This is a genomic window from Actinophytocola algeriensis (genome assembly GCF_014203735.1).
GTDB lineage: Bacteria > Actinomycetota > Actinomycetes > Mycobacteriales > Pseudonocardiaceae > Actinophytocola > Actinophytocola algeriensis.
Genome location: NZ_JACHJQ010000003.1, coordinates 110,170 through 167,840, shown reverse-complemented (window position 1 = coordinate 167,840; position 57,671 = coordinate 110,170). Strand labels below are relative to the sequence as shown.

At 72.3% G+C, this 57,671-nt stretch carries 43 protein-coding genes (2 of these 43 only partly in view); 27 read left to right on the top strand and 16 right to left on the bottom strand.

Annotated features, from left to right (window positions below):
• Positions 1-507, bottom strand: the 5' portion of a protein-coding gene (locus FHR82_RS47390) for a type VII secretion protein EccE (protein WP_184810650.1). Its footprint begins 873 nt before the window's first position; 507 of the gene's 1,380 nt are visible here — the first part of the coding sequence; it begins with the start codon at positions 505-507; its stop codon lies off the left edge, out of view.
• Positions 508-689: 182 nt separating this feature from the next.
• Here FHR82_RS47390 and FHR82_RS13030 point away from each other — a divergent pair, with 182 nt between their 5' ends.
• The 6 genes from FHR82_RS13030 to FHR82_RS13005 all read left to right on the top strand — a co-directional run bounded on the left by FHR82_RS13030 (position 690) and on the right by FHR82_RS13005 (position 9,097).
• Positions 690-1,361 carry a response regulator transcription factor gene (locus FHR82_RS13030; protein WP_225944012.1) on the top strand — a complete coding sequence of 224 codons (672 nt, stop codon included), beginning with the start codon at positions 690-692 and terminating at the stop codon, positions 1,359-1,361.
• Positions 1,358-2,608: a sensor histidine kinase gene (locus FHR82_RS13025; protein ID WP_311771048.1), complete on the top strand. Its 1,251-nt coding sequence runs from the start codon at positions 1,358-1,360 to the stop codon at positions 2,606-2,608. Before FHR82_RS13030 ends, FHR82_RS13025 begins: the two co-directional genes overlap by 4 nt.
• Positions 2,609-2,680: 72 nt before the next feature.
• Complete coding sequence (locus FHR82_RS13020) at positions 2,681-4,798, top strand: fibronectin type III domain-containing protein (protein ID WP_184810649.1); 2,118 nt, start codon at positions 2,681-2,683, stop codon at positions 4,796-4,798.
• Positions 4,783-5,754: an AAA family ATPase gene (locus tag FHR82_RS13015; protein ID WP_184810648.1), complete on the top strand. Its 972-nt coding sequence runs from the start codon at positions 4,783-4,785 to the stop codon at positions 5,752-5,754. The genes FHR82_RS13020 and FHR82_RS13015 overlap by 16 nt, the downstream gene beginning before the upstream one ends.
• Positions 5,755-6,909 carry a DUF58 domain-containing protein gene (locus FHR82_RS13010; RefSeq protein ID WP_184810647.1) on the top strand — a complete coding sequence of 385 codons (1,155 nt, stop codon included), beginning with the start codon at positions 5,755-5,757 and terminating at the stop codon, positions 6,907-6,909.
• Positions 6,910-6,985: 76 nt separating this feature from the next.
• Entirely contained in the window at positions 6,986-9,097 is a 2,112-nt protein-coding gene (locus FHR82_RS13005) for a transglutaminase TgpA family protein (protein WP_184810646.1), read from the top strand.
• Here the strand turns inward: FHR82_RS13005 and FHR82_RS13000 are convergent.
• The 5 genes from FHR82_RS13000 to FHR82_RS12980 are packed head-to-tail and all read right to left on the bottom strand — an operon-like array spanning position 9,094 to position 26,040.
• Complete coding sequence (locus tag FHR82_RS13000; RefSeq protein WP_184810645.1) at positions 9,094-9,465, bottom strand: hypothetical protein; 372 nt, start codon at positions 9,463-9,465, stop codon at positions 9,094-9,096. The two genes, FHR82_RS13005 and FHR82_RS13000, sit on opposite strands and share 4 nt — an antisense overlap.
• Positions 9,462-9,779: a hypothetical protein gene (locus FHR82_RS12995; protein WP_184810644.1), complete on the bottom strand. Its 318-nt coding sequence runs from the start codon at positions 9,777-9,779 to the stop codon at positions 9,462-9,464. The genes FHR82_RS13000 and FHR82_RS12995 overlap by 4 nt, the downstream gene beginning before the upstream one ends.
• Position 9,780: 1 nt before the next feature.
• Positions 9,781-25,314: a WXG100-like domain-containing protein gene (locus FHR82_RS12990; RefSeq protein ID WP_184810643.1), complete on the bottom strand. Its 15,534-nt coding sequence runs from the start codon at positions 25,312-25,314 to the stop codon at positions 9,781-9,783.
• Positions 25,315-25,325: 11 nt separating this feature from the next.
• Positions 25,326-25,658: a hypothetical protein gene (locus FHR82_RS12985; RefSeq protein ID WP_184810642.1), complete on the bottom strand. Its 333-nt coding sequence runs from the start codon at positions 25,656-25,658 to the stop codon at positions 25,326-25,328.
• Positions 25,651-26,040: a YbaB/EbfC family nucleoid-associated protein gene (locus tag FHR82_RS12980; RefSeq protein WP_184810641.1), complete on the bottom strand. Its 390-nt coding sequence runs from the start codon at positions 26,038-26,040 to the stop codon at positions 25,651-25,653. The genes FHR82_RS12985 and FHR82_RS12980 overlap by 8 nt, the downstream gene beginning before the upstream one ends.
• Positions 26,041-26,139: 99 nt before the next feature.
• Between FHR82_RS12980 and mycP the strand changes: the two genes are divergently transcribed.
• Positions 26,140-27,426 (top strand): type VII secretion-associated serine protease mycosin, encoded by a 1,287-nt coding sequence (gene mycP, locus FHR82_RS12975; RefSeq protein WP_184810640.1) that lies wholly within the window; start codon positions 26,140-26,142, stop codon positions 27,424-27,426.
• Positions 27,427-27,519: 93 nt separating this feature from the next.
• Here the strand turns inward: mycP and FHR82_RS12970 are convergent, their stop codons facing one another.
• Positions 27,520-27,813: a hypothetical protein gene (locus FHR82_RS12970; RefSeq protein WP_184810639.1), complete on the bottom strand. Its 294-nt coding sequence runs from the start codon at positions 27,811-27,813 to the stop codon at positions 27,520-27,522.
• A 16-nt stretch (positions 27,814-27,829) separates the two neighbouring features.
• A complete protein-coding gene (locus tag FHR82_RS12965; RefSeq protein WP_184810638.1) occupies positions 27,830-28,141 on the bottom strand; it encodes a hypothetical protein in 312 nt (103 codons plus the stop codon).
• Between the two features lie 174 nt (positions 28,142-28,315).
• Between FHR82_RS12965 and eccCa the strand changes: the two genes are divergently transcribed.
• The 5 genes from eccCa to FHR82_RS12940 all read left to right on the top strand — a co-directional run bounded on the left by eccCa (position 28,316) and on the right by FHR82_RS12940 (position 35,923).
• A complete protein-coding gene (gene eccCa / locus FHR82_RS12960; RefSeq protein ID WP_184810637.1) occupies positions 28,316-32,290 on the top strand; it encodes a type VII secretion protein EccCa in 3,975 nt (1,324 codons plus the stop codon).
• 97 nt (positions 32,291-32,387) lie between these two features.
• Positions 32,388-32,672, top strand: coding sequence for a hypothetical protein (locus tag FHR82_RS12955; RefSeq protein WP_184810636.1), 285 nt, complete (start codon positions 32,388-32,390; stop codon positions 32,670-32,672).
• 1 nt (position 32,673) lies between these two features.
• Complete coding sequence (locus tag FHR82_RS12950; protein WP_184810635.1) at positions 32,674-33,996, top strand: hypothetical protein; 1,323 nt, start codon at positions 32,674-32,676, stop codon at positions 33,994-33,996.
• Positions 33,996-34,385 (top strand): hypothetical protein, encoded by a 390-nt coding sequence (locus FHR82_RS12945; RefSeq protein WP_184810634.1) that lies wholly within the window; start codon positions 33,996-33,998, stop codon positions 34,383-34,385. Before FHR82_RS12950 ends, FHR82_RS12945 begins: the two co-directional genes overlap by 1 nt.
• A 17-nt stretch (positions 34,386-34,402) precedes the next feature.
• Entirely contained in the window at positions 34,403-35,923 is a 1,521-nt protein-coding gene (locus tag FHR82_RS12940; protein WP_184810633.1) for a hypothetical protein, read from the top strand.
• A 55-nt stretch (positions 35,924-35,978) separates the two neighbouring features.
• Here the strand turns inward: FHR82_RS12940 and eccB are convergent, their stop codons facing one another.
• Together eccB and eccD are read right to left on the bottom strand one after the other, a co-directional pair.
• Entirely contained in the window at positions 35,979-37,394 is a 1,416-nt protein-coding gene (gene eccB, locus FHR82_RS12935) for a type VII secretion protein EccB (protein WP_184810632.1), read from the bottom strand.
• Position 37,395: 1 nt separating this feature from the next.
• Positions 37,396-38,781, bottom strand: a complete 1,386-nt coding sequence (gene eccD / locus FHR82_RS12930; RefSeq protein WP_184810631.1) for a type VII secretion integral membrane protein EccD — start codon at positions 38,779-38,781, stop codon at positions 37,396-37,398.
• Between the two features lie 136 nt (positions 38,782-38,917).
• Here eccD and FHR82_RS12925 point away from each other — a divergent pair, with 136 nt between their 5' ends.
• Genes FHR82_RS12925 through FHR82_RS12915 form a run of 3 tightly spaced genes read left to right on the top strand, consistent with a single transcriptional unit; the run spans position 38,918 to position 42,380 of the window.
• Positions 38,918-39,532, top strand: coding sequence for a hypothetical protein (locus tag FHR82_RS12925; RefSeq protein ID WP_221463771.1), 615 nt, complete (start codon positions 38,918-38,920; stop codon positions 39,530-39,532).
• Positions 39,529-40,125 carry a hypothetical protein gene (locus tag FHR82_RS12920; protein ID WP_184810629.1) on the top strand — a complete coding sequence of 199 codons (597 nt, stop codon included), beginning with the start codon at positions 39,529-39,531 and terminating at the stop codon, positions 40,123-40,125. The genes FHR82_RS12925 and FHR82_RS12920 overlap by 4 nt, the downstream gene beginning before the upstream one ends.
• Complete coding sequence (locus FHR82_RS12915) at positions 40,125-42,380, top strand: serine/threonine protein kinase (protein ID WP_184810628.1); 2,256 nt, start codon at positions 40,125-40,127, stop codon at positions 42,378-42,380. Before FHR82_RS12920 ends, FHR82_RS12915 begins: the two co-directional genes overlap by 1 nt.
• Here FHR82_RS12915 and dusB read toward each other — a convergent pair whose 3' ends face one another.
• The 3 genes from dusB to FHR82_RS12900 are packed head-to-tail and all read right to left on the bottom strand — an operon-like array spanning position 42,381 to position 47,269.
• Entirely contained in the window at positions 42,381-43,520 is a 1,140-nt protein-coding gene (dusB, locus tag FHR82_RS12910) for a tRNA dihydrouridine synthase DusB (protein WP_184810627.1), read from the bottom strand. It abuts the gene before it with no gap.
• A gap of 43 nt (positions 43,521-43,563) precedes the next feature.
• Positions 43,564-46,050, bottom strand: coding sequence for a DEAD/DEAH box helicase (locus FHR82_RS12905; RefSeq protein WP_184810626.1), 2,487 nt, complete (start codon positions 46,048-46,050; stop codon positions 43,564-43,566).
• A 10-nt stretch (positions 46,051-46,060) separates the two neighbouring features.
• Positions 46,061-47,269, bottom strand: a complete 1,209-nt coding sequence (locus tag FHR82_RS12900) for an MFS transporter (RefSeq protein ID WP_184810625.1) — start codon at positions 47,267-47,269, stop codon at positions 46,061-46,063.
• Positions 47,270-47,312: 43 nt separating this feature from the next.
• Here FHR82_RS12900 and FHR82_RS12895 point away from each other — a divergent pair, with 43 nt between their 5' ends.
• The 8 genes from FHR82_RS12895 to FHR82_RS12860 all read left to right on the top strand — a co-directional run bounded on the left by FHR82_RS12895 (position 47,313) and on the right by FHR82_RS12860 (position 52,680).
• Entirely contained in the window at positions 47,313-47,849 is a 537-nt protein-coding gene (locus tag FHR82_RS12895; protein ID WP_225944011.1) for an ArsR/SmtB family transcription factor, read from the top strand.
• A gap of 25 nt (positions 47,850-47,874) precedes the next feature.
• Complete coding sequence (locus tag FHR82_RS12890; RefSeq protein ID WP_184810623.1) at positions 47,875-48,717, top strand: FHA domain-containing protein; 843 nt, start codon at positions 47,875-47,877, stop codon at positions 48,715-48,717.
• Entirely contained in the window at positions 48,714-49,505 is a 792-nt protein-coding gene (locus FHR82_RS12885) for an FHA domain-containing protein (protein ID WP_221463770.1), read from the top strand. The genes FHR82_RS12890 and FHR82_RS12885 overlap by 4 nt, the downstream gene beginning before the upstream one ends.
• Positions 49,506-49,530: 25 nt before the next feature.
• The gene (locus tag FHR82_RS12880) at positions 49,531-50,061 is read left to right on the top strand and encodes a signal peptidase II (RefSeq protein ID WP_184810622.1); all 531 of its coding nucleotides are present in this window, start codon (positions 49,531-49,533) and stop codon (positions 50,059-50,061) included.
• A 452-nt stretch (positions 50,062-50,513) separates the two neighbouring features.
• The gene (locus FHR82_RS12875) at positions 50,514-51,170 is read left to right on the top strand and encodes a TetR/AcrR family transcriptional regulator (RefSeq protein ID WP_221463769.1); all 657 of its coding nucleotides are present in this window, start codon (positions 50,514-50,516) and stop codon (positions 51,168-51,170) included.
• Between the two features lie 69 nt (positions 51,171-51,239).
• Positions 51,240-51,752, top strand: a complete 513-nt coding sequence (locus FHR82_RS12870) for a hypothetical protein (RefSeq protein ID WP_184810620.1) — start codon at positions 51,240-51,242, stop codon at positions 51,750-51,752.
• 18 nt (positions 51,753-51,770) lie between these two features.
• A complete protein-coding gene (locus FHR82_RS12865; protein WP_184810619.1) occupies positions 51,771-52,202 on the top strand; it encodes a DUF1266 domain-containing protein in 432 nt (143 codons plus the stop codon).
• Positions 52,156-52,680: a DUF6328 family protein gene (locus FHR82_RS12860; RefSeq protein WP_184810618.1), complete on the top strand. Its 525-nt coding sequence runs from the start codon at positions 52,156-52,158 to the stop codon at positions 52,678-52,680. Before FHR82_RS12865 ends, FHR82_RS12860 begins: the two co-directional genes overlap by 47 nt.
• Here the strand turns inward: FHR82_RS12860 and FHR82_RS12855 are convergent.
• Positions 52,677-53,414: a hypothetical protein gene (locus FHR82_RS12855; protein ID WP_184810617.1), complete on the bottom strand. Its 738-nt coding sequence runs from the start codon at positions 53,412-53,414 to the stop codon at positions 52,677-52,679. The two genes, FHR82_RS12860 and FHR82_RS12855, sit on opposite strands and share 4 nt — an antisense overlap.
• Before the next feature lie 176 nt (positions 53,415-53,590).
• Between FHR82_RS12855 and FHR82_RS12850 the strand changes: the two genes are divergently transcribed.
• Genes FHR82_RS12850 through FHR82_RS12840 form a run of 3 tightly spaced genes read left to right on the top strand, consistent with a single transcriptional unit; the run spans position 53,591 to position 55,476 of the window.
• Positions 53,591-54,322: a YbaB/EbfC family nucleoid-associated protein gene (locus FHR82_RS12850; RefSeq protein WP_184810616.1), complete on the top strand. Its 732-nt coding sequence runs from the start codon at positions 53,591-53,593 to the stop codon at positions 54,320-54,322.
• A 22-nt stretch (positions 54,323-54,344) separates the two neighbouring features.
• Positions 54,345-54,665, top strand: a complete 321-nt coding sequence (locus tag FHR82_RS12845) for a hypothetical protein (protein ID WP_184810615.1) — start codon at positions 54,345-54,347, stop codon at positions 54,663-54,665.
• Between the two features lie 7 nt (positions 54,666-54,672).
• Positions 54,673-55,476 carry a hypothetical protein gene (locus FHR82_RS12840; protein WP_184810614.1) on the top strand — a complete coding sequence of 268 codons (804 nt, stop codon included), beginning with the start codon at positions 54,673-54,675 and terminating at the stop codon, positions 55,474-55,476.
• Positions 55,477-55,961: 485 nt separating this feature from the next.
• On the opposite strand, the gene FHR82_RS12835 is transcribed toward FHR82_RS12840, so the two are convergent.
• Both FHR82_RS12835 and FHR82_RS12830 read right to left on the bottom strand, forming a co-directional pair.
• Positions 55,962-56,456 (bottom strand): hypothetical protein, encoded by a 495-nt coding sequence (locus tag FHR82_RS12835; RefSeq protein ID WP_184810613.1) that lies wholly within the window; start codon positions 56,454-56,456, stop codon positions 55,962-55,964.
• Between the two features lie 221 nt (positions 56,457-56,677).
• Complete coding sequence (locus FHR82_RS12830) at positions 56,678-57,418, bottom strand: isocitrate lyase/PEP mutase family protein (protein ID WP_184810612.1); 741 nt, start codon at positions 57,416-57,418, stop codon at positions 56,678-56,680.
• Between the two features lie 123 nt (positions 57,419-57,541).
• Between FHR82_RS12830 and FHR82_RS12825 the strand changes: the two genes are divergently transcribed.
• A protein-coding gene (locus FHR82_RS12825; RefSeq protein WP_184810611.1) for a methylated-DNA--[protein]-cysteine S-methyltransferase crosses the window boundary here: on the top strand, positions 57,542-57,671 show its 5' end (the start). The gene runs 356 nt beyond the window's last position; 130 of the gene's 486 nt are visible here — the first part of the coding sequence; the start codon lies at positions 57,542-57,544; its stop codon lies off the right edge, out of view.

Below are 57,671 nucleotides of genomic sequence, written 5' to 3'. Positions count from 1 at the left end.
GTCCTTCCTGCGGGCGCGGGTCGCGAACGCGGCGCCGAGCCCGGTCAGCTCGTACAGCCAGCGCCCGCCCGCCCGCACGCTCGTCAGCGCGAGCAACGCCGCCGCCGCGGCCGACGTGCCGACCAGCACCGGCCACGGCTGCCGCACGGTCAGCACGACCGCGATCGCGGCGACCTGCCAACAGATCACCTGCAGCGGGCTGAGGCCGCGGACGTACTCGCGGACCTGCCGCGACCACGTGTGCTTTGGCGGCTCCGCCGTGCGTGCGAGCGGCGCGGGTGCCGCGGGCCGCGGCGGCGGTGTGAGCAGCAGCGGCCGTGTGCGCAGGTCCGCCTCGGACAGCAGCTGCGGCAGCTGTCTGCCCGCGGCCGCGGGCACCGCCGTCCCCCGTGCGTCGGCGAACCGCCGTGGCGCCGCGACACTGGCGGGCGCGGCCGAAGCCGATCGTGCCTGGGCTTGCCCGCCGGTCAGCGCGGCCGAGCCCGTGTTCCGAATGGGTGCGTCCACCGGTCACCTCCTCCTGGCGCGAAAACGGTATTAACGACTCGATGGGACCGGTCCCGTACGGAAGGTGACCTCCAGGAGTTCACCGGCGTCCGGTTCCGGCCAGTGCCGGTGCCGGACTTCCGCGTCGGGCTACGGTTCCGTCGTGGACCACGATCGAGCAGGGCACATTAGGTTTCGATGACATGCGCGTGATGGTGGTCGAGGACGACGAGGACCTGCGCTTTTCCGTCGCGGTCGAGCTGGGGGCGGCCGGTCTCGAGGTGGTCGAGGCCCGTGATCTGGCCACCGCCGACGCCTCGCTGCGGCAGGGCGACTTCGCCTGCGTCGTGTTCGACCGGATGCTCCCGGACGGTGACTCGCTCGACTACGTGCAGCACCGCAGACAGACGGGCTGGAACACCCCCGTGCTGTTCCTGACCGCGCGTGACGCGATCGCCGACCGGGTCGCGGGGTTCGCCGCAGGCGGCGACGACTACCTGGTGAAACCGTTCTCCGTGGCGGAGATGGCCGCGCGGGTGCGGACGCTGTGCCGGCGTTCGGACGGGCGGCCGTCGGTGCTGCGGCACGCCGACCTGGAGGTCGACTGCGCACGTCGTGCCGTACGCCGGGCCGGGGTGCTGCTCACGTTGTCCGACAAGGAGTTCGCGGTGCTGGAGTTCCTCGCGATCCGGCCGGACCAGGTGGTCTCGCGCACCGACATCATCGAGCACTGCTGGGACTCCTCCACCGACCCGATGTCGAACGTGGTCGACGTGGTGGTGAAGCGGCTGCGCCGCAAACTGGGGCAGCCGGAGCTGATCCACACGGTCCGTGGGCGCGGCTACCGGCTCGGGGCATACGGTCCCGTCTCGTGAACCGATCCTCCGCCGACCGGCTCCGGCGCCTGAGGTGGGTGCTGACCGCGGTGTTCACGGTCATGAACGCGATCGGCCTGATCGTGTTCGCGTGGCTGATCGTCGACACCGACGCCGAGAGCGGCGAGAAGCAGATGGACCTGGAGCTGGCCAAGGTCACCTCGACCGTCTCGCGGCTGATCGGCCGCGACGGCGACGCGGTCGTCACCGGGTTCATCAAGACCGACGAGATCAACCGGCAGTGCCCGCAGTTCGCGGTGCTGGCGGGCGACACCGGCAGCGGCTTCTCCGACCACTACAGCGACCGCGAGTGCGTGCGCATGGACCGGGCGGTCATCGAGGACCTCGCCGTGCAGGCCACGAGGTCCGGCCGCGAGATCTTCGGCTACAAGACCAGCCTCGACGACCAGACCGTGCGGGTGCGGGCGCAGCCGTTCCGCGGCGAGTCGGGGTACCTCGGCGCCGTCGTGGCGGTGAGCAACGCGGAGCCGACGCTCGGCGACCACGACCAGCTGGTGGTGTGGGTGGTCGCCGCCGCGGCCGTGCTCATCGGCAGCCTCGCGCTGGCGGGCCACCTGATCGCGACCCGCGCGATCCGGCCCGCGGTGGCCGCGCTGGAGCAACAGGAGGTGCTGCTCGCCGAGACCGCGCACGACCTCCGCACACCGGTGGCCGCACTGCGTGCGCTGGCCGAGACCGCGCTGCGCAACCCGACCCAGCGCGGTGACCTGCTGCCGAGAACCGTCCGGCTCGCGTCCCGCATGGGCAGCATCATCGACGGTCTGCTCGTGCGCGCACGGCTCGCCGCGGGGGTCGAACGCCTCGCCGCGCAACCGGTGTGGCTGGACCAGCTCGTGGCGGGCGTCGTCGAGGAGACCCCGACCGAGGGCGCGTCGGTGACCCTGACCGCCGCCCCGTGCAAGGTCATGGCCGACCCGACGCTGCTGCAGCGCGCGATCGGCAACCTGCTGGACAACGCGATGCGGTACGGCCGCCAGCCCAACCAGCCCGCCATCGTCCACATCTCGGTCGCGGGCGGCCGCGTGACGGTCGCCGACCACGGCCCCGGCGTGGACGGCGACTTCGCGGAGGAGGCCTTCGACCGCTTCCGCACCGGCAGCGGCTCGTCCGGGCTGGGCCTGTCGATCGTCCGGTGGGTGGCGACCGCCCACGGCGGCACGCTGTCGGTCTACAACGCGGAGGACGCGGGCGCCATCTTCGAACTGGCGCTTCCCGTGCTCCCGTGATCAAGGGACTGTCCGGAACCTGCCACAGGCCGTCGTTGGACGAAGGCAACCGGTTACTTTTACCGTGTGGTCATGTCTGGCAAGGGGGGACGCTTCGCGTCGTGGCGCACGCGTCTGCCGGTCGTCGCGGTGGTCGTCGCCTGCGTGGCCGCGGTCGTGGCGGCCGTCACCGGCGCCGCGAACCCCGTCTCGGCGGTGCAGTTCCTCATGCCGGGCCACTGGGTCTACAACTCCGCACTGCAGTCGGTCCTCCACGTGGACGGCGCGACCGGGAACGTGGATGCCCGCGCCCGGGTCCCCGGCAGCCCGGGTGACCAGGTCTTCCAGGGCGACATGAGCGGCTACGTCGTCGGCAGCTCGCGGATCACGGAGTTCGGCAAGTCCGGCCTCGAGGTCGAGAAGACGAGCACGCCCGCGTCGAAGGAACGGGCGTACGGCGTCGAGACCAGGGGCGGCCCCTACCTCGTGTACCGCGAAGGGGGCAAGGTCGTGCGCGTCGGCGACCCGTCCGTCGTGATGGAGCTGGAGGGACCGGTCGGCACGCCCGTCGCGACCAGGGACGGCACGCTGTGGCTGCCGCGCACCGAGGCCGGCCTGCTCTGCCAGGTGCGGTCGGGCGCCCGCGTCCCGGCCTGCCAGGTGCCGCTGCCGAAGGGCCACAACGGCGCCCTGGCCGTGGTGCACGACGAGGTCGTGTTCGTCGACACCACGTCCGACACCCTCCACACCGTGGAGAAGGACGGTCTCGGCGAGGGCCGGGACCTCGGCATGGACGCCTCGGACGACGCGGTGCTCGCCGACACCGACGTGGACGGCCGGGTCGCGATCCTGGACGCGAACCGCATCCACCTCGTCGACACCGAGTCGGACCGCGAGCCGGTCCGGGTCGACCTGCCGGACGGCGACTACGCGGGCCCGGTGTCGACCGGCGAGGTGGTCGCGGTGGTCGACAGAAAGACCGACACGCTGTTCACCTACGACGGCGTCGGCGACCTGCAGCGCAAGGAACTCCCCGCCGAATCCGGCGATCCGCGCATCACGCGCGGCGAGGACGACCGACTCTACGTCGACGGCGAGGAGGGCGAGCACGTCGTGGTCGTCGACCAGGACGGCGAGTTCACCGACGTGCCGATCAAGGGCGGCGACGACGACGAGACCGTGCCGCCCCGCGGCGACGACACGGACGGGCCGCCGGTGGCCGGACCGCCGCCGGAGCGGCCCGACCCGCCCCGGACACAGCAGCCGCCACCGCCGTCCAACGAGCAGCCCGAGCGCCCCGACCCGCGCCGCGAGCAGCAGACGCCGCCGCGTGTGCCGCCCACCGCGCCGGGCGCGCCCGCCGGGGTCAGCGCGACCCCGGGCAACGCGACCGCGACCGTCAGCTGGGGGGCGGCCGCGGACAACCGGTCGCCGCTCACCGGCTACCGGGTGATGTGGCCGGGTGGCTCGACGACCACCGGCCCCGGCCAGCGTTCCGTGACGATCCCGAACCTGGCCAACGGCACCACCTACGTGTTCACGGTGGCCGCGGTCAACGGCGTCGGCGTCGGGCCGGGCAGCTCGTCGAACCCGGTGACCCCGGTCGCGCCGTTCCGGGCTGCGACCGCGCCGGTCGGCCTGACGGCCGTGAACGACTTCGACAACCAGACCGTGACCGTGAACTGGGGCAGGCCTGCGGACATGGGCTCCGGCGGGTTCGTGCACTACGTGGTCAACGTGGGCGGCTTCCGGCAGGTGACCGTGACCGGCCTGTCGGCGGCCCTCACCGGGGTCCAGGTCGACACCGCGTTCACCGTCACCGTCACGGCCGTCACGACGAACCCGGCCGGCGCACAGGTCCCCGGTGCGCCCGCGTCGGTGCAGACGGAGGGCAGGCCGCCCGCCGCCGACCCGTCCGTGGTGCTGAGCGAGGGCGCGCCCACCGAGGAGTACTGCGGCGAGCTGCCGGACTGTGCCTGGATGCACGTGGAGGCGTCGAACTTCCCACCGGGCACCATGATCAGGTTCACGGCGTACTCCACCCATGACCCCGAGTGGAGCAACAGCCACGAGACCACGACGGACGAGAACGGCTTCGCGGACATCGATCGGTTCGCGTACGGCGGGACCGGGCACACTGTGTGGGTGGAGGTCACGACGCCGGACGGGAACACGTACGAGTCCAACAGGATCGAATGGGGGGCAGGGTGACCCAACCCACCGCTGGCCAGGTCTACGAGCTGATCGCGGCCAACGTGCAGGGCGTCATCCGGGGTAAGCCGCAGCTCGTGCGGCTCGCCATCGCCGGTCTGCTGGCCGAGGGGCACCTGCTCATCGAGGACGTGCCCGGCCTCGGCAAGACGACGCTCGCCCGCTGCCTCGCCCGCAGCATCGGCGGCTCGTACAACCGCATCCAGTTCACGCCCGACCTGCTGCCGAGCGACGTCACCGGCGTGCAGGTGTTCCGGCAGGGCAGCGAGACGTTCGAGTTCCGGCCGGGCGGCATCTTCGCGAACGTGGTGCTGGCCGACGAGATCAACCGCGGCACGCCGAAGACCCAGTCGGCGCTGCTCGAGGTGATGAGCGAGCGCACGGTCACCGTCGACGCGGTCCGCCACGAGGTGCCGAGGCCGTTCCTCGTGGTGGCCACGCAGAACCCGATCGAGATGGAGGGCACCTACCGGCTGCCGGAGGCGCAGCTCGACCGGTTCCTCATGCGGCTGTCGGTCGGCTACCCGAACCTCGAGGCCGAGGTGCTGGTGATCATGAGCGACTGCGCGGGCATCGGCCCGGACGAGCTGTCGCCGGTCGTCGACATCGCGACGCTCCGGGCCGCGGTCGCGCAGGTGCGGAAGGCGCACATCGACCCGGCCGTGGTCGAGTACGCGGCCCGGCTGACCGCCGCCACCCGCGAGCACGCCGCACTGGCCTACGGCGCCAGCCCGCGCGGGTCGATCGCGCTGGTGCGGGCCGGGCAGGCGGTGGCCGCGACCTACGGCCGCAACTTCGTCACCCCGGACGACGTCAAGGAGGTCGCGAAGCCGGTCCTGGAGCACCGCCTGATCCTCAACGCGGAGGCCGAGCTGAACCAGCGCCGCACGAGCGACATCGTCGACGAGGTGCTGGCCGCGATCCCGGCGCCCGCGGTGTCCGCCACGGTGTCCTAGATGCCCCGGCTCACGGGGCGCGGCTGGGTGGTGCTCGTCGGTGCGGTCGTGGCGTACGCGGCGGGCGAGTGGGCCGGGTTCCCGCTGTTGCGTGCGATGGCGGGGGCCGCGTTCGGCGCGGTGCTCGCCGCGCTCGTGGTGACCGCGCGCCGACCCCGCGTCGCGGTGACCCGTGAGGTGTACCCGGACCGGGTGGAGCGCGGCAGGCCCGCGTTCGCGCGGCTGCGCGTGCACAACGCGTCCGGGCGCCGCCACGGCGGTTTCATCGCGGGCGACCGCATCGACGGCGGCTTCCACGCGGTGTCGGTGCGCCCGCTCGCGCCGGGTGCCGAGGCCGCCTACCACTACGAGCTGCCGACGAAGAAGCGCGGCCGGTTCGAGGTCGGCCCGCTGACGCTGGAGCGCGTGGACCCGCTCGGGCTCGGCCGCAGCCGCCTGACCACCGGCGACACCGCGACCATGTGGGTGCACCCGAGGACGTACCCGGTGCGTGCGCTGGTCTCCGGGCATCCGCGCCACCACCACGAGGGCCGCACCACCGACGAGTCGCTGCACGGTTCCCTGGACCTGCGGGACGTGCGCGAGTACGTGCCCGGCGACGAGGTGCGCCACCTGCACTGGAAGGCGACGGCCCGCACCGGGCGGCTCATGGTCCGCGACTACGTCGACCCGAACCAGCCCAGGTTCACCGCGCTGCTCGACTCCCGTGCCGACCTCGTGCCGCCCCAGGTGCTGGAGGAGGCTGTGGACCTGACGGCGTCGCTCATGCGCGCCGCCGCGGCCGACGGCTACTGGTGCCGCCTCCTGACGACCTCCGGCGTGGACCTCAAACTCGGCGGCGGTCAGCAGACCGTGCGCCACCTGCTCGACGAGCTGTGCGAGCTGTCGCCGGTGACCGGAGGCGCCCTGGTGCCCGTCGAGCTGACCCGCGGCCCGGACCGCGGCGGCTCGCTGGTGGTGGTGCTGGCGAGCGCGCGGCAGGACGACCTGACCGCGATCGCGGCACTGCGCCCCCACTACGCGTCCACTGTGGTCATCACGATCGCGGGCGGCGCCGACACCGGGGTCCCCGTGCGCATCCCCGGTACGCGGGTCATCCAGGCCCCGAACGCGAAGGGCGGCACACGCCGCTGGAACGTGGCGGCCCTCCGATGACCGCGAGTCCCGCTCTCCGACACCGCGAGCCTCGCGCTCGCACCTACCGAGTTGTGTGTTTCGTGCAGGTGATCGCGTGACGTCCCGTGCTGCCGTGCTCGCCGTCCTGCTCGCCGCGGCAGGCCCCGGCCTGCTGTTCGTGCCCGTCTTCGGCATCGGTCCGCTGCTGCTGCCGCTCGCGCTGGTCGTGGCCGCCGGGTTCGGGGTGTCCGAGCTGTGCGGGCGCCGGCCCGCGCTGCTGCCGTGGCGCGCGGTGCTGGTGCTCGTCGTCGGGTTGCTCGCGCTGTCCGTGGCGATGCTGTTCCCCACGACACTCGCCGGGCTGCCGACCGCGGAGACCGGCCGGGCCCTGGTCGCGGGCGTCACCGAGTCGTGGCAGCTGACGCTGCAGTCCACCTGGCCAGCCCGCTCGGACCCCGAGCTGATGCTGTTCGTACCGCTGGCCGCGCTCGCCGCGGCGGTGCTCGCGCTGGAGCTGCTGCGGTGGCCGCTCGCGGCACTGGTGCCCGGGATCGCGGTGGTGGTGCTGGCGCAGGCGTACGTCGCGCTCACCGGTCTGACCGCGATGCTCGCCGCGTTCGGGTTCGTGGTGGTCGCGGGGGTGCTGCTGTCCACTTCGGACGAACGCGTCGACGCCGTGCCCACGGTGGGCCGCCGCGGCTTCGTGGCGTTCGCGATGATCGTGCCCACGGTCGTGCTCGCCGTGGCGGGTGCCGTGCTCGCGACCACCGTGCACCCCGTCGAGCGGCCCGCGGTGTCCTTGCGGGACAAGCAGTTCGTGCCGCTGCCGCCGGACCGCGTGTCGAGCCCGCTCGACGAGGTGTCCGACCGCATGCAGGACGGCGACGAGACGGTGTTCACCTACTCCACGGAAGCCCAGGTGGACCGCTGGCGCATGGTGGTGCTGGACCAGTTCGACGGTGTCACGTGGACGCCGAGCGCCCAGCCGCGCAGGCTCGGCACCGAGCTGCGGCCGGTGCTGTCGGTGGCGCGGACCGAGCTCAGCGCCCGGATCAGCTACCCCGGCACGGACGGCCCGTGGCTGCCGAGCCAGGCGCTGCCCGCGTCGGTGACCGGGCTGGCGCCACTGGTCGACGAGGCGTCCGGCACGCTGTTCGACTACGACCGCACCGGACCGGCCGACTACGAGCTGACCTGGTGGGAGCCGCGCCCCGACCCGGAACAGCTACGGAACGCCGCCATCGACCCGGCCGCCCGCACCGGCTTCGGCGACCTCGGCGAGGTGCCGTCCGGCGTTGTGGACCTCGCGCGCCGGGCCGTCGGGGACGACCGGCCCGCGTTCCAGACCGCGCTGGTGCTGGAACGGTTCTTCCGCGACAACTACCGCGTCGCGAGCGGCGACGAGCTGCCGAGCGGCAGCGGATGGCCGCAGCTGGAACGGTTCCTGCTCGAGACCGAGGTCGGCACGGCGGTGCAGTTCGCGGCCGCGTACGTGGTGCTGGCGCGCATCATCGGCATCCCGGCGCGCATCGCGGTCGGTTTCCGCGCCCCCGAGGAGACCGGCCAGGACGTGACGGTCCACAACCGGGATGTGCTGGCATGGCCGGAGGTGGCCGTCGAAGGTGTCGGCTGGGTGCCGCTGGACCCGGCGGGCGCGACCGCGGAGGGCTCCGCCCCGAAGGGCCTCGCGGAGGTCACGGCGGAGGCCCGCGAGCAGCTGCCGCCACCGGACGACGTGCGCGATCCCGAACTGCCCAGGGACGAGGAGCGTGACAACGGCGCCGCCGACGCCGAGGGCACCCCGTTCCCGTGGGTGCGGGTGCTGGCCGGGCTCGCGGCGCTGGTCGTGGCGTGGCTGGGTGGTGTGCCGCTGGCCCGCGCGGTCCGCGCGTGGCGACGGCGCCGCCGCACGGGCGCGGGTGCGGTGGTGGGCGCGTGGGCCGAGGCGAGGGACCGGCTGAGAGCCCACGGCGTGCCGTACAACGTGGGCATGACCCCCCGCGACCTCGCCGCGGCCGCGGGCGATCCGTTGGTGGCCCCGGGCCTGCAGGCCCTGGCCCGCGCGGTGGACCTGGCGCTGTGGTCACCGGGCGGTCCCGCCCCCGGCACGGCGGCCGAGGCCTGGACGGCCGTGCGCGCGGTGCGCGGCGGTCTGGCCAAGCGGCCCTTCGCCGCCAGGATCCGGGCGGCCCTGGACCCGAGATCGCTGATCCCGCCGGGGCGCTAGTTGGTGCGCAGGTACTCGAGCGCCGCCTGGCGGTCGGCCTTCTCCGGGCGCACCGCCACGTACTCGTGCGCGGCCATGTGCGCCAGGAAGTCCGGCTCCGGTGCGATGCGGTGCGTCTCCACGTAGTAGCGCAGCCCGTCGCCCCAGATCCACTCGCCGTCGGTCATGGTGGACAGCGGGACGGCCGCACCGCGGGACGGGTCGAGGCGGTCGGTGTCCAGGCCGGACACGCGCACGATCACGGTGCCGCCGCGCAGGAACCGCACGACCCCGGCCAGTTCGGCCGGGTCGGTCAGGCGCGGGCGGTTCGGCGCGAACGTCCAGTCGCCGTCGGCGTTCCTGCCGTCGAAGAGCCGCGCGATCCTCATCGTTCCTCCATCACGTTGAGCGCCGCGAGTGTCCCTGCCGGGTCGTCGAGGTACTCGTGTTGTGGCTTCGGGCGGGTGAACTGGGCCAGCACGGCGGCCACCGCGTCCCGCTCGGCGGGCGTGACCGGGATGTTCCCCTTCACCAGGTAGGCGCAGAGCGAGTCGACCAGCATCGACCACTCGCCCACGTCGCTGAACGTCCTCGACCAGCTCAGCTGCTGCTCGGTGAGCCGGTCGGCGAGCATGTCGAGCAGCGCCCGGGAGTCCTTGTGCAGGCGGCGCAACCGTTCTTTGGCCGCCTCGTCCAGTGCCACGTCAGTCCCCTTCCAGTGGTTGTGGGGCACCGTTCTCGTCGTTGCGGTGGACGCCTTCGCCCTCGACGGGAAAGCCACTCGTGATTGTGCCGTCCGGGGTGACGAAGACCTGGATGACCACGCCCTCCCGGATGCCGTACACCGTCCACGTCTCGTACTCCAGGTTGAACACGGGCGGGTACTCCGGGTTCCTCGCCACGTCCTCGATCCTGGCGATGATCTCGTCGTCGTTGGTCCAGTGCGGGGGGAAGGTGGTCTTGAACGGGATCCCGGAGTTGTGCTTGTGACCGCCGCCCACCCCGTCGGCGTCGCCGTAGAGGATGTGCCCCCGGTTGACGGCCGCCGAGATCGTCCCGGGATCAGGCACTCTGCCGTTGGCGCCCGCCCAGTAGCCGTGGCGGTCGAGCTCCCGAGGTGGTGCGAGGTGGTCGTGCAGGAGCGGGGGTGTCCCCGGCGTGAACTCGCGGTCGCCCACGTACACCACCACGCCGAGCCGGTCGGCGAGCCGCTGTGCGAAGTCGGCGTCCACGGCGGCGCGCAGCCGGACGGGTTGCCCGCCGTCCCAGTCCCAGTTCCGGTCGGCTCCGATGAGCCAGGTGAGGTGGTCCGCGTCGAGCAGGTAGCTGCCGACGCGTACCCCGGCACTCCCGCCCGCGACGTCGACGGTGAAGGCACCGTCCTCGCCCGCGACCTCCGGGGCCGGGTCATCGGGGCCGAGGAACGACCGGCCGCCCGGCAACGGCACGCTGTCGTCGAAGAGGCCGTACAGCAGTGCCTCGACCGGGTCGGTCTCGACCGGGGGCAGCGGCGGCGGCTGGTCGTTCCTGATCACCTCTGCCGCGCTGTCGATGAGCTCGCCCGCCCACGCCTCGCCGGTGATCGCCCCGTGTTCCCGGATCTCGGCCAGCCGGGCGACGGCCCCGTCCACGGCGGCCGGGCTGAGCCCCGTGCCCAGCAGCATCGTGCGCAGCTCCGCCGTTGTCACCGCGGCGACGGCGCTCGCCACCTCGGGGTCGAGGCGCGCCCCGAGGTGGTCCCGGACGAAGTCGGACATGATCCCGTCGAATGCGTGCTCCGGGAAGGCGAGCCCGTGGTCGATCGCGATCAGCTCGCCGTCCGGGCCGGTCAGGTAGTTGCCCATGTTCCGGTCGAGGTTGCCGACGACGTAGTCCAGCACCGCCATCCGCTGCGTCTCGAGCATCGAGTACTCGCTGGTCTGCCGCCCCTCCGTGGAGTTCTCCGCGAACCGCTGGAGCGAGCCGGGTCCCTCCCCGGGACCCTCGACCGCCGTGGTGGTGGGGACGAGCCCGAACCCGACCAGCTCACTCAGCCGGTACGCCGCCACCTCGGCCGCCACCTGGTGGGCGCTCGTGTCCGCCTCGGCCTTGTAGACGCCGCGCCTGCCGTCGTCGAGGTCCGCGCGGAGGACGGTGGCGCCAGGCGGCGCCGACAGTGCGGTGATGTGCCGCGGCGGGTCGACGTGCTCGATGGGGGCCAGCCGCAGATCGGGCGGGCCCTGCAGGGAGATCCGGGGGGCGACCGTGCCCGCCGGGGTGCCGACCGGGACCTGGAGCAGGTTGGCCAGGTGCTGGGCGAAGTCGTTGCCGTCGGTGAGCAACCGGATCGGCTGCCCCGTCCACCCCGGGTCGGCCAGGAGGATCGCCGCCACGTGGTCGGGGGTCAGGCCGAGGACCCCGACACCGCGCAGGTCGACGGTGTACCGGGCGGGGTCCGGCGGCACGGGCGCGGCCGGTGCCGGCATCGGGTCGCCCGGCAGGTGGAAGACCCGGCCACCCGGGTACCGCACCGCGGCGGCCTCGATCGCCGCCAGTGCGGCCGCTACGCCTGGCTCTCGTCCTGGAGCGTGTAGTAGCTCATGTTCCGCTGCCTCAGCAGTGCCCTCATGAACACCGAGCCCTCGCTCGGACGCACCATGCGCTTCTCCTCGCGCAGGTTCACGCCTTCCATGAAGTACCGCTGTGCGAGGTGGCCCCAGTCCTGGTCGAGCAGCTCCAGCGTCACCCCGTTCTCCTCGGTGTAGTGGAAGATCGCGATTCGCCTCGGCGGGTCGGTGGCCTGGGCGTACAGCGCCACCCTGGTCGGCGATGGGTCGGTCACGGTCGAATCCCTTCGGCAGCGTGGTGTATCGGTCGTCGGTGAGCTTGCCGGGCCACGCCGTCCCGGCGATCCCGCCGTTCTTCTGGATCTCCACCAGGCGCGCGGTGGTGAGGTCGACCGCGGCCGCGTCCAGCCCGCTTGCCAGCAGCATCGCGCGCATGGCGTGCGGGCGCACCGCGCGGACCGCCGCGACCACCTCGGGGAGCAGCGGCCCGCCGAGGTGCAGCGCGACGAAGTCCGAACTGATCGGGTTGCCGCCGCCCGAGGGGAACGTGAGCCCGTGGTCGATCGCGACCAGGTCGCCGCCGGGACCGGTCAGGTAGTTGCCGGAGTGCCGGTCGGTGTTGCCGGTGACGTAGTCGAGCACGGCCATCTGCTGTTGCCGGAGCACCGGGAACGCGGCGGGGTCACCGCCTTCGCGGGCGTTGCCGACGAACCGCTGCAGCGAGCCGGGCGGGTGGGTGACCGGACCGGGGGCGGCCCAGTTGTCGTCGATCATCGTGGTGGTGGGCACCAGGCCGAAGCCGAACATCTCGTCCACCCGCGACGCGGCGACCTCCCGGGCACCGAGGTTCCCGGAGATGTGTTCCCGCTGGCCGTGCTGCTCGCCGAGGATCGGCTTGTACACGGCCTGCGTGCCGTCGTCGAGGGTGACGCGGAACGTCACGCTCGTGTTGTCGGCCAGCTCGCTGCGGAGCAGGTGCATGTCGGCGATCGTGTGGCCCGCCAGCTCGCGCTCCCGCGCGCTCGGCTCGTAGGTGCCGCCGCCGCGCAGCCGCCACGGGTTGTCGTTGTCGAGGGCGCCCGCACCGACGTAGACGGGTGGCTCCACGAGGTCCGGGGCCAGGTGGGCGACGTTGTTCTTCCTCGGCTCGAACGCGCGCATTTCCCCCGTGGGCGGGAACTTCGGCCGGATGATGCCGTTGGCGTCGACCTCGACGTCGGTGACGAACTCCGTGCCGTTGTGGTCGACGCCGTAGTGGGCGGTTGGCGCGATGACCCGTTCTCCGCGCCGGTCGGCGAGGCGCTGGGCGAAGCTCTCCTCGCCGCGGCCCGCCGCGCAGACGAGGAGCCGGATGGGTCCGCCGTGGTAGTTCGGGTCGGCGTCGAGGATGGCGTCCAGGTGCTCGACGGTGAGCAGGTGCGCGCCGATGCGGAGCGCGATGCCGTCGGGTCCGTGCTCGACGCCGTGCGCGTCGATCGTGTAGACGCCGTCCACCTGCCGCACGCCGAGCCGGTCGGTCAGCAGCGGATCGCCCGCGGCGAAGAACATCCGGCCGCCCGGGATCGCCGTGCTCTGGCCCAGGTAGGACCGCAGCTGCTCGGCGACCTGCTGCCGTGCCGTGAGGTACTGCTCGTGGTCGTACGGCATGGCGGTGCCGTCCGCGACCAGCTTCCGGTACGCCTGCCAGATCTTGGCGAGGTCCGTCCTGGCCTGCCGCGCCGGTCCGCTGTCGCCGGTGCGGGCCTCGTGCCGGGAGAACAGCCGGGTGCGTGCCACCAGCCGGTCGAGCCGCTGCAGTGCGACGAGGCGGGCGCCGAGCTTCGACAGCGGTCGCGGCTCACGGCGCAGCAGCTCGCGTTCGTGGGCCACGAGTGCCTCGATGTGGTCCGGGTAGGCGGGGTCGGCGCTGTCGAGGTGCGGGGGGACCGGCGGGCGCGCGGGCGCCGGGGTGAGCGCGTGCGGGCCGTGGCCCGCGGTCCGCACGCGCTCGGCTTCCGCGACCTCGCGGTTGATCAGCTCCTGCATGAAGCCGCGCACGGCCATCGCTTCCGCGGCCTCGACCACCCGCTCCTTCGCGCGGTCGGCGAAGATCTTCCGGTCCACCGCGTGCTGCTCGGCACGCCGGTGCATGAACCGCAGCGGGAAGCTCGCCACGATCCCCAGTGCGGCGGCGCCCACCACGTACTTCGTCTGCCAGCCCTGGTGCCATACCGCGGCGGAGAACACGGCGACGCTCTCCAGCGCGGCCGCCTGGAGGATGCCCTGCTTGCGGAACTCGGGGATGCCGCGGTGCCCCGGTGGGCGGTGCGCGGGGTTCGGTGGCAACGGGACGACGGCGTCGGGAGCGGCGTCCTGCGACGCCTGACCGAGTGCCGTCGCCTCTGCCGCCTCCACGCGGCTCTCCACCTCGGCGAGCATCGCGAGCAGGGCCCGTTCCTGCTGTGCGGCCTGCTCGAGCATCGTCGCGCCGAAGTCGAACTTGACCTGGGCGACGATCTTGGCGTACTCGTCGCGGGTGAACTCCCGGTCCAGGAACGCCGCGACCACGACGCCGAGCCCGAAGCGGGTCAGGCCGCTGCCCACCGCGTCGAGCGCGGCGCTGCCGGTCGCGCTGACCGAGTCGAGCAGCGCGTTGCCCATCCGGCTCGGGGCGTTGGTGGCGTCACGGGAGAAGTCGCCCGCGTTGTTGGGGGCCGAGTTCGCGCCGTAGCGGTTGGCGGCGTCCTTCTCGACGGTGACGTCGCCGAGGGGCTCCCGCACCGGCGACACACGCGGCGAGGTGACATCCGCGATCCGGTCGATGCGGTCCATCAGCGCGTGCAGGTGCCCGGCGAACTGTTCGTCGAACTTCGCGTTGCGGCGGTCGAGCTCACGGCCGATCGCGTCGAACCGCTTCCACTCGCGGGACACGATCCGGCCGCGGAAGTAGCGCTCCGCCATCGGCCCGAAGATCCCGGCGAAACCGGCGATGCCCCAGTGCGTCACGAGGTTCCAGAACGGCAGACCCAGCGGCAGCAACGTGGTCGCGGCGATCGCGCCGACCAGTGGCGGCAGCCCTCGGCTGACGAGCAGAGCCCCGTACGGCTGCACCTTGGGCGGTTCGGGGCCGGTCGGCGGCGGCTCGGCGGGACCGGGGGCGGTGACGTCGATGCCCAGGGTGCGCATGCGGGCGAGCAGCGGATTCGTGATGGCCGCGCGTTTCACCGCGATCTCGTGGGCCCGCTTCTGGCCGAAGTAGCCGTGTCCCGCGTCGACCAGGTCCTTCTCGCGCCTGCCGAACCACCTGGCGACGATGGTGCCCGTCACCGCCGTGCCGAGGTTCATCAACCCGACCGCAGCGGCGACCATCAACGACTCGCCCGCGGCGATCGACAGCCCGGCGATCACCGCCGACGCGCCGAGACCGGGGATGATGCTCGCGCCGAAGGCGGGGACGAAGGCTTTCCACGGCGTGTACCCGCTGGGTTCGTGCACCCAGCTCGGCCTGCGTGTACCCGGGCCCGCGTGCCGGTCGAGCAGGTGCCGGGTGCCGGGCGAGGCCACCGCGCGGCGCTGGGGACCGGCTTCCTCCTCCGCGTGGACCCCCATGTCCTCGACGAGCGCACGCCATTCGGTGGCGAGCCGGTGCTTGCGCAGCAGGCGGTACCGGCCCGCCTCCTGCCGGGTGCGGACGAGGTGGGCCAGCTCGGTCTCGCGTCCCGCGTCGTGCGCGGAACGGGTCAGCCCGTGGCCGGGGTGGTGCTCGCGGGTGAGCAGGTCCTGGCTGTTCGCGTTGCCCGCGAGGCGGGCGGACAGCTGGGCGAGGGCGCTCGCGACCGCGCGGTCGAGGATGTCCTTGGTGGCGCGCTCCGACACCCGGATCACGCCCCGCCCCGGCCCGGTGACGACCACCTCGGCGGGCGCGCCGTCGCGGGTCGGCTCGGCCACGACCCGGACGGTGAACGTGGAACCGGCCTTGTCGGCGCGCGTGACCTCGAAGTTCCCGACGTCGTCGACCTTGCGGGCGCTCTTCACCCCGACGACGTCGCCGACGACCCGCGTCACCGCGGCACGCGCGTGCTGGAGCACGACGTGCCAGTCGCGGCGGGCCTGCTGGTCCACCCGGAACCTGGACCGCGCCACCGGCCGCACCGCGAAGACTTCGGGCTCTCCGGGTTTTGGCGGCGGCGGCCCGATGCGGCGGAACAGCGTCGGCGCTACTCCGGACTCGTCAGCACCGCGCCCTCGGTCAGCGCCGTCCGGTCCTTCCTGTCGATCCGCAGGGTCCGCCGGTCGGTGCCGACCTGCTTCGGCGTCAGGAACTCCACGCCCAGCACGCGCACCTCCTGGCCCGTGCTCTCGTTGCGCAGGACCGTCCCGTCCTGGATCCGGCCGCTCACGACCAGGCCCGTCGTGAGGATGCCGTCCCGGCCCGGGATGTCGTACGTCGCCTCGATGATGAACCGGACTGCCGACATGCTCGTGGTACCTCTCCACCGCGGGGGCCTCACTGGCCTCCGCCTCGTTTTCGAGCTGGTGCCTGTCCTCACCGCCACGGCCGTCGAGGAGCTGACCGACGTGGGTCATCTCGTGCGCGATGGTCGCGACCAGTGTGTCATGGTCGGCGAAGCTCGCCGGGCCGAGCCGGATCTGCGGCACGCCGTGCACGAGCGTCGTGGCCGCGGCCGCGCGCTCGTCGTCGAGGTACTTCAGTTCCACCGGATCGGTGACCACGACGACGTCGACACCGGTCAGGTCGCGGTCCGCGGCGGTCGCGTGCTCACGCACGGTCTCCTCGGTGAGCGGCAAGTGCTCACCACTCGCCAGGACCTCGGCGTTGCTCACGGAAGGCTTGCGGCTGAACAGGTCCGTGCCGTCGTGGGCCGGGCCGGTGGTCTCGACCGCCACACCCAGCTCCCGCGCCAGCTCGGCGAGCTCCGCCGCGGCCGGACCCGTGCCGTCGACGGCGATCATGACCCGCTTGCCCGCCCACGCCGGGTCGTGGCGGATCAGGGCCGCCAGCTCGGCGACGGTGAAGGGCCTGCCGTCGATGACGACGTCGCCGCGCTCGCCGCGCACGTGGACGGTGTGGAACGTGTCGCCCGGCTCGGCGACCGTGGCACCGTCCGGCAGGAACGACCGGCCGCCCGGCACCCCGTGGCTCGCCGTGAGCGCGTCGGCGACCGGGCTCTCGCCGTGCACCGGCACACCGAGCAGGTCCGCCAGCTCCTGCCGCGCCCGCACCGTGAGCCCGACCGGACCGGCGACCCGCACCGGCCGCCCCTGCCACGCCAGGTCCAGCCGGACCAGCTTGGCGAACTCCTCGATGGTGAACCGCCGGTCCCCGATGCGGACCGCGGTCATGTCCCCGACGACGTGGACGGTGTGCACGTCCGGGTCGGCCTGCTCGGCAGGGACCAGCGCACCGAAGACCCGGTTGCCCCCGACGAGCGTGCTCCCGGCCAGCGCGTCGGCGACCGCGGTGTTGTCCGATCGCACGGTGACGCCGAGGAGGCCGGCGATCTCGTCGCGCTGCGCGGTGGTCAGTCCGGTGTTGGCGTCGGTGATCCACAGTGCCCGCACGCGCCCGCGGTCCCAGCTCGGGTCGTGGCGGAGCACCTCGGCGAACTGCGCGGTGGTGAGGCGCTGGACGCCGAACCAGATCCCGTCCGGCCCGGCGGCCACGTGCACCGTGTGGAACCCCGGGAGTCGCGGTGCCTGCTGGGCCTCGGCGTGGGCCTTGGGCCAGTAGTTCGGGTAGAACGCCCGGCCGCCAGGCGTTTCGCGGCTCTGCAGGAGGACGTCCGCGGGTGCCGTGGTGCTGGACTCGACGTGGATCCCGGCGGCGCCGAGGTGCGCGGCCAGCTCCGCGATCGCCAGGCTGGACAGCCCGATCCCGGCCGCGTCGACCACGACCGCCCGGCCCTGCCTGCTCGCGTCGTGGCCGATCAGGGTGGCCAGTTCGGCCATGGTCAGCCGTTCCCCGCCGACCAGCACGTGGTCGACGTCGCCGAGGACGTGGACCACGTGTCGCTCGACGACGGGCGCCATGGCCTGGGCGAGGTGCCGGAAGTCTGCGTGTCCCGGGGCGTGGAAGGAGCGGCCGGCGGGCGTGGTCTCACTGGCCTCGAGGAGGTCGGCGAGCGACTGCCGGTAGGAGAACACCTGCCCGTCGACCAGGCTGTCCAGTTGTGCCAGCGCCGCCGCCGTGAGCCCGACGCCTTCCGCGTCGATGAACAGGTCCCGGCCCGCGAAATCCGGCGCGTGCCGCAGCATGGTGGCGAACTCGGCCATCGTGAACAGGCGGTCCCCGATCCGCACGCGATCCACGGCACCCTCGATGTGCACGCGAAGGCGAACCGGTGAGCCGGGCACGGGCGGGACCTGCTGTGCCGCGTCGTGCCGGGGGTCGCCCGCCGGGAAGTACGCGCGGCCACCCGGTGTCGCCTCGCTCTCGGCCATCGCCCGGGTGATCGCGGGGTCGGTGTCGGCGGGAAGGACGGGGGGCGTGGGCGACGCGTCGCCGTGGAGCAGCTCGCCCCGGACCGGCACACCCAGCTCCCGGCCGAGCTCGGCGAGCTGCTCCTCGGTCAGGCCGGCCCCGACGTCGGCGATCCACACGTCCTGCCCGCGCCAGTTCGGGTCGAACCGGAGCATGGTGGCGAACTGGCTGATCGTGAACCACCGGTTGCCCGCCCGGATCCCGGCGGGGCCGCCTTCGGCCTGGACGGTGTGGTAGCCCGGCCGCTCCTCGAAGGGACCGTGGTGGAACGACCGGCCGCCCGGGGTGGCCCGGCTCGCGGCGAGGGCGTCGGCCATCGAGGAGAGCAGGACGCCGGGGACCTTCGGCCGCCGGCCCAGTTCGAGCGGGTGCTTCGCGCGTTCCTCGGCCAGCTCCTCGGACGGGAGGCCGGGCTTCGGCATCGGTTTCGTCGTAGACATCAGGCGCTGGTAGAAGAACCAGGTGTCCTCGAGGTCGCGGATGGCCTGCTCGAGCGGACGCCGGTCCCCGGTCTCCTCGGCGCGCGCGGCCAGCAGGTCGAGCACCCGCAGGTCCTCGGTCAGCCGCACGAGCCCGCGCAGGCGCGCGTCGAACAGCAGGTGGGGCCGCGGCTCCTGGTCCAGTGCGGCACGTTCGAGACCGACCATGGTGCGGACGTACTCGGTGAACCACGGATGGCCGGCGTCGATGTGGGTCGGGGTCATCGACGGGGGCGCGGTCGGTTCGAACGCCGGGTCCGTGACGGGGACGGCACCAGGGCGGCCCTCGACGGCGATCTCCCGGCGCAGCAGGTTCATCAGGTAGTCGAGACGCGGGCCCTGCGCGTCCCGGGACAGCTTCTGGAGCGTCGCCCGTTTCCGGTCGCTCCGTTCGTCCTTCGCCCTGCTCGCCGCCACGCGGCCCTTCCATCGCGCGACCCAGCCACCGATGCCGGCCACCGACGCGGCGCCGAACGCGGCGATCAGGAACCCGGGGACGACCGGGTGGACGCTCAGCGAGTTGATCACGTGGGCCATGAGCGCCACCCCGGCCCAGCCCGCGGTGCCCACGATCGCGCCGTACCGCAGGTAGGTCCGCTGTTCCACGACCGTCGGCGGCGCCTCCTCGGCGGGTGGTGCCAGCGGGACGGCGCGCGGGCCGGGCGAGGTCGCGGGCGGCGCGCTGAGCATCGGTGCGCCGAGCGGGGTGTGCGCGTCCAGGTCGGCGGCGGACAGACCGGCCTTCTCGGCCGCGGCCCTGGCCGCGTCGGCGGCACGGCTCGCCAGCACGGCGGCGACCCCGGCCCGCCGCACGGCGACCGCTGCGGCCCGTTCCGCGCGCACGGCGTGTGTCTCCGCCGTTCGCGCGGCAGCCGCCGCCTCGGCGGCCTGGACCCGGAGGCGTTGTTCGGCGGCGCCGACCGGCGTGTCGGACCGGGGCCTGGCCGCCGCGTCGGCGGCCGCTGCCACCCCGGCGGCCTTGTCGGCGGCGAGCCGGGTGTGCGCGGCGTCGCGGTGGGCCTGCTCGGCGCGCATCTCCGTGTACTCGGCGGTGATCCTGGCTCGGTGCGCGGCGGCGTTGGCGTTGGCCGCCGCGGTGAGCAGGTGCCGCCTGGCGGCACCGACGGGCCTGGTGTCACCCTGGTTGCCGGTAGCGCTGTCCGGGGCCTGCTGTCCAGCGCGCCGGGCGGCCTCCTCGGCGGCTTCGGCGACGACGTCCGCCCGCGCGGCCAGGGCTTCCGCTCGCTGGTGGAGCGGGTGGCCGGGACCGGCGCCTGCCTTGTCGGCGGCGATCCTCGCCTGCGCGGCCGCGGTCCTGGCCTGCTCGGCGTCGTGCCGGGCCCGCTCGGCGACCATGCTCGTGTACTCGGCGGTGATCCTGGCCCGCCTGGCGCCGGGAGCGCCGGGGTCGGCCTCGGCGAGCCGGAGCCGTTGCGCCTTGCCGACCGGTGTCGTCGTGGGGTCGAACCCCAGCAGGCGCTGCAGCCGCGCGGCGTGGATCTCGGACAGGACACCCGTCAGCAGCTCGGTGATCAGCTCGTGGCGCAGTTGCTGGCCGAACGCCTGGTCCTCGGTGAGCTCGTGGCGGGTCCGATCGTCGCGGAGGCCGCGTTCCTTCCCGTACAGCAACCGTTCGGCGATCGCCCCGACGAGCATCGCGACCACACCGCGGCCCACGCCGAGCCCGCCTGCCAGGACCGCGTCCCGTTCGTGCAGGTGCCCGCCGTAGTGGAAGAACGCCCTGAGGAAGGACTGGAGGCCGCGCCGCGACGACCGCACGCCGAAGTGCGCGAGGCCGGGGCCGTCACCGTGGTTCGCGGGCGGGGCAGGCGGCCGCGCGGTGGCCACCATCGGCTGCGACCGGGTCCCGTCGATGGAGTCGATCCAGGCCAGGACCATGTGCAGGTCGTTGACCACCGCCTCGGCGAACTCGGTCTCCTGGTGGGAAAGCGGGTCGCGAACGAGCCCGAACCGGGTCAGCTGACCGGCGATCTTCCGCTGCTGGAACCACCGCTCGACGAACGGGGTGGCGCCGGTGAGCACGAGACCGGTGAGCCACATCGCGGCCACGGTCCTCGACAGGTCGAACCGTGACTGCACCGCACCGGCGGCGGGGTCGACCGGGGTCGCCGGGGGAGAGAGCGGCAGCATCGTGCTGGCCGCCGCCGCGCCGAACACGACCGGCAGCGCGCGGACGAGCCGGTGGGTCAGCTTCGGCACACCGGTCGGTGTCCCGTCGTGGCGGGGTGCCGGCTCGGCAGGTGCGTGGGCGGGATCGGCGAACGCCGTGCCGCGTGCCGCGGCCAGCAGCGGGTCGAGCAACTCCTTGACGAGCAGGGCGTTGTCGTAGGCCTGCTGCTCGGCCGCCCTGGTCTTCAGCTCCTTGGCGGCCGCCTTCGCCCGCGTGGCGTACCACCGGCCGAGCATCCCGTCACCGAGCCCGGACGCGAGCGCCGACAACCCGATCGCGGCACCGAACACCGGACTGCCGAGCGCGACACCGAGCGTCGCGCCGACCGCGATGCCCGGCAGTGCCTTGGTGACGAGGGCGGTGACGATGAACGACCGGTGCGACTGCAGGCCGTCGCCCTGCGGTCCGAGCACCGAATGCCAGGAGGCCCGTGTCCCGACCGGGAAGTGCCGGTCGACGATCCGCTCGACGTCCGCCGCGAGCCTGCTCTTCAGCTGCTGGGAGTGGTCCTGGGTGGGGTGGACGTGCATCTCCTCGGCGAGCAGGCGCATGTGGTGGCGCAGGGCCAGTCGCCGCAGTGCGCGCGCGGGCCCGGTCGCGGCGTCGTGCTCCGCGGCGAGGATGCGCATCTCGGTCTGCCGGCCGTGGTCGTGCGCGGACGTCTCGGTCCGCTTGCCGGGGGCCTTGCCGACGAGCAGGTCCGCGTTGTCGTTGCCGAGCAGCTTCTGGTTGATCTCGCTGATCTCGTGCCCGAGCGCCCGGCTCAACGCGGTCGACCGCAGCCAGACCTTCGTCGACGACACCAGCGTCGGCGCGACGCGGATGAACCCCTCGCCGTCGACCACGGTGAGCTCGGCCGGGTTCCCGTCCGAGGTCTCACCGACCCGGATCCGGAAGGGGAAGCCGGAGCCGTCCCTGCGCACGCCCCGGTACCCACCGAGGTCGTCCGGTTCGATGGCGGCGAGCCCGGCCGCGTCGGCGATCCGCTGCCGCACGGTGTCGTCGGCGAGCAGCCGCTCGATCAGCCGGATCGTCTGCCCGCCCCTGGACATCCGGTTGGCCTTCGCCTCGAACCCGGGCATCTTCCCGGCCGCACCCGTGTAGGCGTCGTCCTCCCACCCGGTGGTGCCGTCCTTCGTTCGTTTCGTGACCGGGTCGTACTCGGTCTTCGGCACGTTGCTGCGGACGTCGTGCAGGACGCCGGAGCAGTTGGGGCAGAACGGTGCTTCCTCGATCGTGGCGCCGATGAACGAGACGTCGGCCGCCAGGTCGCTCAGCCTCGTGCCGGGCGCCGCTTTGAGCGCGGCGTCGGCGGCGCGCACCTCGGCGTGCCGGTACGGCAGGTCGAAACCCGGGTAGACCCGCGGTTCGCCGGGCCTGTCCTCGTACCGGTGCCTGCCGGACCGGAACATGCCCTGGATGCGGGCGTGGATCTGCGGGGCGTACTTCAGCAGGATCGCGCCGACGACGCGCCCGTTCATGGACTCGAAGACCTCGCCGGTCGTGAGGTTCATGACGAGCGCGACTGCCTGCCCGGCCCGCTTCTTGCTGAGGGCGGTGTTCCCGGCCAGCCGCTCGCTGTTGTACCGCTCCGTGCGCATCTCGGCGAACTGACGCAGTCTCGTCCGCGCCGGCACGCCACCGATGTGCGTGATCCGGCCGTTCGACCACGTCAGGTCCTGCTTGAACGCCCCGATCCGCTGGGGACCCGCCTGCGGCGGCGGCAGGGTGTCGGTCTCGACGTCCGGCACCGCGTCGAGAGCGAGGTTCGGTGCGGGGCCCGTGATCGGGAAGTGCCGGTCGACGATCCGCCGGACGTGCGGCTCGAGCAGACCCCTGCGGCTCGCGGCGTGTTCCTGCGCGGGGTGCGCCCGCAGCTCCTCGGCGAGCAGCCGCATGTGGTGGCGCAGCAGTGCCCGCCGCACGAGCCGCGGTACGGCGGGCTTCTCCGCCGCGGCCCGGTAGTCCCCGTCGAGGACCACCATCTCGGCCTGCCTGCCGTGCTCGTGCGCGGACGTACCGGTCGCGCCGTCCGGTGACCCCTCGACGAGCACGTCCGGCGAGTCGTTGCCGAGCAGGAGCTGGTGCACCTCGGCGATCTCGTGCGCGAGCGCCCGTTTGACCGCGGTGGCGCGCAGGAAGAAGGGCGTCGAGGCGATCAGCTTCGGCGAGACCACGACGACGGCGACACCGTCCACAATGGAGAACTCGGCGGGGTTGCCGTTCTCGTTGTGCCCCACCGTCACCCGGATCCGGGGTCCGGTGTGGCCGATCGTGTACTCGTCGCCGTCCTTGTGGAGCTCGACGCCCGCGGCCCGCGCGGCGTCGAGGATCAGCTCCTCGATCATGCGCTCGGTCGTCCTGCGCAGTGACGGACGGAAGAGCTTCGCCGTGAACCCGGGGATTCGGCTCGCCGTGCCCACGAGGGCCAGTTCGCGGTCCCGCGGTGGTGCGGGGTTGCCGTCCTGCTCGACGGCCGGGCTCGGTGTGGGTGCGCGGGCGATCCTGGTGTGCCGGGGTCGCGGCCCGGTTCTGCCGGGTGCCTGGGCTGGACCGGGCGGCGCGACGCTCGCAGCTGCCGCGACCAGCACGCCACCCATCTCGACGTGGGCCGGTGCGGCGTGGTCCGTGCCGGTTTCGGTGTCGTCGGTGGTTTCGGTGGTGCTCTCGTCCGTGGCGGGCTCGGTCGCCAGGACCGGTTCGCCGGTCGTCTCCTTCGTGGGGTCGGCGACGGGCGTCTCGGGTTTCGCTTCGGTGCCGCGTTGTTGCGGTCCCGAGGTCGTGTGGACGGGCGTGGGACTGGCGTGTGTCGCCGGGGGCGTGCCGGTGACGGGCGCGACCACGATGCCGCCGTTCTGGTCGTCGGCGCGTGCACCGTCGTCGTGTGCCTCCGGGGCGGACGGGCCCGCTTGCTCGGTGGTCGGCGCCGCGCTCGTCGTGTCGGAGGCCGTGTCGGAGGCCGTGTCGGTGTTCGCCGATTCCGTGTTCGCCGTGTTCGCCGTGTTCGTCGTGTCGGTGTTCGTCGTGTCGGTTGTCGATTCCCCGCCGGGTGAGCCGATGTCCTGCTGGTCAACGGTTTCCTGGGCCGACTCCGTGCCCTGCTGGTCGTCGGCGACCGGGCCGTGGTCCGTCGGTGACTCGCTGCGTGGTGTGCCCGGCTGGTGGGCGTGGGTCTCCCCGCCGGGTGCGACGGTCCTGGACGGGCCGCCGTCCGCCGCGGTGGACGCACCGGCCGAGCCGCCGCCGGGCGGGACCGCGCCCGGCGAGTCGCTCGACGACGTGTCCTGCCCGCCCGAGGCACCGACGTCGGTCTGCGTCCCCGCGCCACCGTCCACACCGGCCGGTGGCGCGGACCCGCCGCCCACCGCCGGTGCCTGCTGCTGCGCGTCGGCAGGCGCCGCGCCGGTCTCCGCGCCGGTCTCCGAGGCCGGGTTCCCGGTACCCGCCGGGTCGACGGCTCCCGCGGGCCCGGCCGCGGCGCTGTCACCCCGCGCCGGGGTGGCGGGCACCGTGTCACCCCCGCCCCCACCCCCGCCGCCGGCGTTGAGCATGAGGTCCTTCTCGTACCCGACGGGCCCGAACCGCTCGATGTTGTTCTGGATCGCCATATCCGTCGCGATCGTGCGCGGCACGCTCACCAGGGCCGAGCTCAGGCCGCGTTCCGCGATGGCGTCACGGTAGGTGCGCCAGTCGTACAACGCCTCCGGGTTGTCGTGGTGCTCGGCGATGACGCTCGCGCTCGGTGAGGTGACACCGTTGCGTGCGGCGCTGGTGGTGACTCTGGTCGCCATGTTGTCCGGCAGCGAGGGGAGTTCGAGGTCGGCGTTGCCCGTCGCCGCTCTGGCCGCCTTGGTGGACGCGGCCCTGGCCGCCTTGTTCGCGGCGCTGAGTCCCTCGCCGAGGGCGCCGCCGATCGCCTCGACGCCCCCCTCGTACGCGACCTGGCCCACATCGAACCTGTCGCGTGCGCCGAGCGCCATCGCGCCCAGCTGCGACAGAGCGCTGTTGATCGCCCCGTCCACCGCCTCCTTGCCGATCTCGATCGTCATCCTGGCCAGGCCGCCGACCCCGCGCGCGACGATCCCGGTGATCATCGTGGTCAGCTTGCTCGCCACCCAGTGCGCCACGTGGTTGGCGAGGCGGCCGCCGCCGGGGATCCGCGACAGCGCGAAGTACAGCGGGGCGCTGACCGCGATCTCGATGATGATGCTGATCTTCGCTTCGACGATCTGGTCGCCGTACAGGCGGACTTCGTTGGAGAGCAGGCGGATCTGCTCGGCGAGATACCGGTAGGTCCCCGTGGTGGCGACGATCCTGGTGATGAACTGCGCGCCGATGACGTCCGGCCACGCGCTGGGGAGCTGCGCCGCGACGGCCGCGATCGCGTTCGCGTGGTTGTCCACCACCGTCGCGGAGTTGAACAGGGTCGTGGCGAGCAGGTAGACCACGGACTCGTCGTCCGGCGGCCACAGCTGGTCGAGGGTCAGTTCCTTGACCTTGGCCCAGAGTCCTGACGGGTCCTCCGGTTCGGGCATCCCCATCGGCGGCCCGCCTACACGGAGTCGAAGCGTTGCGCGTTGTCGTCGTCCGCCTTGCGGTACTCGGCGACCGCGAAGTTGCCGAACGTGACCCGTTCCTCGATGCGCCTGCCGAGCTCGTCCAGCGCCTCGACGATCTGCCGGATCACATTGTTGTACTGCGGGGCGAAATCCCGGCCCATCGGGCCCTTGCCGAGCTGGCTGTCCAGCCCGTTGATCTTGCCGAGCTCGGCGAGCCACGCCTGGCGGAAGTTGGCCGCGGTGGCCGCGAGGGCCGCGACGGCCGCGGCGGCGGCGTCCGGGTACATGTCGATCCCGCCGCCGTCCACGTCGACGCCGTCAGCCATGGTCGCTCCCCGGTAGTGACTTGTCGTTGAGCAGGTGCAGCGCCGGGCCGAAGACGGGGTCGAAGTCCGCGCCGCGTTCCCGGCGGGGCACCAGTTCCTCGGCCAGCCGGGTCGCCTCCCGCTCGGCGTCCTCGGCGGCTTCCCGCACGGTGGCGAGGATCGACGCGGCGAGCCCACCCGCGTCCTGCTCGCGGAAGACCCGGGCGTCGAGCTCCAGCTCGAGCAGCTCACCCCGACCGCCGACGACGGCGGTGACCAGCTCGTCGGCGGAGTGCGCGGTGCCGCGGACGTCGTCGATCCCGTCGTACATGGCGCGCACCTGCTTGCCGAGCCACTCGTACTCGGCGAGCCTCCCGCGAACCTCTTCCGGCGGTGCGTCCATGCTGGTCAGCATGACCGCGCGCAAGCTGGTGCAGCACCGTGCTGACCGGTTCCGGCCAAGGCGCCGCGCGGGATCGGGGCAGGGCCGGATGATCCGACCATGACCCGTCTTGTCGCCACCGCCGTGGCCGCGGCCACGGTGTTCGCGCCGCTGGCCGCAGCCGGACCCGCGGCGGCGGCCCCGCCGGAGGGCGCCTGCCAGGGCACCCCGGACCCGGCGCACGAAGTGGTCGCCGAACTCCCGTGGGCGCAACAGTTGCTCGACCTGAACCGCACCTGGCCGCACAGCACCGGCGCGGGCGTCACGGTCGCCGTCGTCGACTCAGGAGCCGACGCCGACCACCCGCAGCTGCGCGGCAAGGTGCTCCGCGGGGAGGACTTCTTCCTCGTCGGGAACCTGCCGGGGAACTTCGACTGCGTCTCGCACGGCACGGCGGTCGCCTCGATCATCGCCGCGTCCCCGGCGCCCGGCGTCGGTTTCCGCGGCGTGGCACCGGATGCGCGCATCCTGCCGGTGCGGATCACCGACCGGGAACTGTCCGACAACGGTGACCCGACTCCCATCAACCCGGGTGTGGTCGGCCAGGGCATCCGGTACGCCGCCGACCACGGCGCCAAGGTGATCAACCTGTCGCTGTCCGGACACGGGGACTACCGGGCGATCGGTGACGCGGTCGCCTACGCGCAGTCCAAGGACGTGCTCGTGGTCGCCGCGGTGGGGAACCGCGCCGCCCAGGGCACGCAACCGTCCTTCCCGGCCGCGTACGACGGCGTGCTCGGCGTCGGCTCGCTCACGATCGGCGGGGAACGGGCGGATGGTTCGCAGACCGGTCCGTACGTGGACGTGATGGCGCCCGGCGAGGAGGTGCTCGCCGCCACCAGGGCGGGCGGCCACAACTACTGGGCGGGCACCAGCTTCGCGGCGCCCTTCGTCGCGGGTGTCGCGGCACTGGTCCGGTCCGCGTGGCCGAAGCTGACCGCTCCCGAGGTCGCCGACCGCATCCTCGCCACCGCCGACCCGGCGCCCGGTGGACGGGACAGCACGGAGTACGGGGCCGGGATCGTCGACCCCTACCGGGCGGTGACCGAGGACCTCACCGACGCCGAGCCGCTGATGGTGCCGCCCGTGGTGGAACCGCCGGTGGACCACGCCGCGGTCCAGGAAGCCGACTGGTGGAGCGGGACGAGCGCCGCGGCCAAGGCTGGCACCGGTCTGGTGGTCCTGGCCATCGTCGTGGCCGCGGTGCTCGGGTGGTTCCTGCCGCGGGGCAGCAGGCGTCGCTGGTACGCCGGTCGCGCGCCGGTACTGCCGGACGCGCCGGGCCACGCCGAGACGCCCGACCAGATGTTCCTGTTCCCGAAGGCCCCTGGGCAGCGGCACCGGTAGGGCGTTTTTGTTGCGGTGAAACCAGTAGTGGCTTCGAGAACCGCGTTCTCGAAGCCACTACTGGGTTTCCGGCTACCTCATGGAGGTGGCTGCTCAGGTGAGGTAGCCGTTGGCGCACCGCGCCTGTGTCTCCGCGAACCTGTCCACGGAGGCGTACTCGGCGTCCGCGATACCCCTGGCCCGCTCGATGTCCGCGTTGTACTCGTTGTAGCTGTAGTGCTTGTCGCTCATGTTGCGGTAGTAGACCTCGTCGTCCCAGTCGGCACCCAGCGCGTTGCTGGTGTGCATGTCCTCCTCGACGAGGTCGCTGCGCATGCTCGCCTTGGCATGTGCGGCGTCGGCGCCCGCGAGAACCTCGCCGTAGCGCGCGGAGATGAAGTTGTCCATGGAGTGTTCTCCCGTCTCAGGCGGTCGGGTTGACCTGCATGTTGAAGAGGGCCATGTTGTCGTCGTCCGCGACCTGGTACTCGTTCACCGTGAACTGGTTCGCGGTGTTGATGTGGTCGTGGGTCCGTCCGGTGGCCGTCTGGACCTCGTCGTTGGCCACGAAGGACGTTTCGTACGCCCGTGCGGCGTTGCCGTAGAAACCCGCGCGGGTCCCCTCGTGGTTGGCGAGGTTCGTCGCCTGGTTCCCGGTCTGCTCGGCCAGGTTCGAGTTCGACCGGTCCACGGCAGCCTGTGCCGCGAGCGGGTCCATGTGCATGTGTTGGTACATACGCTGCTCCTTGTCCACACATGGCGCGCAGCACCGCGTCGGCTGCGGCCACGCTCGAAGCTAGGTGCTTTCAGCAGGTCAGATCCTTGTGGCGGCACGTTCCTGCCAGCGCGACACGCACACACCCGCTGATCGCCGACCATCGTCCTCAGCAGATGCGAGGAGGGCGTGAGCGTGGGAACGGTAGTGGTGCGACGACCGCTGCGGCGGCCGTCGCCGGAGATGCCGGCCGGTGAGCTGCTGTTGGAGGCGCCGCCGGAGATCCCGGTGGCGCGTGGCAGGCAGTGGACCCAGGTGCTGATGGTCCTGCCGATGGTCCTGATGATGGGTGCGATGGTGCTGCTGTTCAGCGGCAGCTTCGGGCAGGGCAACGCCTACGGGACGATCCGCTACATCACCTTCGGGCTGTTCGGCCTCGCCATGCTCGCCATGGTGGGTGTGGCGTTCCTGCAGGGCGGCGGGCCGAGCAAGAAGGAGATGGGCGCCGCCCGCAGGCTGTACCTGCGCGGGCTCGCACAGCACCGGGTCCGGGTCGGGCGCACGGTACGCAGGCAGCGCACCGCGATGTGGTACCTGCACCCCGACCCGCGCACGCTGTGGTCCGTCGCGGGCAGCTACCGGCTGTGGGAGCGGCGCCGCACGGACGCCGACTTCGGCGTCACCCGAGTAGGGCTCGGCCCGCAGAGCCTGGCGACCACGCTGATCGCGCCGGACACCAAGCCGCTCGAACAACTCGAGCCGCTCTCGGCGCTCGCGCTGCGCCGGTTCCTCACCACCTACTCGATGGTCCCGGACCTGCCGCTCGCCATGGCCGTCACGGGGTTCAGCCGGATCCACGTCCGCGGCGGCGACCAGGCGCGCGGGCTCGTCCGTGCGATGCTCGCGCAGCTGGCCACGCTCCAGGCACCCGACGAGCTGCGGATCGCGATCTGTGCGAGCGACGAGCGGCGCGGCGACTGGGAGTGGGTCAAGTGGCTGCCGCACGCGCTGCACCCGGAGCGCACGGACGCGCTCGGCCCGCTCCGCCTCGTCGCGCCCACGATCGGGATGCTCGAGGCGATGCTGGACGACGTCCTGGCCAACCGGCCGCGGTTCGACCCGGAGGGCGCCGCGCGGGTGTCCGGCCCGCACCTGGTGGTCGTGCTCGACGGCGGTGAGATCGCGGGCTCGGACCACCTGGCGGCGGGTGCTGGGGTCGAGGGCGCCACGCTGATCGACCTGACCCACGTGCCGCCGAGGGGACCGGACCGGTACGCGGTCGTCCTCTCCGTCGCCGAGGACGGCGCGCTCGGCAGCGTGACCGTCGACGGGGAGGTCCGGCTCGGCCGCGCCGACGCGCTGCCGATCGCCGCCGCGGAGGCGCTCGCGCGTCAGCTCGCGCCGCTGCGCATGACCGAGGGCGCCAAGGGCGAGCAGCCGCTGAGCGCGGAGCTGGGGCTGGAGGAACTGCTCGAGCTCGGCGACCCGTACGCGTTCGACCCGGCCGACACCTGGGTGCCGCGCCCCCGGCGCGACCGGCTGCGGGTCAAGTTCGGCATCCGGCCCGACGGCACACCGATCGAGCTCGACCTGAAGGAGTCCGCACAGGACGGTATGGGCCCGCACGGTCTGCTGATCGGCGCGACCGGCTCCGGCAAGAGCGAGCTGCTGCGCACGCTGGTGCTCGCGCTCGCGATCACCCACCCGCCGAACTCCCTGAACTTCGCGTTGATCGACTTCAAGGGCGGCGCCACGTTCGCCACGCTCGACAAGCTCCCGCACACCAGCGCGGTGATCACCAACCTCGCCGAGGAGCTGCCGCTGGTGGACCGCATGGCCGACGCCATCAACGGCGAACTGTTGCGCCGCCAGGAACTCCTGCGCGCGGCGGGCAACTTCTCCTCGCTGCGCGACTACGAGAAGGCCCGTGCCGCGGGTGCGCCGCTCCCGGAGGTGCCCACGCTCTTCGTGGTGTGCGACGAGTTCTCCGAACTGCTGTCCGCACGGCCGGACTTCATCGACATCTTCGTCCAGATCGGACGGATCGGGCGCGCGCTCGGCGTGCACCTGCTGCTGGCCAGCCAGCGGCTCGACGAGGGCAGGCTGCGCGGGCTGGACGCCCACCTGTCCTACCGGATCGGCCTGCGCACGTTCTCCGACATGGACAGCCGGTCCGTGCTGGGGGTCTCGGACGCGTTCTCGCTGCCGAGGGCGCCGGGCCACGGCTTCCTGCGTTACGGCGACGAGCCGATGACCCGCTTCCGCTCCGCGTACGTGTCCGGCGTGCACCGCGCCGACCAGGCGCGGACGGTCAACGCCGGTGAGCAGGAACCGGTGGGGCTCAACGTGTACTCCACCGCCTACGTCGCGCCGGACGTCGAGGAGGAGGAGCCCGCGGAGACGGTGCCCGACGAGGTCGACGACGACGCGGTCGGCGAGAGCCTGATGGACATCCTGGTGACCCGGTTCTCGGGCCGCGGCATGCCCGCGCACCAGGTGTGGCTGCCGCCGCTGGACGTGCCGCCGACGATGGACCAGCTGTTCGGCGAGCTGGTCGTCGACCCCGAGCGTGGCCTGCGGCCGAAGGACGGCGCCGGTCTCGGCAAGCTCGGTGCCGTGTTCGGCATCGTGGACCGCCCGCTGGACCAGCGGCGCGACCCGCTCGTCTTCGACCTCAGCGCGTCGGCGGGCCACGCGGTCGTCATGGGTGGTCCGCAGTCCGGCAAGAGCACGGCCGTGCGGTCGCTGATCACCGGCATGGCGCTGACCCACACGCCGAGGGAGGTGCAGTTCTACTGCCTGGACTTCGGCGGCGGTTCGCTGGCCTCGATCCGGGACCTCCCGCACGTCGGCGGCGTGGCGGGCAGGCACAACGTCGGCGCGGTGCGGCGCACGATCGCCGAGGTCGCCTCCATCCTCACCGAGCGCGAGCGCCGCTTCGCCGAGCTGGACGTCGACGGCATGCCCACCTACCGGGAGCTGCGGGCGAACGGCACGGTCGACGACCCGCACGGCGACGTGTTCCTCGTCATCGACGGCTGGCTGACGCTGCGCAAGGACTTCACTGACCAGGAGGAGGTCATCGGCAGCATCGCGACCCGGGGCCTCGCCTACGGCGTGCACCTGATCGGTACCGTCGCGCGGTCGTTCGACCTGCGGATGCAGGTCCGCGACCTGTTCGGCAGCAAGGTGGAGCTGCGTCTCGGCGACCCGATCGACACGATGATCGACCGCAAGGAAGCCCTCCGGGTGCCCGAGCGGTCGCCGGGCCGGGGCCTCGGCCCGACCAAGCACCAGATCCTCACCGCGCTGCCCCGGATCGACGGGCGCGGGACCGCCGAGGACCTCTCGGCCGGCATCGCGGACCTCGTCGCGAAGGTCAAGCAGGCGTGGCCGGGCGAGCCCGCGCCGCCGGTGCGGATGCTGCCCGCCAGGTTGCCCTACCTCGCGCTGCCCAGCGACGACCCGGAGTCGTTGCGCATCACGGTCGGCATCGCCGAGGAGGACCTCGCGCCCGTGCGGTTCGACTTCGCGAACGACGCGCACGTGGTGCTGGTCGGGGACGTCGACTGCGGCAAGACGACGTTCATCCGCGCCATGGCCAAGCGGATCACCGACACCTACACCGCGGAACAGGCGCGGATCCTCATGGTCGACCACCGCCGCTCCCTGCTCGGCGAGGTGCCGAAGGACCACCTGCTCGGCTACGGCACGGACACCAGGACGACCGGCCAGTACATGGGGATGCTCGCGAACGCGATCAAGGAACGCCTGCCCGGCAAGGACGTGACCCCCGAGCAGCTGCGCAAGCGCAACTGGTGGACGGGACCGGAGATCTACGTGCTGGTCGACGACTACGACCTGGTTCTCACGATGGAGGAGAACCCGATGTTGCCGATCATGGAGTACCTGGCCCAGGGCCGGGACATCGGGCTGCACGTCATCGTCACGCGCCGGTTCGGTGGTGCGGGCCGTGGTCTGTACGAGCCGTTCATCAACCGGCTGCGGGACGTCGGCGCCACCGGCGTGCTGATGTCCGGCACCAAGCACGAGGGCCCGCTCCTGAACGGGCACAAGGCCGAGCCACTGCCCCCGGGCCGCGGCAAGGTGATCACCCGTCGCGGCAACCCCTCGATGGTGCAGCTGGCCTGGGTCCCGCCGAGCGAGTAGGCGGTGGCCGGAAGCTGTCGTGAAGTCCTTTGCCCGGTGGGGGTTCTGCTGCACTGGGCGCGACCGGAGTGGCTGGAGTCGAGCAGGAGGAACGAGGATGGACAGTATTCACGGGCGGCCCAGCTCGATGCTGGCCTACCGCCCAGAGGGGCCCGAACAGGTCCGGGCAGCGGGCCCGGTGTCGGGACTCATGGCGCGGGAAGCCGATTTCACGGACCGGGACCAGGCCGGTGAGCAGAACCTGGTCCGGTACATGACCGCCGCGCAGCACGGCGTGACCGCGCACCGGACCGGCGTCAACGGCACGGGTACCGAGTACGACGCGACGGACCAGGCCAACGCCGACCCGTTCGACCGCATGACCGCCGAGAGCGAGGTGTGACGTGCTGGACTACACCAAGATCGACCTGGACACCCAGCTCGCCCACATCGCCTCGGAGCTGCCGAGCGTGAACCTGCTGGCCCAGAAGGCCGCCATGTGGACGACGGCGGGCAGCGCGCTCAGTACCGCGTCGCAGAACTTCGCCACCCAGAACCGGACCCTGGCCCCGGACTGGACCGACCACCTCGGCGAACGCTGGCTCGGCACCGCGGAGGCCAGCCAGCGGACGCTGGACACGTGGGACGAGAACGTCAACGGCAGCAACCCGAGCACGGACCTCCAGGCGGTCGCGGCCCAGATCCCGCCGACCCACGAGACGGTGCTGAAGTTCAAGCAGATCGCCGACGCGCTCAAGGCGCTCGCGTCCAACCCGCTCGTCGGCGCGGCGGTCCAGCAGATCATCCTGCAGCTGCAGCAGGCGGCCGGCGCGCTGATGAACAAGCTGGCCAAGGACTACGCCACCGCGGGCGACAAGGTGGCGACCGCGGGCAGCGGCGGTCAGTGGGAGGGGCTCCAGGGCGGCAGCACCGCGAGCGTGACCTACTCGACCGAGGACGGCGAGGTCACCCGGTCGGCGTCGGTCGGTGAGGGGTCGGTCAGTGTCTCCTCGGGCGGGGTCGGCGATCTCCCGGGCCAGGACGGGTCCGCGGCCGGTGGGTCCGATCTGGATACCGGTGAAGAGTCCGATGTGGACACACTCGCACCGGAGCTGAGTGGTGGCGGCGGTCTCGCGCCGCCGTCCGCGCCGCCGGTGTCGCCACCGCCCTCGGTGGCTCCGCCCACCCCGGTCGCCGGCGCTCAGGCCGGGATGCCGTTCGCGCCGATGGCCGGCGGTTTCGGCCGGGGCGGCGGGGTTTCCGGCGGCGGGGTGCGGATGCCCAGCGTCGCCGCGCCACGTCCGACGCACATCCCGGTGGCCGCGGCCCCGGTCAACCCGTTGACCGCACCGTCGCCCGCGGCCGCGCCGACGGCCCCGCAGCCACTGGTGCCGCCACCGGCCACGGTGACCGGCACGGCAGGCATGGGTGGCGTGCCGCCGATGATGCCCATGATGGGCGGCGCAGGCATGGGCGTCGGCGGTTCGACGGCGGGTGTCGGTGCTGGTCTTGGCCGTCGGCCGGTCCGCGTGCACGACGACGAGGACACCCCGACACCCGGCCTGCCCGCGGTGCTGACCGGCAAGACCGCGGTCGCCGACCCGTTCACCCTCGCCACGCGGCGGGTCTCGGTGGCGCCGGACGCACCGGCGACCGTCGAGTTCATCGACGAGGACCAGTGGCAGGCGGAGCGGCAACGTGCCGGCGCCGAGCAGGAGGTGCGCTGATGGTCGACCTGTTCATGGTTCCCGCCGAGATGGGCGGCTACGAGGCCGCGCCGGACGGTGGCGTCGACCCGAAGGTGGTGGCGACGAGTCCACTGCAGAGCCAGATGGCCGAGGGCACGCTCTTCTCCGAGAAGGACTACGCCTCCTGCCTTTCTCTCAAGGACTTCACCACGAACTGCAACGTCGGGCTCATGGCGTACACGAACTCCGCGCACAAGCGGGCGAACCTGTACGAGGGCACCGACCAGAGCCTGGCCGACGACTTCAACTACCTGAGCGACGTCGAGTACGGGGTGCGGGAGTTCGACCTGGCCTACACCAGCGGCGGACCGTGGCCCGTGAACGCTCCCGGCCCGATGCGCATCGACGCCGTCGGCCTGGGTGAGTAGGGCGAGGAGACAGCCGCATGCTGAACGACTACCGGGTGACGCCTGACCTGGACACCCAGCTCAAGATCATCGAGGCGGAGAAGAACAACGTCGCGGTGCTGAAGGTCAAGGCCGACATGTGGGAGCAGGCAGGCACCGAGATACGCACGACCGCCGACGACTTCCAGTTGGCGACGAACCGGGCGGAGGCGGCCTACGGCGGCCCCGACGGCGACAAGTTCGTGGCGGACTCCCGGAAGAGCCACGGCACGATGATCCCGTGGGCCACCGCCATCAACGGCAGCGGGGCACCGGTCGCGATGCGGGACGTGGCCGGTGCGATCGAGCCCACGCTGACCCACGTGGCGGAGTGCAAACGCCTGAAGGACGAGGCCATTCAAGCGCTTGAGCGGCTGAGCCGGGGGCCGAGGGCGGCGAACAACCCGGCGTACGTCGAGCTCCCGTCGGCCGATGGCAACGGCACCTACAAGGCGTTCACCCCCGACCAGATCGAGCGCCACTACCGCACCGAGGCCGGTAAGTCGATGAACGTTCTCGCCGGCCTGTACGAGGTGGCGGCGGCCGCGGTCGAGAAGGCCGACGCGAAGACCCCGTGGGTGGGCCCGAACGGCCAGGGCGGCCCGCCGGGCGGTCCGACCGGCCCCGGGCCACGTAGCGCGCCCCCTGGCGGTGGCCCCTCCCCGGCCGTCCCGGGCGCGGAGGACGCCGGTGCTCCGCCTGGTGGTGAGACCGGTGGAGCGCCCCCCGGTGGTGAGACCGGGGGTGCCCCGCCTGGCGGTGCCGCGCCCGGCGGTGAGACCGGTGGCGCGCCTCCGGGTGGTGCCGCCGGTGGTGCCCCGCCCGGCGGGGAAGGTGGCGGCGGTGGCGTCACGATGCCGCCCCTCAGCGACATGCCCGAGCTGAGCGGTGGCGGCCTCACCACGCCGACGATCCCGCCGCCCGGCAGCACGTTGATGCCGAACCTGCCGCCGGTCGGTGGCGGTTCCGTGCCGAACCTGGGCACCGCGATCCCGCCGATCGGACTGGGTGGGTTCGGCGGCGGCGGTGGTGGGTTCGGCGGCGGCGGCGTCGGCGGTGGCGTCGGCGGCGTCGGCGGTGGCGGAGCAGGCGGTGTCGCCCGCCCGGCCGCCGCCGGGCCCGTCGTCAGCCCGAACAACGTGGCTCCGGCACGCACCGCTCCGGTCGTGCCGCCCATGGGCACCGGCGTGGCGGGCGGTGGCGGTGGCACTGGCGGTGCCCCGCCGATGATGCCGCCGCCGATGGGCGGGCACGGCATGGGTGCCGGCGGGCAGAACGGGGGCCCTCCCGGCCCTGGCGCTGCCCGGATCCCGACCACGAACCGCGGCAAGCGCCGCGACGAGGGCACCCCGGGTCTGCCCGCCATGCTGGCGGGCCGGTCCGACGCCCCGGCCTCCGCCGGCTTCCCGGCGGCGGCCGCCGAGGTCGAGGAGCCCGTCGTCCGGGACATCGTGGACGAGGACCTGTGGCAGGTGGCGGAAAGCACCACCGCGGAGGAACCCCGTCGTATGTACCGCTGAGCAACACAAAGGCCGGGCCCCGGGGCGCAAACCCCGGGGCCCGGCCTTTTGTGTGTCAGCGGCTCAGTGCGGCTTCGTGGCTCAGCCCCGGGCCGATGGGGATCCGGGCCACCAGACCCGCGGGCATGCGGACCGGTTCGACACCGCCGTAGCCCAGCACGTCGAGCACGTCGGTCGAGGCCAGCGGGTAGGCGACGCCGAGGTCGGTGACGACCAGCAGCGTGCCCCTCGGGGTGTCCTCCGTCGGCACGGCCTCGACGACCATCGCGTGCCCGGCAGGAACCAGCACCCGGTCCGCGAGCACCGCGCCCCGGTTCGTCCGCCTCGGCGTGGCCGACATCGGGTCGACCAAGGGCATCCGTGGTTCCAGTGTCAGCTCCGGCACGTTCTTGCCGGACTCGAACGTGAGGCACAGGGTCGCGGAGTCGTCCCCGGACGCGAACTCGGGCCGTGCGGTCGGCGGATCGCCCGCCTTCGCCGCGACCTTCGGCGACTGGGTCGCGCTGTTGGCCTCGATCGGGCCGAGCGGCAGCGCGTCCGGCACCGCACCAGGGTACGCGGCCGCCGTTCCCCGGTAGCCGCGCTGGATCTCGTACTGCAGCTCGGTGATCGGCCGCAGCCTGCCGACCTCGGCGAGGTAGTGCTGGACGCCGTTCGACGTCGACACCTCGAACAGCTGCCCGGCGCGGATCTCCGGTTTGGTCGGCAGCACGTTCGCCGGTTTGCCCATGTCCGCCACCGGGATCGGGGCGAGTGGCCTGCCGAGCGGGATCGCCTCGACGACCGCCGGGGCCACCCGGATCGCCGGCGTCGCACGCAGCGCCAGCCCGATCACCACCGCGTCGGGTTCGCTGATCAGGTGCCGGTAGCCGTGCACCACCAGGTACCGCTCCTTGGTCTCCACGACCTCGGCGAGCACCGCCTTGTCGGCGAGCGTCTGCCCGCCGTCCGTGCGCTGGCCCGCCATGAGCACGGAGATCGGCACGGCCGTGCCGGACGGGTCGGGCGTCGGCTGCGAGCACAGCGTCCACGGGTCGGTGAGCAGCTGACCGGTGCCGGGGAGCGCGTCCGGCGCGTCGGGGATGCCGATCCTCGGCCCCCTCGGCACGCCGGACAGCGAGTCGCGCGACACGCTGAGCGTCGCCGCGTGCTCGCCGATCGCCAGCAGCGCCGAGGCGTAGTTGGCGACCGGGTGCAGCCGTTCGTCGAGGTAGATGTACCTGGTCCCGGTCTCCTCCTCGACGATGATCGACTGGCCGTCCCGCCACGCGTCGTTGCCGCCCGGGTTGAGGAACCCGTACACGCCGACCGCGGCCAGCGCGACGATCGCGAGTGCGATGCCGCCGAACGCCGCGTTGCCCGGCCTGCTGAACGCCGGCTGCTCCGGATCGCTCTCCCTGCTCACCAGCGCGGAGACCACCCGCTGGACGAGGAACTGGTAGGCGTGGAGCTGGTCCCGCTTCGATGCCATGTCAGCCTCCCAGCCCGCGCACGTAGCCGTAGAGCCCGAGCACCGAGCACATGACCGGGATGATCGCCAGCACCAGCAGCACCTCCAGGATCTCGGCGTACCGGCCGAGGTACGGGCTCGCCGTGGCGCGTGTGCTGTGCACGACGCCTGCCAGCGCGATCGCCACCCCGGCGAGCAGCAGGCACGGCCCGGTGATCGCGAGCAGGTCCTCCCGGTCGGACATCAGCGGCCCGAGCACGAGACACAACGCCCCCGCGAGCCCGGCGGCCAGCAGCGGCACCCGCTGCCGCAGGATCGGGTACAGCCGGGCCCGCAGCAGGAACCCGGCCGTCAGGATGATCACCAGGATGAGCGCGGCCTCGCTGTCGCTGGTGATCAGCCACACCTGGCAGGCCGCCACGACGATCGAGAGCCCGCTGATCATGCCGGTGAGCAGGCCGTCGGCGCGCAGCACCGCCGCGTACACCGCGGCACGCGGCGGCTGCGGCCGGTCGCGCAGCAGGTCGGCGGCGTCGCGGGGCAGGACCGGCATCGGCACCCGCGACAGCCGGATCGACAGCGGCGTGAGCACCGGCGAGAACGCGAGCCCGAACCCGGCGATCAGCGCGGCCGCCTCGTAGCCCTCGAGGGAGTCGAGCGTGGTGAGCCAGCCACCGACCACCCCGAACACGCCGACGGTCGCCGCGCCGACGAACAGCGCCGCCCGGTCCACGACCGAGAACAGCGCGACCATCGCGGCGAGCAGCAGCGCGGCGCACGCGCTGAGCAGGTGGGCGGCGCCGAGGTCGGTCAGTGCGCGGTCGCCCGCGAACACCAGGCCGCCGCCCGCGAACGCGAACGGCAGCGCGACACCGCCCGCCACCGCGGCCGCCCCGGTGTCGCCCGCCGCCCTGGCGAGCAGCAACCCGCCGGACAGCAGCAACGCGGACAGCCCGAGCGACCACCAGCCCGGCCCGCTCCACGGCGCACCGGTCCGCAGCGCGGCCACGAGACACAGCAGTACGGCGAGCCCGCCGACCGTGAGGCCCGCGGCGCGGGTGTGGCGGGGTCCCCAGGTGGCGCCGGTGCGCGCGGAGCCGGTGGCGATCGCGTCGACCAGGTCGTCGTACTCGAGTTCCGGCCAGTCGGTGTGGGCGTGGGTGAGGTGCAGGATCTCGCCGTCGCGCACGCGCTGGGCGGCGAGCGGGCGGGCCGGTTCCAGGACCGTGCCGTCCGGCCTGCGCAGCACCCAGCCACCCGAGCGGGCGCCCGAGTCGGCGAGGTCCTCGCCCGCGTGCCGGAGCAGGCCCGGCAGCAGTTCGGCCAGTGGTGAGCGTTCCGGCAGGGCTAGGTCGATTCGTCTGGCGGGCGCCGCGACGGTCACCCGGACCAGGCCAGTGGTGTTCATGGTCGTCTTCCTGACGGGGGCTTCGTGCGGCGGCAGCAACATGCCGGGCCGGCCCGCCGGGATGGCGGGCAGACCTACCATGACCTGGCAGGCAGACAGCCGGAACCGCTTCGGCAGCTAGCGGACACATCTGGAGGTGGCGGGGGTGGACGGCGGCACGCAGGTGCTCCCGGTCGGCCACGACCTGGGGGTATTCCACGTCGGGGACGGCGTGACCGCGCCCGTGCAACAGGTCCGGATCGGCGCCGACATCGTCGACCTCGACCCGGTGCGGTTCGCGGCGTGGACCGCGGCGCACGGGGTGCCGTCGGAGGACGGCTCGGTGCCGTCGGTCACCGCGGACGGGTTGCGTGCCGAGCACGGCGAGGAGGTCGTGGCCGACCTGGTCCGCGACCGCCTGCTGACCGCGGTCGACCCGGCCGCGCCGTTCGCCGAGGGGCACCGGCTCCTGCCGCTCGCGCAGGGTCTCGGCAACAGCCCGGAGTACCCGTGGATGTTCTCGGTCGGCCTGCTCTACCAGCCGCTGGCGGTGATGACCGGCGCGATGTACGACCTGTGGCAGTGGGGCTGCCTGTCACCGGACCTGTGGTCCGCGTGTGCGGAGGCGGCCGAGGCGGCGAAGCAGGCCGGGTCCACTGAGGACGAACAGACCGACCCGGCGCGGATGCTGGCCGGGGCGATCGGTGTGCTGCCGCAGTTGCTGGCGGCGCGCGTGGCCTGCCTGGACGTGCGGATCGAGGGGCTGTCATGAGTGAACTCGTGTTCCCGGTCGGCCATTACGTCGGCGAGCGGCACCCGGAGGGCGTGCAGGTGGTGCGCGTCGGCGTGGAGCACCGGCCGCTCACCGCCGACGAGTTCGGCGTGTGGGTGCTCGCGCACGGCGCGCCCGAGGACGGTGCGGTGTGGACCACCGACGACCTGCTCCGCCTCGCCGAGGAGACCGAGCTCGCCGACGCCGGGCGGCACGTCGAGGAACTGACCGCGAAGGGCCTCCTCGCTCTGGTGCCCGCCGAGGGCGGCCCGGAGGCGGTGGCGTTCGTCGAGAAGTACCGGCTCGCGCCGCTGCTCGTCGGTCTCGGCAACACCGAGGACGACCCGGACGACTACGCCCTGGGGTTCCCCCTGCTGGACGAGCCGGTGGCCGTGGTGCCCGTGGGTAGCTACGAGTTGTGGCAGTGGGGGCATGTCGCGCCCAGCATGTGGCACACGTGCGAGGTCCGTGCGAAGGTGGCGGCCGACCTGAACGAACCGTCCGGCAGCGAGGAGGTGCTGGCGGGCCTGCTCGCCGATCTGCGGCCGCTGCTGGTGAACAGCTGTGCCTACCTCGACCTGGCGAGCCGCTGATGGCGACCGTCGGCAGCGCCCGCCTGCAGCGCATCGGCGACGGACCGGTCGCGACTGTCTACTCAGGACTACACGCCGGGCTTCCGGTGGCGCTGAAGGTCTTCCCGAAACGCCTCGACAAACGCACCCTGGCCGCGTTCAACAAGGAGCAGGCCAAGTTGTCCGCCACCAGGCGGATCAGCTCGATCCTGTTGGTGGACGGCGTCGACGACCTGGACACGGGCGAGTTCGCCGTCCGCATGGAACGGTGCACCCAGTCGCTCTCCGCGCTGGTCGACCGCGTCGGTTCGCTCCGCCCCGCCGACGCGGTGGTGCTGGGCCGTTCGGTGGCGCTGGCGCTGGCCACGGCCCACGCCGCCGGTGTGGTGCACGGCGGGATGTCGCCGCACAACATCCTGTTCCGCACGACGGGCGAGCCGGTGCTGGCGGACTTCGGTGTCACGTTGCGGCAGGCCTTCGCCCGCGATCCGTTGTACGCCATCGAGTTCCTGCCCCCGGAGACGCTGCGCACCGGGGTGCTGAACGAGAGCACGGACCTCTACGGGCTGGGCGCCGTCCTGCACTACGCGCTGAGCGGCCGCTCGCCCCACCCAGGCCGCCTGGGCGAACAACCGGGCGAACGCGTGCTCCGCATTCTCGGCGAGCCGGTCCCGGCACTCAACGCCGCCGAGGTGCCGGTCCCACTGGCCACACTGGTCGCGCGCCTGCTCTCCGCCGACCCAACCCGCCGCCTTGGCGACGCGAGTGCCGTGGCCGACCAGCTCAGCGCCATGCTGCCGGACACCCCACAACCCCCACCAACGGACGACTTCGACGACTTCAGCGCGCCGCAGCCGATGCCACCGTCCCGGCCTTTCCCGCTCGCCCACCATGCACCCCCATACGCCCCCGGCGTACTGGACGAGGGCAACGACTTCGACGACTTCGCGATGCCCGGCCATCGCGAGGCCCCTCGGCCTCCTGTTGCCCCGCCCGGGTTTTCGGGACCACCCGCGGCTTCGCCGGGCCCGGCCCCGGTTCCCGCAGCGCCCCCGCGGCCGGTTGTGCCACCCATGCCCCCGGTCACGACCTCGCCCGCGGCTCCTGCCCGGCGCCCGGCCAACTCGCGCCCGGTCGCCACCTCGCCGGCAGCTCCCGCCCCGCCTCCGGCCAACTCGCGCCCGGTCGCCACCGCGCCCTCGGCTCCCGCTTCACCCTTGGCTCCCGCTTCACCCTTGGCTGCCTCGCCCTCGGCGGGTGTCTCGCTTCCGGCTGGTGGCCCAGCCTCCTCTCCTACCCCGCATCCGGCTGCCTCTCTTCCGGCTGCCGCCTCGCCCTCGATCCCCGCCTCGTCCCTGGCTGCCTCGCCTTCGGCTGGTGCCCCGCCCTCGATTCCCGCACCACCGCCGGTTGTCCCGCGCCCTGAGGCGCCCCCGGCCGAGAACGCCGACGCCGGTGCGGCCCCTGCCCCCAGCGCCGGGGCGCCCGACGACGCGGCCCAGCGCCGCGCTCTCCGACGGGAACGCCTCCGTTCCGCATCGGTCACGCCGTCCTCTTCGGACGACGCCGGGGTCCCGGCCGAGGCCGCGCCCGAGCCAGCGCCCCAACCAGTGCCCGAGCCAGCGGCCGGGAGCGCGCCGGGCCTGCTGCCGCTGGCGTCGTTGGGCCCGGCGTCGTCCGAGGCCGATGCGATGCCCACCGAAGCTTTGCCCACCCCGGCGACCGTCGAGTTCCAGGCTCAGCGGCGGGGGGCCGCGGTCGCCCGGCCCGACATCGACTTCGACGACGACTTCCCCGCCCCGCTCCGCGGGCGGGCGCAGGCGAAGGTGCTCGCCGGGCCGCTTGCGCCGCCCGGGGCCGCGCCGAAGAAGCTCATCCGCTACGACCTGCTCGCCGGGGGTGCGATTCTCCTCGCGTTGCTCGCGCTCGTGCCCTTGTTGCTCTTCCGCGGGGAGTCCGACGAGCCGTCCAGCGTGCCGCACGTGCCGCCCGCGGCCGGGTCGGGGAAGGGCGACGTCGAGATCGTGCTGGCCGAGCCCGTCGACCTGACCGACGCGGTGCGGCTCAGCTGGACCGCCGACGAGGAGCTCGACTTCGTGGTCGTCGTGGCACCGGAAGGGAAAAAGACGCAGTTCGAGTTCCCCGAGCGGAACCTCACGATGACGCTGCCGGTGGACCTCGACCTCAAGTACTGCTTCCAGGTGCAGGCGACCGATGGGGACGACACCTACGAGAGCAACGTGGTGTCCCTGCGGGACGCCACCTGCAAGGAGTAGTCAGCCGCCCGAGTGCATCATGTCCGCGCCCGCGGGCACGGTCGGGTCGTCGGGGTCGTCCAGCCAGCCGTACGGCAGCGTCACCTTGCCCGGCGAACCCTGTCGGCCTCTCGGGCCCTCGCCGGTGGTCGGGAACGGGGCATCGGGGTCCAGTTCGCCCAGGTAGTCGTCCAGTTCCGACAGGGCGGTGACCATGGCGAACTTGCGGCGCAGCTCCGTGCCGACCGGGAAGCCCATGAAATACCACGCCATGTGTTTGCGCAGGTCACGCATGCCCTTGTCCTCGCCGTCGTGCTCGACGAGGAGTTCAGCGTGGCGGCGCAGCACCTTGGCGACCTCGCCAAGCGGCGGACCGGCCGGCACCGGCTGACCGGCGAACGCCGCCTGCAGCTCGCCGAACAGCCACGGGCGGCCAAGGCAGCCGCGGCCGACGACCACGCCGTCGCAGCCCGTCTTCTCGACCATGGCCAGCGCGTCCGCCGCCGTGAAGATGTCGCCGTTGCCCAGCACGGGGATCGACGTGACCGCTTCCTTCAACCGGGCGATGTGGGTCCAGTCGGCCTGGCCCGAGTAGCGCTGCGCAGCCGTCCTGGCGTGCAGTGCCACCGCGACCGCGCCCTCCGCCTCCGCGATGCGGCCCGCGTCGAGGTACGTGTGGTGCTCCGCGTCGATGCCGATGCGGAACTTCGCGGTCACCGGGATGTCGCCGGCCGCGTCGACCGTCGCGCGGATGATGTTCGCGAACAGCTTCCGCTTGTACGGGAGCGCGGCGCCGCCGCCCTTGCGGGTCACCTTGACGACCGGGCAGCCCCAGTTCGTGTCGATGTGGTCGGCGAGGCCCTCGCCGACGATGATCTTCACGGCCTCGCGCATGGTGGCCGGGTCGACGCCGTAGAGCTGCACCGACCTGGGCGACTCGCTCGGGTCGAACGTCATCATGTGCCACGTCTTCGGGTCCCGGATGACGAGTGCCCGCGCCGTGATCATCTCGCACACGTACAGCCCGGCGCCGTACTCGCGGCAGAGCCTCCTGAACGCCACGTTCGTGATCCCCGCCATCGGGGCGAGCACCACCGGCGGGTCGACCTGGTACGGGCCGATCCGCAGCGCTGCCTGCACTGTCGACGGGACTGCTGCCATGACTCCATTGTGAGCGGTCTTCAGCGCAGCTCGCCGTGGGGGTTCATTCGAAGAGGTCACGCACCTCCTCCGCGGTCAGCGTGGGCGCGAACAGCTCACCGTCGTCCACGACGCCCTTGAACAGCTCCGCCTTCCGCTTCTGCAGCGCCACCACCTTCTCCTCGATCGTGTCCCGCGCGATCAGCCGGTAGACCATGACGTTCCGCTGCTGGCCGATGCGGTGCGTCCGGTCCACCGCCTGCGCCTCGGTCGCCGGGTTCCACCACGGGTCCAGCAGGAAGCAGTAGTCCGCCTCGGTCAGGTTCAGCCCGAACCCGCCCGCCTTGAGGCTGATCAGGAACACCGGTGCGGTGCCGTCCTTGAACCGGGCCAGCACCTCGGCGCGGTTCCTGGTCCGGCCGTCGAGGTAGCAGTACTCGACACCCTCGGCCTCCAGTCGCTCACGCACGGTGGCCAGGAAGCCGGTGAACTGGCTGAACACCAGCGCCCGGTGCCCGCCGCCGATCACGTCCCGCAACTGCTCCGCCAACGCGTCGACCTTGGCCGACGGCAGGTCGGCGTGCTCGTCGTCGACCAGGCCCGCGTGCAGGCAGAGCCGCCGCAGTGTCGTCAGCGACCGCAGGATCGAGAACCGGTTGTGGTTCAGGTCGTCCAGCAGGCCGAGCACCTTCTGCCGCTCCCGCGCCAGCACCGTCTGGTACAGCTTGCGGTGCTTCGGGTGCAGGTCCACCTCCAGCACCTGTTCCAGCTTGGGCGGCAGGTCCTTCGCCACCTGCTCCTTGGTTCGCCGCTTCATCAGCGGCCGCACCCGCCGTCGCAGCTGCGCCAGCAGCTCGGCGTCGTTGTCCTTCTCGATCGGGCGGGCGTAGTAGTCCTTGAACCTGGCCGGGCTGGGGAACAGGCCGGGCGCGGTGATCGACAGCAGCGACCACAGCTCCATCAGGTTGTTCTCCATCGGCGTGCCGGTGATCGCGAGCTTCACCGGCGCGGGCACCCGCCGCAGGCACTGGTACACCTTCGACTGGTGGTTCTTGGTGTACTGCGCCTCGTCCATGATCAGCCCGGCCCACGAGGCCGCCGCGTACGCCTCGACGTTCAGCCGCAGCAGCGTGTACGACGTGACGACCACGTCGGCGTCGACGGGAAGCGGCCCGCGCTTCGTCACCGCCGCCACCCGCAGGTGCGGTGCGAACCGCGCGGCCTCCGCCACCCAGTTGCCCACCACGCTGGTCGGCGCGACGATCAGGAACGGCTCATCAGCGGCCGCGTGGCAGATCAGCGCCAGCGACTGCAGTGTCTTGCCCAGCCCCATGTCGTCGGCGAGGATGCCGCCGAGCCGGTGCTCCCACAGGAACGCGAGCCACTGGAACCCGTCCACCTGGTACGGGCGCAACTGGGCGTCCACAGTGGACGGCACGGGTGCGCGCGGCACCGAGTCGAGCGACAGCAGTCCCTTGACCTGCCGCTCCCACGCCGACGCCTGCCGTTCCACCACCCCGAGCTGCGCCAGCTCGTCCCACAGCCCGGCCTGGTAGCGGCTGATCTTCAGGGTGCCGTCGGACGCCTCGTGCAGCGAGCGCGCCTCGTCGATCAGCGACCGCAGCGACCGCAGCTCCGGCTTCTCCAGCGAGAAGTACGCCCCGTCCGGCAGCAACAGGTGCGACTTGTTCCTGGCCAGCGCGACGAACACGTCCAGGAACGGCACCTCGCGGCCCTCGACCGTGATGGTCACCCCGAGGCCGTACCAGTCGTTGTCGTCCGGCAGGTCCGATGTGGACACGCCGATCGTCAGCGAGTCGCCGACCTCGCGGTAGTCGGCTGGCTCGCCGTCCGCGGAGACGACCACCCCGGGCCGCGCGAGCAGCGGTAACACCTCGGTGGTGAACCGCATGGTGTCGATGCCCCGCAACCGCCCCGGTTTCAGCCGGCGGCCGTGGCGCAGCCCGAACCCGTCCAGCGGCAGGTCGTCCAGCCCGGCCAGCAGTGCCGACTCGGCCGACCGGTCGCGGTACCCGTCAGCAGGTGCACCCGGCACGGCCCGCACCAGCTGGTCACCGACCTGGTACTCCCACTCCCACGACACCTCCAGCCGGTGTTCGTCGCCGTAGACCGCGTGCACCACGAGGGTCGGCGGGGAGACCTTGGGCGGGCCGTTGCGCCAGGCCTCGGTCGCCGCCATCAACATCGACCACAGGTCGGCCGCCACGTCGGGCGACCGCTGCGGCGACTCGCCCGCCGCGGTCAGCACCAGGGCCACGGCGTGCTTGCAGTCCATGCCGACCGGGCAGCTGCACTCGCCCTCCGCGAACGCCAGCGCCGGGCCGCGCCGGGAGCTGAAGTAGGCGGTGGTGTCGTACGTCTCGCCCCACGAGCCGCGCACCCGGCCCCGCACCGCGCACGCGTCCTCGTCCCACCACAAGGACAGCACCGCACGGTCCCGCGCGTACTTCACGCCACGGGCATAGGAGCTTCGTCCGGCCGCCTCCTCGAGGCCGGAGATGTCGACACCGGACAGCAACGCTGACTGCATGCCGGACAAGCTATCCGGCGGCACCGACAATTTCGGTTCGCCGCGCGGCCGGCGCCGTGACCAGCCAGATCACGCCGAGGCACGCGACCGCGCCCGTCGATAGCAGCGTGGCCCGCGTTCCCAGCACGGTGCCGAGCACGCCGCCGAGGAGGCTCCCCATCGGCACCACGCCGAACACCGTCAGCTCCATCGTCGCGTTGACCCGGCCGAGCAGCGCGGGCGGGCAGACCGTCTGCCGGACCGTCGCCATCACGATGTTGGTCAGCACGATGCAGAAGCTCGCCACGAACCCGCTGGCCACCCACCACGTGAGCCCCCAGCCGGGCGTGGTGAACGCCTGCGCGAGGAACGCGGGCCCGATGCAGGCCGCGCCCAGCAGCAGGGCCCGCACCTGGCCGAGCCACGCCACGAGCCGCCGCGTGAGCGCGGACGCCAGCAGCGCGCCGACGAGCCCGATCACGCCGAGGACCCCGATCACCCCGGCCGACAGCCCGATGTCGCGCACCAGGAAGACGATGCTCACGCCCATCCCCGCCGACTGGCACAGGACCACCGTCGCCGTGTTCAGTGCGATCGGCCGCAGCAGCGGGTGGCGGGCCACGAACCGCACGCCCTCCCTGATCTCCCGGCCGAGGTGGCGGTCGGGGACGCGGGGCACGGGCGGCTCGCGGTGCTTGATCGACCGCACCCACAGCGCCGACCACACCATCGACAGCGCGTCGAGCACGAACACGAACGGCGCGGTCAGCAGCTGCACGAGGAAGCCGCCCGCACCGGCGCCGGTCAGTGCGGCCACCGACGCGTTCGCCGCCAGCTTGGCGTTGGCGTCGACCAGCTTGTCCGCGGGCAGCAGGCGCGGCAGGTACGACTGGTGTGCCACGTCGAAGAACACCGTCAGCACCCCGACCGCGAACATCACCACGTACAGCTGCCACAGCGTGAGCACCCCGAACAGCGCCGCTGCGGGCACGGTCAGCATGAGGACCGCGCGGCCGTAGTCGGTGGTCAGCAGCACGGGCCTGCACCGCACCCGGTCGACCCACGCGCCCGCGACCAGCCCGATCAGCAGGTACCCCAGCGACTCGCACGTCCGCACCAGCGCCACCTCGAACGTCGACGCGTTCAGGGACAGCACCGCGAGCAGGGGTGCGGCGAGGAAGGTCATCCTGGTGCCGAGCTGGCTGACCGCGTCGGCCAGCCACAGCCTGCGGAAGTCCATGACAACACCCTAGCAATTGCTAGGGGGTGGGATAATGGGGAACATGGCCGATCCCGTGCTGCGCGCCCTCGGACACCCGACCAGGCTGCGGATGCTGTCGCTCATGTGGAGCGGGCCGCTGTCCGCTGCCGCCCTGTCCGCCGAGCTGGGCATCTCCCACGGCCTAGCGAGCCAGCACCTGCGCACGCTCGACCGCGCCGGCCTGGTCGAACTGGTCGAGGTGCGGGCGAAGCGGGGTGGCCGGGAGCGGCTCTACCGGACCGTGAAGGGCAGCCCGCTCTCCGACCGCACGGACGCGTCGCCGCTGCTCACCGAGGCCCTGGTGAACAACCTGCACCAGCGGCTCGCCATGCGCCTGCCCGGCTCGGAGATGGTGGTGACCGACGCCGAACTGTGGGTCGAACCCGAGGTGTGGCTCGAGTACCGCAAACGCTTGCACGACCTGACGCACGAGCTGCACGAGCACTCGAAGCCACCACGAACGCCCGGGACGACACCGATCGGGGCAACCTTGATGGCCTTCGAGATGGCCCCGCGAACACTTCCCGGGACCGGTCCCGAGGGGCTCGGCTCATACTGAGAACCATCGGACCCGGGGAGGTCGCATGGACGGGAGCACCCTGTTCGCAGACGGTCAGCGGCTGTCGGGCAGCCACGACAGCCTGGCGTACGGGGTGCCCCGCTCCGCGCCCGGCGCGATCTACGCACTCGCGATCGGCGGCGGGTTCGCCGTCGGCCCCCGGGAAGGCCGCACGGTCGTGTTCGGCCGCAACAAGCCAGAGGTGCACATCTGCATCGGCGAGGACGACCGGCGCGTCAGCCGCCAGCACGGCCTGCTGACCTGCCAGGACGGCCGCTGGTGGGTCAGCAACACCGGCCGCCTGCCGATCCGGTTGCCCGGGTCGCAGTGGCTGTTCAGCAGCGAGGAGTCGCTGCCGCTCGCCGCCGGCTACACACCGCTGTTCGTCCCCGGCACCCGCGGCCGCGAGCACCTGCTCGAGCTGTACGTGGCCGGTGACGACGGCACCCGTCCCGCGCCGAGGCCAGGTGACCTGACCGAGCCGCCCCGCACGTGGCGGCTGCAGGCCGACGAGCGGCTCGTGCTGGTCGCGCTCGGCCAGCGCTACCTGCTGCACGAGTCCGACCCGCAGCCCCTCGGCCGCCAGCAGGTGGCCGAGCAGCTCAACGAGCTGCAGCCCGGCACGTGGACGGCTCGCAAGGTGGAGCACACGGTGACGGCCGTGCGGTCGCGGCTGTCGAAGTCGGGCGTGGGAGGACTGACCCGCGAGGAGGTCGGCGAGCCGGTCGGCAACAAGCTCAACGACAACCTGCTGCGCGAGCTGCTGCTGTCCACCACGCTCGTGCCGCCGGACCTGCGCCTGCTCGAGGACGGCGACGAGAACACCGACGAGAACACCGGCGGGGACGGCGGCGAGGACGCGAGATGACCGGGTTCCCGCCGCGGCCGCTGCCACCGTCACCTGGCGGGCTCGCGGGCGGGGTACCACCGGCACCGCCGGGCAGCCTGTTCGTGCTCGCCGCGGGTGGCGGGTTCGCCGCGCCGCCGCGGCCCGCGTTCGAGGTCGTGTTCGGCCGCAAGGAACCGGACGTGCACGTGTGCATCGGCCCCGACGACCCGAGGATGAGCCGCTTCCAGGGCCGCATCACGCGGGGCGGCACCGACTGGTGGCTGCGCAACGACGGCAAGCTGCCGATCCGGTTGCCCCAGTCCCGCTTCCTGCTGTCCGGCAACGAGATCCCGCTCGCCGAGGGCTACAGCCCGCTGTTCATCCGCACGTCCAAGCGCCGCGAGCACCTGCTCGAGGTGCGGGTCGTCGGCGCGGGCCGCAAGGACACGCTCGTCGGCGCCGACGACCCCACCCACACCGCCGAACCGGAGGGCTGGGACCTCGACCCCGCCGAGCGGCTCGTGCTGACCGCGCTCGCGCTGCGGTACCTGCGGCAGGAACCGCACCCGCAGCCGCAGTCGTGGAAGCAGGTCGCGCTGGACCTCAACAACGCGGTCGGCACCCGGTCGGACTGGACGCACAAGCAGGCCGCGAACGTGGTCCTGAAGGTCCGCGAGCGGCTCATCCCCTACGTCGAAGGGCTGCGCCTGGAGGACTGGGGCGACCCGGCGGGCAACATGGTCAACCACCAGCTGATCCAGGAGCTGCTGCAGACGGCCACGCTGCGGCCGCCGGACCTGCGTCTCCTGGAAACGGGCATCGACTGAGCGGCCATGGCTAGGCTGACGGGCGATGGACACCCAATCGGACACCAAGCAGCCCGTACGCCGGGTACCGCTCGCCCTGGGCATCGCCGCGGTCGTGCTCGTGGCCGACCAGGCGACGAAGTACTGGGCGGAGCGCACGCTCACCGGCCGTGACCCGATCCCGGTCATCGGCGACGTCATCCAGTTCCGGCTGCTCTACAACCCGGGCGCGGCGTTCTCCATGGGCGAGAGCGTGACGTGGGTCTTCACGATCATCGCGGCGATCGCGGCAGGCTGGCTGTTCTGGTACCTGCTGAAGCCGCACCCGAAGAGCCTGGTGTTCGCGTTCTCGCTGCTGCTCGGCGGCGCGACCACGCACCTGCTCGACCGGTTGTTCCGCGACCCGGGCTTCGCGCGCGGGCACGTGGTCGACTTCATCGACTACAACGGCTGGTTCGTCGGGAACGTCGCGGACATCGCGCTGACCTTCGGCGCGCTGCTCGCGTTCGTGCTGACCGCCCGGCAGAAGGACCCCGCCGAGGAGCCGGCCGGGGAACCGGCCGAGTCCCGCGACTAGAGCACCGGCCCCGCGCGCGACGGCACGCGTGAACATCGTGCGTGCCACCTCGAGGTCCGGCCGCATCATGCGGTCCCGCAGCTCGGCATCAGCGGTGGTTCGGCGAGGCAGTCCGCCACGAGTCCGCTCACCAGCCCGACCGTGCCCGGCGCGGTGAAGATCGCCTGCTGCACGGCGGTCGCGGCGGCGAGGTCCTCGGCGAGGGTGCCGGTGTCCGGCAGCCAGCTCCGCGTCTGGTCGCGCCCACCGAAGTAGGCCTCGTAGACCAGCAGCGGGCGGCGCGGCCAGCCGCGGTACAGCGTTCGAGAAAACTCACATCCGGACTTTCGAGGTTAACTGGATGTATGTACAGTCAACGCCGCGGAACGAGACGCGGAGGGGGGATTTGGCGAGGGCGGGCGGCGAATGCTGTGACATGCTCGCTCCGCAAGCTCCGCGAGGAGGTAGAAGGCGTGTCGCCGAGATCGGCCGAGGTCAACGAGCACCTCAGGGAGCAGTCGCGGGAGAAGATCCTCGCCGCGGCGCTGGCCGTGTTCGCCGAGAAGGGCTACCACAACGCGACGATCTCCGAGATCACCGCGCGGGCAGGGGTCTCGCGGGGTCTCATCACCTACTACTTCCCCGGCAAGCAGCAGCTGGCGCACGAACTGCTGAGCCGCTACCTCGACGGCATCGCCGCGCTGACCGGTGTCACCGGCAGCCCCGACGAGCGCCTCGCCGCGATCATCGACGGTGTGCTGTCCGCGGTGCTGGAGAGCATGCCGGTGCAGCGGATGGCGATCAGCCTGATGACGCACCCGTCGACGCGGCCCGCGTTCGCGGCGGTGGAGCAGCAGAAGGACGCCCAGCTGCGGGCCATCGAGGACACGCTGCGCGAACTGTTCGCGGCAAGGGGCGCCGAGGACCCGGCGCTGGAGGAAGTCACGCTGCGCAGCGTGCTGGAGGGCGTCATCTTCAAGGCGACCGTCTACGAGGACACCTTCCCGCTGGAGCGGATGCGCCGCCGCATCTACGCGATGTACGACCTGCCCGCCCCTGGCGGCCCGCTCAGCGGGGACGAGGTCGGCGACCCGCCGCCGGTCGGCCGGCTGCGCGCCCCCGGCGCGTAGATCCACTCGATCCACCGACCCTTTCTGAGCCGAGGGGTCTCCCGGTCATGCACGAAATCGAGGAGTGAAGTGAACGCACACGCACTCGCCGCGTCGTTCGACAGCCCGGCGGGCTTCGCGGCGGTGATGAAGGGGATGTTCTCGGGCGGCAAGGCGAAGAAGGCGCACGCCATCTGGGCCTCCGCACAGCGCAAGGGTGTGTACGAGGCCGTCGAGCTGCGGTTCGCGACACACGAGTCGTTCGGCTACGCGGTGCTCGCGTTCTCCGTCAACGGCCCGCTCGACCTGCCCACCCAGGAACTCCTGGCGGCACAGGCGGATCGCTTCCCGCTCGGCACGATCCGGTACGAGGCGCTGCCGTACTCGACGCTGGCGCCGCTGGGCTGGCACCCGGACAACCATGACCCGGACAACCATGACCCGAACGATCACACCATCTCCGCGCTCGGCGATCCGCACCCGGGCGTGTTCGTGTTCGTGACGACGACGAGCCCGAAGGGCCCGGACCGCCCGTACGTCGCGCACTGCGTGGTCGACGGCAAGGACTACGTCTTCCCGGTCCCCGGCGATCGGCTGCGCTGACATGGTGTACGCCGCCGCGTGCACTGCTCGGCGGCGACGCCGAGGTCCCGGCGTCCGGGATCGCGCTGGTCGAGGAGGCGTTGCGGCAGCGGGCACGAGACGATCCCGTCGCTGCTGGCGTGCCACTGGGCGGAGGGCGTGCACGTCGTGCGGACCTCGCTGGTGGCGGACTGGCTGGCCCGCCCGCAGGCCGCGGAGTACCTGACCCGGGCCGGTGAGCTGACCGCCCGCTGGTACCCGAGCTGGTCGACGGTGCTGTCCGCGCAGCTGTTGCCCGCGTTGCTCAACGACGACGCGCTGGCGGCTGCGCGCCGCGCAACGGCTGCTCCACGACGCGGGCAGTCCGCTGCGGGTGCCGCTGAACGGCGGTTTCGGTCTGGCGGGCGCGAGGTAAACCTGAGGAATGGCGGCGGTATCCCACGACAGTTCATCCGGTACGGAGTCGCGTGACGAGCAACTCGCCCGCAACGTCAGTGAACTGCTCCAGGAACTGCGTGTCGCACAGGCGGGTGTGCAGTTCCTGTTCGGCTTCCTGCTCGCGGTGGCGTTCACCGAGCACTACGCGCGCGCGTCCGGTTTCGAGCAGGTCGTGCACCTGATCGCGGTCGTGTTCGCGACGGCGTCGGTCGCGCTGCTGACCGCCCCGGCCGCCTGGCACCGGCTGCTGTTCCGGCAGGGGCAGCGCCCGCAGATCCTGCGGGTCGCCAACACCTTCATGGTCGCCGGGCTCGCGTGCCTCGCGACGGCGATGACCGCGACCGTGCTGTTGTTGTTCAAGGTCGTGGCAGGCCCGGTCATCGCGACCGTGTTCGCCGTCGCGCTCGCGACGATGTTCGTGCTGTTGTGGTTCGTGCTGCCGCTGCGCACCCGGTGGAACGGCAACGGCGAAGAAGCCGAGGAGTCTCGGACTCCTGGCGCGGGGGACTAGGGCGTCAGGTCGTCGTACCACTCGCTGATCGAGTCGCGGTCGACGTCCGGGGCGTCCTCGAGGGTGTCGAACAGGCCGGTCGCGTCGCTGTCCGCGTCGTCCTCGCGTGGCTCGTAATCCGAGCCTGCACTGTCGGTGCTGCCGCTGTCCTCCGGCTCGTCACCACCGGACAAGGGCGGGGTGTCGGTCGTCGGCTCGCCGTCCTCCGGCTCCGCGGCGGGTTCCCCGCTCTCCCCGTCGTTGTCGCTGCCGTTGTCACTGCCGCTGCCGCTGCTGTCGCCGTCTTCGCCGTCGCCGTAGGGCTCGTAGCCGTTGTCGTTGTCCGTGTCGGTGTCGGTGTCCGTCGGGTCGACTGGGGTGTCGACCGGGGGGTCGTCCGTGTCGGCCGGGCCGGGGGACGGCTGGGGCTCGGGCTGCGGTTCCGGCTGGGGCTGCGGCTCCTGCGTGGTCGGCTGTGCGGCACCGCCCTGGCCGTGGGCGTTCCACGTGCCGAGGCCGGTCGGGTCGTTGTAGGCGTCCTCCGCGATGCCGTCGTCGTTCTCGTCGAGCAGCGCGGTGTCCGCGATGCCGTCACCGTCGGAGTCCCACATGACGTCGTCGACGCGGCCGTCACCGTCGAAGTCCAGCGCGACACCGTCGACGACGCCGTCGCCGTCCACGTCGACGTTCGCCTCCGTGTGGTGGACGTTCGGCGCACCCTCTCCGGTGCCGAAGCTGTACTCGATGTCGGGCATGTGCTCCCCCGGGGCTTCCTGGTCTGGATCTCGGAAGGGTAGATGTACCGGCCGCCGCCGCGGTTCCGCCCGGAGTGTGCCAGGTTTCGGTTTGCTTCGGCGAACAATCGCAACCGGCCGGGAACGGCCACTCCCACCTCCTCGTCGCAGGGCCGATCGCGACCAGGAGGTAGTCCGTGACCACACCAGCCGGCTTCGAAGAACTGCACCGGCTCGCGGGGGAAGCAGCTCGTTTCGCCCGGATCTTCTCCGTCGAGCAGGACGCGGAGAAGACCTTCACCGGCCACGACGAGACCGAGCTGGTCACCGTCGCCGTGAACGCCGACGGCCAGGTCACCGACGTCGAGCTGGCACCGGACTGGGACCGGACGATCGATCCGCGCAAGCTCGGCGCCACCGTGGCCGAGGCCGTCAACGCCGCGACCGCCAACCGGGTGACGGAGTGGGCGGACCGCGTGGCCGAGGCCGGTGCCGAACCCGATGAGCCCGCGCCGCCGCGCACGCCGGCGCCGGTGACGATCAACCCGTCGGCCGCCGCGATCGAGGACCTGCTGTACCTGCTGCACCGCGTCGGCCAGGAGACGAACCCGTCAGAGCGGGGCCGTCGCAGGGCCCCTGAACCCGCGCTGCCCGCGCTGGTGAAGGGGAAGAGCGACGGCGGCCACGTGGTCGTCGCGCTCAACGGCACGACGGTCGCCGAGGTGCGCGTCGAGACGAACACCATGTGGATCGGCGGCGCCAACCACCTGGAGGTCGCGAGCGAGCTGCACAGCGCGTTCGAGGCCGCGTACCGGCGGGCGGCCGAGGAGGCCCCGGTCCGCCGGACCGACAGCGCGGTCGCCGAGCTGCAGGCGCGCACCGCAGACCCACAGGAGTTCGTGGCGAGGCTGTTCGGCCTCGACCGCTGAAGAGAAGAGGGAGGACTCTCCGATGGCCCCGACCCCGGAGCAGTACGACTTGGCGCTGACCGCCTTGCGCGACGACGCCACGCAGTGGACCGGCTGCGCGGACGACCTCGCCGCCGCCAAGTCCACAGCGGACGGTCTCGACCTGGAGGCGCTGCACTTTTCCTACATCGCGGACAAGTGCGGTATCACGCAGCTCTACGCCGACTTCCAGAGCAAGTTCGTCCGCCTGCTCGGCGAGGGCGAGACCACGTGCCGCGGCGTCGCCGACTCGCTGACGGCATCGGCGCAGACCTACCAGCAAGAAGAAGAAGCCGGCGTCCACCGCTTGAACAACGTTTGGTGAGGGAGACATGGGCGGGATTCTGAGTGACGCCGAGTTCCAGGACATCCTCAAGCGCGTGCGGGAGGCGCTGGACGAGATCCCCAAGCAGTTCCAGCGGCTGATCGACAACATCAACTCGGTGCTGGACTGGCTGCCGGGCTTCCTGATGGAGAAGATCAACCAGGCGCTCAAGGCGGTCGGCGACTTCATCGGCAAGATCCTCACGGAGATCGGCAAGATCATCACGCAGCCGGGTGTCCCGTGGACGCTGTGGAACCACGGCAACACGTGGACCGAGCAGGTCGGCGGCAAGACGAGCACGTGGCAGGACGTCTTCCACATCGGTTCGCTGAAGACCGACGACGAGTGGAAGGGCGGCGCGGCCGACGCCTACAAGAACATCCTGCCGCTGCAGCAGAAGGCGCTCGGCGCGGTGAAGAGCGCGGCCGACGAGATCGACGACGTGCTGACCAAGATGGCCATCGCGATCGGCGTGGCGTGGCTCGCCATCGTCGCCGCCATCGTCTCGTTCGTGGTGGAGCTGACCGCGGAGGCGGGTGCGGCGGCGACCGGTGCGGGCGCACCCCCGGCAGCCGCCGCGGCAGGCGTGTCGGCGGCGAAGGTGTGGGGCATCATCGCTGCCGCGCTGGCCGCGCTGGAGGCCTTCGTGGCGGGCTCGCTGCTCCCGTCGATCAAGGACCTGAACCAGCGGATCACCAACAACGAGGGCTTCCCCGGCGGCCACTGGCCGACCCTCACCACTGACATCTCCGACTCCAGCCACAAGGAGAACAAGGGGCAGAACGCCCCCTGGGAGATGTCCAAGGCCTGACCGGGCGCGCGTAATGAGAGGTGGCGGCCGCCGCGGGGTGGCCGCCACCTCTGCGTACGGACCCGGTCTGTCCACAGGGGCGCCACCACGTCGCCCGGGACCGTCGGTGCCCGCGTCTCACGCTGGACAACGGGTCGGAGTTATCCACAGCCCACCCAGTTATCCACAGTTCGGCCCACACGCCTGTACTTTCCGCCCCCAGCTGATAGACTGGCAAGGCGGGACGCCCCCGGGTTCGGGTGGGGGCTGCCGTACGGGCGTTTCGGCCGTTCTGCAGCCAAGTTTGGCTGGGTGTGGTCGTGTTTCCCTGGAGTTTTGCCGAGTTGTCACGTGGGCGGTCTTTGTCCCGCTGCTCGGCCGGCTTTCCTTCAGCGTTCTGAAGGTGCCCTTCGCGAAGTCATGTCCCGCCAAGGCGCGTTGGCTGCTCCGATGTGAGCGCCGGCTGGCGTCCGGCACTCACACCGTGAGCCACCACGTCGCGCGGGCTACGCCGCGAGCGAGTGGTCCAATGCTGCCAGACGGCGTGTCACCGCGATCACCGCGTACGCGGGCGGCAGCGACCTGCCCGGCGCGGGCCGCTCGATCCAGCGCCACCCGTTCCCCGTCGACACCTCGGGACCGGTCGGGATTGTGACGTGGCTCCCGTGTGGAGCCACCACCACCCGCAAGTGAGAGAGATCGGCCGCGATGTTCGGCCGCAGGTGATCGAGTGGCTTCGTGATGAACGTCCAGCGGACGCCGGCCGGGTCGGCCACCACCGGACCGGACAGCATCGCTATCCCCATTTCCGCGCGGACCCTCGCACCCAGTCCCGCGGGCATCGTGACCGCTTCGACGGTCGCGCCGATCGCGACGATGAGCAACCTGTTGCCCACCTGTACAGCGACCGGCCAGCCAAGTAGTTCCTCGTATTCCGCGCGGCCGTGGGCGAGTTCTCGGAGCCACACCGGGGCCGGCCGGTTCGTGATCGAGATTGTCATGGTATTTCCCCATTTATTGTGTCGTACCGGTGAAAACCGGGACCAACTCAGGCTTTCACGGCGCGGATGACCGCCGGTGGAATCAGCGTGGAACCCGCAACCGTGAACGTGCCGCATTGCCGCGGCACCCCTCCTGACCTGGTACGTGTCCTACGTCACAAGCAGAAACCAACCGATCGGTATGTCAATGCCGACCGGATGGTTTCTTATGGGGAATGCGGTCAGTGAGCGAAATACCCGTCGAGGTCACCGTACGTCAGCGTCGCGTCCGATGTGCCGTACGTCCCCTCCGTCAGGATCTCCGCGGCCGCCGCCGCCACGAGCGAGTACGCCGCCGCCGCGATCGCCGGGCCCACGCTCACCCGCCGCACCCCCAGTTCGGCGAGCGCGGAGACCGACGGCGCCCCCGGTCCCGCCATCACGTTCAGCGGCGCCGGGATCCGCGACACCAGCTCCGCGATCACCGCCGGGTCGTACACACCGGGCACGAACACCCCGTCCGCCCCGGCGTCCACGTACGTCTTCGCCCGCGACACCGTCTCGTCCACCCCGACCGCCGACCGCAGGAACGTGTCGATGCGCGCGTTCACGAACAGGTCCCCGCCCACGGCCCGCGCCGCCGCGATCCGTTCCGGCGCCGCGACGAGCCCGTCCTCGATGTTGATCCCGGCCGCGCCCGCGTCCCGCACCAGCCGCACCGTCCGCGCGACGTCGCCGTACCCGCTCTCGATGTCGGCCGTCACCGGCACGTCCACCGCGCGCACGATCCGCGTGACCGCGGCCACGGCCTCGTCGACGTCGAGCCGGTCCCCGTCCGGCACGCCGAGGCTCCACGCGACCCCGGCGCTGGTGGTGGCGATGGCCTCGGCACCTGCCCGCTCGATGATCCGGGCGCTCGCGGCGTCCCAGGCGTTGGGGAGGACGAGCGGCGCGCCGCCGTGGTGGCGTTCACGAAATGTCATGTCCGGTACTCCACCAGCGCGCGCACCCCGTTTCCGGCCGTTTTCGGACATGACCGTGCCCCTGTCCACGTGGATGTCCGAAAACGGCCAGCGCGCACCCGCGCGGACGGGCACGGTGGTCCCATGCGCACCCACACCGTGATGGACAGCCCCGTCGGCCCGCTGACTCTCGTGGCGAGCGACGGCGTGTTGTGTGGGCTGTACATGGACGAGCAGCGGCACCGCCCCGCCGAGGAGATCTTCGGCCCCCGCG

What these genes read in the sequence shown, in the direction of transcription:
- FHR82_RS12905 (WP_184810626.1), bottom strand. Translation starts at nt 46,050, where the DNA reads ATGCAGTCAGCGTTGCTGTCCGGTGTCGACATCTCCGGCCTCGAGGAG.
- dusB (WP_184810627.1), bottom strand. Translation starts at nt 43,520, where the DNA reads ATGGCAGCAGTCCCGTCGACAGTGCAGGCAGCGCTGCGGATCGGCCCG.
- FHR82_RS12845 (WP_184810615.1), top strand. Translation starts at nt 54,345, where the DNA reads ATGGCCCCGACCCCGGAGCAGTACGACTTGGCGCTGACCGCCTTGCGC.
- FHR82_RS12880 (WP_184810622.1), top strand. Translation starts at nt 49,531, where the DNA reads ATGGACACCCAATCGGACACCAAGCAGCCCGTACGCCGGGTACCGCTC.
- FHR82_RS13030 (WP_225944012.1), top strand. Translation starts at nt 690, where the DNA reads ATGCGCGTGATGGTGGTCGAGGACGACGAGGACCTGCGCTTTTCCGTC.
- FHR82_RS12940 (WP_184810633.1), top strand. Translation starts at nt 34,403, where the DNA reads ATGCTGAACGACTACCGGGTGACGCCTGACCTGGACACCCAGCTCAAG.
- FHR82_RS12900 (WP_184810625.1), bottom strand. Translation starts at nt 47,269, where the DNA reads ATGGACTTCCGCAGGCTGTGGCTGGCCGACGCGGTCAGCCAGCTCGGC.
- eccD (WP_184810631.1), bottom strand. Translation starts at nt 38,781, where the DNA reads ATGAACACCACTGGCCTGGTCCGGGTGACCGTCGCGGCGCCCGCCAGA.
- FHR82_RS12835 (WP_184810613.1), bottom strand. Translation starts at nt 56,456, where the DNA reads ATGACAATCTCGATCACGAACCGGCCGGCCCCGGTGTGGCTCCGAGAA.
- FHR82_RS12840 (WP_184810614.1), top strand. Translation starts at nt 54,673, where the DNA reads ATGGGCGGGATTCTGAGTGACGCCGAGTTCCAGGACATCCTCAAGCGC.
- FHR82_RS12985 (WP_184810642.1), bottom strand. Translation starts at nt 25,658, where the DNA reads ATGGCTGACGGCGTCGACGTGGACGGCGGCGGGATCGACATGTACCCG.
- FHR82_RS12855 (WP_184810617.1), bottom strand. Translation starts at nt 53,414, where the DNA reads ATGCCCGACATCGAGTACAGCTTCGGCACCGGAGAGGGTGCGCCGAAC.
- FHR82_RS12990 (WP_184810643.1), bottom strand. Translation starts at nt 25,314, where the DNA reads ATGGGGATGCCCGAACCGGAGGACCCGTCAGGACTCTGGGCCAAGGTC.
- FHR82_RS12830 (WP_184810612.1), bottom strand. Translation starts at nt 57,418, where the DNA reads ATGACATTTCGTGAACGCCACCACGGCGGCGCGCCGCTCGTCCTCCCC.
- FHR82_RS12915 (WP_184810628.1), top strand. Translation starts at nt 40,125, where the DNA reads ATGGCGACCGTCGGCAGCGCCCGCCTGCAGCGCATCGGCGACGGACCG.
- FHR82_RS12970 (WP_184810639.1), bottom strand. Translation starts at nt 27,813, where the DNA reads ATGGACAACTTCATCTCCGCGCGCTACGGCGAGGTTCTCGCGGGCGCC.
- FHR82_RS12860 (WP_184810618.1), top strand. Translation starts at nt 52,156, where the DNA reads ATGGCGGCGGTATCCCACGACAGTTCATCCGGTACGGAGTCGCGTGAC.
- FHR82_RS13020 (WP_184810649.1), top strand. Translation starts at nt 2,681, where the DNA reads ATGTCTGGCAAGGGGGGACGCTTCGCGTCGTGGCGCACGCGTCTGCCG.
- FHR82_RS13015 (WP_184810648.1), top strand. Translation starts at nt 4,783, where the DNA reads ATGGGGGGCAGGGTGACCCAACCCACCGCTGGCCAGGTCTACGAGCTG.
- FHR82_RS12920 (WP_184810629.1), top strand. Translation starts at nt 39,529, where the DNA reads ATGAGTGAACTCGTGTTCCCGGTCGGCCATTACGTCGGCGAGCGGCAC.
- FHR82_RS12955 (WP_184810636.1), top strand. Translation starts at nt 32,388, where the DNA reads ATGGACAGTATTCACGGGCGGCCCAGCTCGATGCTGGCCTACCGCCCA.
- mycP (WP_184810640.1), top strand. Translation starts at nt 26,140, where the DNA reads ATGACCCGTCTTGTCGCCACCGCCGTGGCCGCGGCCACGGTGTTCGCG.
- FHR82_RS12885 (WP_221463770.1), top strand. Translation starts at nt 48,714, where the DNA reads ATGACCGGGTTCCCGCCGCGGCCGCTGCCACCGTCACCTGGCGGGCTC.
- FHR82_RS12945 (WP_184810634.1), top strand. Translation starts at nt 33,996, where the DNA reads ATGGTCGACCTGTTCATGGTTCCCGCCGAGATGGGCGGCTACGAGGCC.
- FHR82_RS12890 (WP_184810623.1), top strand. Translation starts at nt 47,875, where the DNA reads ATGGACGGGAGCACCCTGTTCGCAGACGGTCAGCGGCTGTCGGGCAGC.
- FHR82_RS13010 (WP_184810647.1), top strand. Translation starts at nt 5,755, where the DNA reads ATGCCCCGGCTCACGGGGCGCGGCTGGGTGGTGCTCGTCGGTGCGGTC.
- FHR82_RS13000 (WP_184810645.1), bottom strand. Translation starts at nt 9,465, where the DNA reads ATGAGGATCGCGCGGCTCTTCGACGGCAGGAACGCCGACGGCGACTGG.
- eccB (WP_184810632.1), bottom strand. Translation starts at nt 37,394, where the DNA reads ATGGCATCGAAGCGGGACCAGCTCCACGCCTACCAGTTCCTCGTCCAG.
- FHR82_RS12965 (WP_184810638.1), bottom strand. Translation starts at nt 28,141, where the DNA reads ATGTACCAACACATGCACATGGACCCGCTCGCGGCACAGGCTGCCGTG.
- FHR82_RS12895 (WP_225944011.1), top strand. Translation starts at nt 47,313, where the DNA reads ATGGCCGATCCCGTGCTGCGCGCCCTCGGACACCCGACCAGGCTGCGG.
- FHR82_RS12980 (WP_184810641.1), bottom strand. Translation starts at nt 26,040, where the DNA reads ATGGACGCACCGCCGGAAGAGGTTCGCGGGAGGCTCGCCGAGTACGAG.